The organism is Cryobacterium glucosi, from assembly GCF_004402235.1.
GTDB lineage: Bacteria > Actinomycetota > Actinomycetes > Actinomycetales > Microbacteriaceae > Cryobacterium > Cryobacterium glucosi.
This window is the reverse complement of sequence record NZ_SOFS01000005.1, coordinates 1-56,272: the sequence shown is the minus strand read 5'-3', so window position 1 is coordinate 56,272 and position 56,272 is coordinate 1. Positions and strand designations below refer to the sequence as shown.

53 protein-coding genes and 1 tRNA gene (1 of these 54 cut by a window edge) are annotated in these 56,272 nt (G+C 67.9%); 20 read left to right on the top strand and 34 right to left on the bottom strand.

All coding sequences use genetic code 11. The features are described 5' to 3' along the window. Positions 1–345, bottom strand: the start of a protein-coding gene (locus E3O46_RS00650; RefSeq protein ID WP_134447405.1) for a DUF6603 domain-containing protein. Its footprint begins 2,745 nt before the window's first position; only the first 345 of its 3,090 coding nucleotides appear in the window; its start codon is at positions 343–345; its stop codon lies beyond the left edge, outside the window. 308 nt (positions 346–653) lie between these two features. Between E3O46_RS00650 and E3O46_RS00645 the strand changes: the two genes are divergently transcribed. Beyond that, positions 654–1,442, top strand: coding sequence for a ParA family protein (locus E3O46_RS00645; RefSeq protein WP_134560910.1), 789 nt, complete (start codon positions 654–656; stop codon positions 1,440–1,442). A gap of 91 nt (positions 1,443–1,533) precedes the next feature. On the opposite strand, the gene E3O46_RS00640 is transcribed toward E3O46_RS00645, so the two are convergent. From E3O46_RS00640 to E3O46_RS00625, 4 genes are all read right to left on the bottom strand, one after another. After that, positions 1,534–2,532, bottom strand: coding sequence for a DUF5684 domain-containing protein (locus E3O46_RS00640; protein ID WP_166790998.1), 999 nt, complete (start codon positions 2,530–2,532; stop codon positions 1,534–1,536). A 173-nt stretch (positions 2,533–2,705) separates the two neighbouring features. Further along, a tRNA-Gln gene (locus E3O46_RS00635) sits at positions 2,706–2,777 on the bottom strand. A 119-nt stretch (positions 2,778–2,896) separates the two neighbouring features. After that, entirely contained in the window at positions 2,897–4,447 is a 1,551-nt protein-coding gene (gene gltX, locus E3O46_RS00630; protein WP_134560908.1) for a glutamate--tRNA ligase, read from the bottom strand. 80 nt (positions 4,448–4,527) lie between these two features. Then, on the bottom strand, positions 4,528–5,460 hold the full coding sequence (locus E3O46_RS00625) for a LysR family transcriptional regulator (RefSeq protein ID WP_134560907.1): 933 nt from the start codon (positions 5,458–5,460) through the stop codon (positions 4,528–4,530). Positions 5,461–5,540: 80 nt separating this feature from the next. Between E3O46_RS00625 and E3O46_RS00620 the strand changes: the two genes are divergently transcribed. Then, positions 5,541–6,647 carry an aminotransferase class V-fold PLP-dependent enzyme gene (locus tag E3O46_RS00620; protein ID WP_134560906.1) on the top strand — a complete coding sequence of 369 codons (1,107 nt, stop codon included), beginning with the start codon at positions 5,541–5,543 and terminating at the stop codon, positions 6,645–6,647. Positions 6,648–6,757: 110 nt separating this feature from the next. On the opposite strand, the gene E3O46_RS00615 is transcribed toward E3O46_RS00620, so the two are convergent. Continuing rightward, on the bottom strand, positions 6,758–7,462 hold the full coding sequence (locus E3O46_RS00615; protein WP_134560905.1) for a type 1 glutamine amidotransferase domain-containing protein: 705 nt from the start codon (positions 7,460–7,462) through the stop codon (positions 6,758–6,760). A 57-nt stretch (positions 7,463–7,519) separates the two neighbouring features. Continuing rightward, positions 7,520–8,536, bottom strand: coding sequence for an NADP-dependent oxidoreductase (locus E3O46_RS00610; RefSeq protein WP_134560904.1), 1,017 nt, complete (start codon positions 8,534–8,536; stop codon positions 7,520–7,522). A 119-nt stretch (positions 8,537–8,655) separates the two neighbouring features. Here E3O46_RS00610 and E3O46_RS00605 point away from each other — a divergent pair, with 119 nt between their 5' ends. Beyond that, the gene (locus E3O46_RS00605; RefSeq protein ID WP_134447390.1) at positions 8,656–9,261 is read left to right on the top strand and encodes a TetR/AcrR family transcriptional regulator; all 606 of its coding nucleotides are present in this window, start codon (positions 8,656–8,658) and stop codon (positions 9,259–9,261) included. A 9-nt stretch (positions 9,262–9,270) separates the two neighbouring features. On the opposite strand, the gene E3O46_RS00600 is transcribed toward E3O46_RS00605, so the two are convergent. From E3O46_RS00600 to E3O46_RS00585, 4 genes are all read right to left on the bottom strand, one after another. Then, on the bottom strand, positions 9,271–10,035 hold the full coding sequence (locus E3O46_RS00600; RefSeq protein ID WP_134447388.1) for a fumarylacetoacetate hydrolase family protein: 765 nt from the start codon (positions 10,033–10,035) through the stop codon (positions 9,271–9,273). Next, positions 10,032–11,216 carry a branched-chain amino acid aminotransferase gene (locus tag E3O46_RS00595; protein WP_134447386.1) on the bottom strand — a complete coding sequence of 395 codons (1,185 nt, stop codon included), beginning with the start codon at positions 11,214–11,216 and terminating at the stop codon, positions 10,032–10,034. The genes E3O46_RS00600 and E3O46_RS00595 overlap by 4 nt, the downstream gene beginning before the upstream one ends. Continuing rightward, positions 11,213–12,295, bottom strand: coding sequence for a 3-isopropylmalate dehydrogenase (locus E3O46_RS00590; protein WP_134447385.1), 1,083 nt, complete (start codon positions 12,293–12,295; stop codon positions 11,213–11,215). Before E3O46_RS00590 ends, E3O46_RS00595 begins: the two co-directional genes overlap by 4 nt. Before the next feature lie 99 nt (positions 12,296–12,394). Further along, positions 12,395–13,921 carry an MFS transporter gene (locus E3O46_RS00585; RefSeq protein WP_241985032.1) on the bottom strand — a complete coding sequence of 509 codons (1,527 nt, stop codon included), beginning with the start codon at positions 13,919–13,921 and terminating at the stop codon, positions 12,395–12,397. 91 nt (positions 13,922–14,012) lie between these two features. On the opposite strand from E3O46_RS00585, the gene E3O46_RS00580 reads away from it, so the two are divergent. Continuing rightward, positions 14,013–14,606 carry a TetR/AcrR family transcriptional regulator gene (locus tag E3O46_RS00580; RefSeq protein WP_134560903.1) on the top strand — a complete coding sequence of 198 codons (594 nt, stop codon included), beginning with the start codon at positions 14,013–14,015 and terminating at the stop codon, positions 14,604–14,606. Here E3O46_RS00580 and serA read toward each other — a convergent pair. After that, positions 14,596–16,188, bottom strand: a complete 1,593-nt coding sequence (gene serA, locus E3O46_RS00575; protein WP_134447379.1) for a phosphoglycerate dehydrogenase — start codon at positions 16,186–16,188, stop codon at positions 14,596–14,598. The genes E3O46_RS00580 and serA overlap by 11 nt on opposite strands. A gap of 96 nt (positions 16,189–16,284) precedes the next feature. On the opposite strand from serA, the gene E3O46_RS00570 reads away from it, so the two are divergent. After that, on the top strand, positions 16,285–16,689 hold the full coding sequence (locus E3O46_RS00570; protein WP_134560902.1) for a DoxX family protein: 405 nt from the start codon (positions 16,285–16,287) through the stop codon (positions 16,687–16,689). A gap of 27 nt (positions 16,690–16,716) precedes the next feature. Here E3O46_RS00570 and E3O46_RS00565 read toward each other — a convergent pair whose 3' ends face one another. The 3 genes from E3O46_RS00565 to E3O46_RS00555 are packed head-to-tail and all read right to left on the bottom strand — an operon-like array spanning position 16,717 to position 18,539. After that, positions 16,717–17,136 carry a hypothetical protein gene (locus E3O46_RS00565; protein ID WP_134560901.1) on the bottom strand — a complete coding sequence of 140 codons (420 nt, stop codon included), beginning with the start codon at positions 17,134–17,136 and terminating at the stop codon, positions 16,717–16,719. After that, the gene (locus tag E3O46_RS00560; protein ID WP_134447373.1) at positions 17,133–17,684 is read right to left on the bottom strand and encodes a DNA polymerase III subunit gamma/tau; all 552 of its coding nucleotides are present in this window, start codon (positions 17,682–17,684) and stop codon (positions 17,133–17,135) included. Before E3O46_RS00560 ends, E3O46_RS00565 begins: the two co-directional genes overlap by 4 nt. Positions 17,685–17,693: 9 nt before the next feature. Continuing rightward, positions 17,694–18,539 carry a FadR/GntR family transcriptional regulator gene (locus tag E3O46_RS00555; RefSeq protein WP_241987305.1) on the bottom strand — a complete coding sequence of 282 codons (846 nt, stop codon included), beginning with the start codon at positions 18,537–18,539 and terminating at the stop codon, positions 17,694–17,696. Between the two features lie 78 nt (positions 18,540–18,617). On the opposite strand from E3O46_RS00555, the gene E3O46_RS00550 reads away from it, so the two are divergent. Both E3O46_RS00550 and E3O46_RS00545 read left to right on the top strand, forming a co-directional pair. Further along, positions 18,618–19,586, top strand: a complete 969-nt coding sequence (locus E3O46_RS00550) for a carbon-nitrogen hydrolase family protein (RefSeq protein ID WP_134559392.1) — start codon at positions 18,618–18,620, stop codon at positions 19,584–19,586. 9 nt (positions 19,587–19,595) lie between these two features. Next, the gene (locus E3O46_RS00545; protein WP_134559394.1) at positions 19,596–20,966 is read left to right on the top strand and encodes an APC family permease; all 1,371 of its coding nucleotides are present in this window, start codon (positions 19,596–19,598) and stop codon (positions 20,964–20,966) included. Between the two features lie 96 nt (positions 20,967–21,062). Here E3O46_RS00545 and ilvC read toward each other — a convergent pair whose 3' ends face one another. From ilvC to E3O46_RS00520, 5 genes are all read right to left on the bottom strand, one after another. Further along, on the bottom strand, positions 21,063–22,091 hold the full coding sequence (gene ilvC / locus E3O46_RS00540; protein ID WP_134447367.1) for a ketol-acid reductoisomerase: 1,029 nt from the start codon (positions 22,089–22,091) through the stop codon (positions 21,063–21,065). 65 nt (positions 22,092–22,156) lie between these two features. Beyond that, complete coding sequence (ilvN, locus tag E3O46_RS00535; protein WP_134447365.1) at positions 22,157–22,666, bottom strand: acetolactate synthase small subunit; 510 nt, start codon at positions 22,664–22,666, stop codon at positions 22,157–22,159. 4 nt (positions 22,667–22,670) lie between these two features. Next, entirely contained in the window at positions 22,671–24,515 is a 1,845-nt protein-coding gene (locus tag E3O46_RS00530; RefSeq protein WP_134447363.1) for an acetolactate synthase large subunit, read from the bottom strand. 38 nt (positions 24,516–24,553) lie between these two features. Further along, positions 24,554–26,248 carry a dihydroxy-acid dehydratase gene (ilvD, locus tag E3O46_RS00525; protein ID WP_134559398.1) on the bottom strand — a complete coding sequence of 565 codons (1,695 nt, stop codon included), beginning with the start codon at positions 26,246–26,248 and terminating at the stop codon, positions 24,554–24,556. A gap of 43 nt (positions 26,249–26,291) precedes the next feature. Beyond that, a complete protein-coding gene (locus tag E3O46_RS00520; protein WP_241975378.1) occupies positions 26,292–28,508 on the bottom strand; it encodes a bifunctional alpha,alpha-trehalose-phosphate synthase (UDP-forming)/trehalose-phosphatase in 2,217 nt (738 codons plus the stop codon). Positions 28,509–28,686: 178 nt separating this feature from the next. On the opposite strand from E3O46_RS00520, the gene E3O46_RS00515 reads away from it, so the two are divergent. Continuing rightward, a complete protein-coding gene (locus E3O46_RS00515; RefSeq protein ID WP_134559402.1) occupies positions 28,687–29,544 on the top strand; it encodes a sugar phosphate isomerase/epimerase family protein in 858 nt (285 codons plus the stop codon). A gap of 89 nt (positions 29,545–29,633) precedes the next feature. On the opposite strand, the gene E3O46_RS00510 is transcribed toward E3O46_RS00515, so the two are convergent. From E3O46_RS00510 to E3O46_RS00500, 3 genes are read right to left on the bottom strand one after another with little or no spacing between them, the layout of a single operon-like run. After that, the gene (locus E3O46_RS00510) at positions 29,634–31,631 is read right to left on the bottom strand and encodes a YhgE/Pip family protein (RefSeq protein WP_134447357.1); all 1,998 of its coding nucleotides are present in this window, start codon (positions 31,629–31,631) and stop codon (positions 29,634–29,636) included. Next, positions 31,628–34,651 (bottom strand): MMPL family transporter, encoded by a 3,024-nt coding sequence (locus E3O46_RS00505; protein WP_134560900.1) that lies wholly within the window; start codon positions 34,649–34,651, stop codon positions 31,628–31,630. The genes E3O46_RS00510 and E3O46_RS00505 overlap by 4 nt, the downstream gene beginning before the upstream one ends. A 5-nt stretch (positions 34,652–34,656) precedes the next feature. Then, positions 34,657–35,295: a TetR/AcrR family transcriptional regulator gene (locus tag E3O46_RS00500; protein WP_134447353.1), complete on the bottom strand. Its 639-nt coding sequence runs from the start codon at positions 35,293–35,295 to the stop codon at positions 34,657–34,659. A gap of 139 nt (positions 35,296–35,434) precedes the next feature. Between E3O46_RS00500 and E3O46_RS00495 the strand changes: the two genes are divergently transcribed. The 7 genes from E3O46_RS00495 (at position 35,435) to E3O46_RS00465 (ending at position 40,628) form a co-directional block, all read left to right on the top strand. Continuing rightward, positions 35,435–35,623 (top strand): hypothetical protein, encoded by a 189-nt coding sequence (locus tag E3O46_RS00495; protein ID WP_134447351.1) that lies wholly within the window; start codon positions 35,435–35,437, stop codon positions 35,621–35,623. Between the two features lie 113 nt (positions 35,624–35,736). Next, positions 35,737–36,168, top strand: coding sequence for a hypothetical protein (locus tag E3O46_RS00490; protein ID WP_134559408.1), 432 nt, complete (start codon positions 35,737–35,739; stop codon positions 36,166–36,168). Positions 36,169–36,241: 73 nt separating this feature from the next. Continuing rightward, positions 36,242–38,083, top strand: a complete 1,842-nt coding sequence (locus E3O46_RS00485; protein WP_134560899.1) for a glycoside hydrolase family 15 protein — start codon at positions 36,242–36,244, stop codon at positions 38,081–38,083. A gap of 67 nt (positions 38,084–38,150) precedes the next feature. Beyond that, positions 38,151–38,795 carry a biotin transporter BioY gene (locus tag E3O46_RS00480; protein WP_134560898.1) on the top strand — a complete coding sequence of 215 codons (645 nt, stop codon included), beginning with the start codon at positions 38,151–38,153 and terminating at the stop codon, positions 38,793–38,795. 6 nt (positions 38,796–38,801) lie between these two features. Continuing rightward, positions 38,802–39,482, top strand: a complete 681-nt coding sequence (locus tag E3O46_RS00475) for an energy-coupling factor ABC transporter ATP-binding protein (RefSeq protein ID WP_134560897.1) — start codon at positions 38,802–38,804, stop codon at positions 39,480–39,482. Beyond that, on the top strand, positions 39,479–40,072 hold the full coding sequence (locus tag E3O46_RS00470; RefSeq protein WP_134447342.1) for an energy-coupling factor transporter transmembrane component T family protein: 594 nt from the start codon (positions 39,479–39,481) through the stop codon (positions 40,070–40,072). Before E3O46_RS00475 ends, E3O46_RS00470 begins: the two co-directional genes overlap by 4 nt. A 118-nt stretch (positions 40,073–40,190) precedes the next feature. Further along, the gene (locus E3O46_RS00465) at positions 40,191–40,628 is read left to right on the top strand and encodes a flavodoxin family protein (protein ID WP_134447340.1); all 438 of its coding nucleotides are present in this window, start codon (positions 40,191–40,193) and stop codon (positions 40,626–40,628) included. A 57-nt stretch (positions 40,629–40,685) separates the two neighbouring features. Here E3O46_RS00465 and mgtA read toward each other — a convergent pair whose 3' ends face one another. Both mgtA and E3O46_RS00455 read right to left on the bottom strand, forming a co-directional pair. Further along, positions 40,686–43,406: a magnesium-translocating P-type ATPase gene (gene mgtA, locus E3O46_RS00460; RefSeq protein WP_241987304.1), complete on the bottom strand. Its 2,721-nt coding sequence runs from the start codon at positions 43,404–43,406 to the stop codon at positions 40,686–40,688. 141 nt (positions 43,407–43,547) lie between these two features. Further along, positions 43,548–44,942, bottom strand: coding sequence for a cation:dicarboxylate symporter family transporter (locus E3O46_RS00455; protein WP_134447338.1), 1,395 nt, complete (start codon positions 44,940–44,942; stop codon positions 43,548–43,550). A gap of 134 nt (positions 44,943–45,076) precedes the next feature. Between E3O46_RS00455 and E3O46_RS00450 the strand changes: the two genes are divergently transcribed. After that, positions 45,077–46,747 (top strand): sensor histidine kinase, encoded by a 1,671-nt coding sequence (locus E3O46_RS00450; protein WP_134560896.1) that lies wholly within the window; start codon positions 45,077–45,079, stop codon positions 46,745–46,747. Then, positions 46,740–47,453 (top strand): response regulator, encoded by a 714-nt coding sequence (locus E3O46_RS00445; protein ID WP_134447334.1) that lies wholly within the window; start codon positions 46,740–46,742, stop codon positions 47,451–47,453. The genes E3O46_RS00450 and E3O46_RS00445 overlap by 8 nt, the downstream gene beginning before the upstream one ends. Positions 47,454–47,456: 3 nt before the next feature. Here E3O46_RS00445 and E3O46_RS00440 read toward each other — a convergent pair whose 3' ends face one another. Continuing rightward, positions 47,457–48,515: a lysylphosphatidylglycerol synthase transmembrane domain-containing protein gene (locus E3O46_RS00440; protein ID WP_134447332.1), complete on the bottom strand. Its 1,059-nt coding sequence runs from the start codon at positions 48,513–48,515 to the stop codon at positions 47,457–47,459. A 7-nt stretch (positions 48,516–48,522) separates the two neighbouring features. Next, positions 48,523–49,035, bottom strand: coding sequence for a mycothiol transferase (locus tag E3O46_RS00435; RefSeq protein WP_134560895.1), 513 nt, complete (start codon positions 49,033–49,035; stop codon positions 48,523–48,525). Positions 49,036–49,199: 164 nt separating this feature from the next. Here E3O46_RS00435 and E3O46_RS00430 point away from each other — a divergent pair, with 164 nt between their 5' ends. After that, positions 49,200–50,372: an AI-2E family transporter gene (locus tag E3O46_RS00430; RefSeq protein WP_134560894.1), complete on the top strand. Its 1,173-nt coding sequence runs from the start codon at positions 49,200–49,202 to the stop codon at positions 50,370–50,372. Positions 50,373–50,381: 9 nt separating this feature from the next. Continuing rightward, complete coding sequence (locus E3O46_RS00425) at positions 50,382–51,044, top strand: GAP family protein (RefSeq protein WP_134447326.1); 663 nt, start codon at positions 50,382–50,384, stop codon at positions 51,042–51,044. Between the two features lie 67 nt (positions 51,045–51,111). Here E3O46_RS00425 and E3O46_RS00420 read toward each other — a convergent pair whose 3' ends face one another. The 7 genes from E3O46_RS00420 to E3O46_RS00390 form a co-directional block, all read right to left on the bottom strand. Beyond that, on the bottom strand, positions 51,112–51,498 hold the full coding sequence (locus tag E3O46_RS00420; RefSeq protein WP_134559490.1) for a DUF1622 domain-containing protein: 387 nt from the start codon (positions 51,496–51,498) through the stop codon (positions 51,112–51,114). Between the two features lie 52 nt (positions 51,499–51,550). Continuing rightward, a complete protein-coding gene (locus E3O46_RS00415; RefSeq protein ID WP_134447324.1) occupies positions 51,551–52,264 on the bottom strand; it encodes a GAF and ANTAR domain-containing protein in 714 nt (237 codons plus the stop codon). After that, the gene (locus E3O46_RS00410; protein WP_134447322.1) at positions 52,257–52,991 is read right to left on the bottom strand and encodes a GAF and ANTAR domain-containing protein; all 735 of its coding nucleotides are present in this window, start codon (positions 52,989–52,991) and stop codon (positions 52,257–52,259) included. The genes E3O46_RS00415 and E3O46_RS00410 overlap by 8 nt, the downstream gene beginning before the upstream one ends. Before the next feature lie 218 nt (positions 52,992–53,209). Continuing rightward, positions 53,210–53,851 (bottom strand): ScbR family autoregulator-binding transcription factor, encoded by a 642-nt coding sequence (locus E3O46_RS00405; RefSeq protein WP_134559421.1) that lies wholly within the window; start codon positions 53,849–53,851, stop codon positions 53,210–53,212. A 69-nt stretch (positions 53,852–53,920) separates the two neighbouring features. Continuing rightward, entirely contained in the window at positions 53,921–54,160 is a 240-nt protein-coding gene (locus E3O46_RS00400) for a hypothetical protein (protein ID WP_134447318.1), read from the bottom strand. Between the two features lie 230 nt (positions 54,161–54,390). Further along, positions 54,391–54,810, bottom strand: coding sequence for a hypothetical protein (locus E3O46_RS00395; protein ID WP_134447316.1), 420 nt, complete (start codon positions 54,808–54,810; stop codon positions 54,391–54,393). 158 nt (positions 54,811–54,968) lie between these two features. Then, positions 54,969–55,475: a hypothetical protein gene (locus E3O46_RS00390; RefSeq protein ID WP_134447314.1), complete on the bottom strand. Its 507-nt coding sequence runs from the start codon at positions 55,473–55,475 to the stop codon at positions 54,969–54,971. A 244-nt stretch (positions 55,476–55,719) separates the two neighbouring features. Here E3O46_RS00390 and E3O46_RS00385 point away from each other — a divergent pair. Beyond that, positions 55,720–56,272 (top strand): 13E12 repeat family protein (locus tag E3O46_RS00385; RefSeq protein ID WP_134560893.1); only part of this gene is annotated, 553 nt, incomplete at its 3' end.

The following is a 56,272-nucleotide window of genomic DNA, read 5'->3' as shown; positions in this document are numbered from 1 at the left end:
GTCCATCGCGGCGAGGGCCATGCCGATGCGCACAGCGACCCTCGCGGCGGTATCGACGTTGAAGTCGTCCTTGTCGATGTCATCTGCCGACTCCTTCACCATCTTGGCGATGAGCTCGGTCTGCTTCTTGATCTTCTCGGCAATCGGTTCCACCAGGGCGACGGCGGCCTTGATGTCGGCCTTGAGCTTCTCGAAGGTCGGCTTGACGTCGCCGACGGCGCCGAAGGTGACGATCGACTCGAGGAACGGCACCGTGTCCTTGAAGGACGTGCCGCTCATGGCGCCGAGGCGTGAATTGGCGAAAGCTTCGATCCCGTTGAGGAATCCGGTTCCGATGTCGGTCATCGTGTCCCACTTTGTGTTCAGGAGCAGCGCTGGCCTGCAGTCCTGGCTTCGTGCGTCCGTCCGCAGTGCTGCGGACGTTTCGGCTCCGGGCGCGGAACGACGAGTGTGCAGACTCGAAGCGCGAGCGGAGGACGCCCGAACACAGCGGGCATCGCGAGAATTCAGTTGTTCCGGGGGTGGTCAAGTGGCGCGACGTTGCGGGAGCTGAGAACTGATCTGGGCAAGAGCATAGACCCGGGGCAGGGCGGGCGTCTAGAGCACCGTCCCTCCTCACGTCAGCACGAATGGCAACGTCGTACTATCGGAGAATGAAGGTCATCGCGGTCTACAGCACCAAGGGTGGGGTCGGCAAGACAACGACGGCCGTGAACCTCGCATGGGAAGCATCCCGGAACTCGCGTGTTCTGCTCTGGGACCTCGACCCGCAGGGAGCCGCGACCTTCGTTCTCAACGTCAAGCCCAAGGTCAAGGGCGGCGTGAACTCGCTCGTCACGGGCAGGACAGATGCAACGGCATCCGTTCGGGCCACGGCATACGAGCGACTCGACGTGCTGCCCGCCGATGACAGCTACCGTGACCTCGACCTCGTGCTCGACGCCGCGAAGAAATCGACACACCGCCTCGGGCGCATACTCGAGTCGGTCGCCAGAGAATATGACGTCGTCGTGCTCGACTGCCCTCCGGGATCGTCCCTCGTCGCAGAGAACGCCCTCCGCGCAGCCGATGTCGTGGTCGTTCCGCTGATTCCGTCCCCGCTCTCCCTGCGGTCGCTCGACCAGGTGGTCTCGATCGTCACGGAGTCCGCGAAGTCCACACCCATCCTGGCGTTCCTTACGATGGTCGATCGGCGCAAGACCGGGCACCGAGTCGCAGCCGAATCATTGCACGGCGCCCGACCGGAGGTGCTTGCGATCAGCGTGCCCGCGACCGTCGTGGTCGAACGGATGGGTGCCGAACGAGCCCCGGTCGCAGCCTTCGCCCCGAACACGACTGCCGCCCGCGCCTACAAGGACCTCTGGACCGCAGTCGCCGCAGGGGTGCATCTCACGAAGCCGGCCACAAAGCCCACGAAGAAGAGCCGCCCCAAGGCCCATTGACACGCGACCCTGCCGGGAGGCTGTATTCGACCGCTATCCCGTGGTCTGGCGCTCTGGCCGCAGGAAACGGGTCTGCCGGGATGCCCAGGGGCTAGAACTGGGCCGGTCGAGAGGCCGAGCCATAGCCTTCGAGGGGAGGCGGGTAGCCGTGCATCGCGAGAAGCTCCGGCGCGTACTGCTCGTCACGGCCGCCCAGGATGATCGCCCAGACGAACGGCAGGAACATGCCGAGCACGAGCATCCCGGAGTCTTTTCGGAACGCGATCCCAATGCGGTACATGCCGATGTAGACGAACACGGAGGAAACCACATTGCCGCCGGGCACAAGCCCCAGCCACACCCAATTGCCGCTCTGACCGCCGAGCCGCAGCAGCGTCCACGTCTGCAGGAAGGGAACCCACGCCTTCCAGGAGGGTATTCCCGTCTTGCGGAACAGTGTCGCGAGCGACGCAGCAAGGAGGAGGTAGCCCGCGAGGAACGACACGAACACGATTCCCGCGGTCGCGGTGAGGACCACGCCCAGTGCCGGTGCGAGAGCGCCCAGATCGAAGCGGCTGAAAGGCCTCTGGCTCGCGAGCGTGGCCAGCGGCGCCGAGAGCGCGCGATCGTTCGCATCGATCGCGAGACAGGCGACAAACCGGTCTCCGACGGCCCACTCCTCCTCCGTCGGATTGAACCAGATGTACGTCAGCCAGCTGGGCACGCCGGAATCGAAAGCTGCACCGCAGCGAGATTCACCGACCGAATTCAGCTGAGCCGTCGACGGGTAGTCGCCGGCAGGGAAGGTGAACGTGTTGTACACCTCGCTGCCGTGCGGGGAACCGCAGTCAAGGATGTCGACCGTGTCGTAGACGACTGTATTCGCGGAGATGTCCGTGCACTGTCCTGGCGTGAGCTGGCTGAACGGTTCCGTGTCGACGACCAGAGAACCGTGTAGATCGGGAGCACCGGGCGCCCCGCTGCTCCCTGCAGATGACTGCGGCCACGCGCATCCCGAAAGGGCCAGAAGCGCGAGCACACCGATCATCCCGCCGAGGACTGCTCGTCGTGCCACAAGTGCGGGCCGCAGCGGGCCGGAGCGTGTCGTCATCGACATGATCCTATGGGCGCGACGAACAATGATCCGGGCACCGATTGTCCGGCGTGTCGCCGAGCCCAGACTGGCGAGAGGTTGTGGCACCCACAGCGGCACTTGTGGCGAAAAAAACCTGTGCCTGGAAACAAAAGAACCCCTGGTTTCCGCGGAAACTCAGGGGTTTTAAGCTGGGGTACCTGGACTCGAACCAAGAACAACTGAACCAGAATCAGTCGTGTTGCCAATTACACCATACCCCATTGGCCGTTGGCCTCTCCGAAGATCGGCCGACTCGTAACTCTAACCCACAGAGCGGATGCTGGCCAAACTGAGCGCCACATCGGCGGGTTGCGAGCCCCGAATCATCGGTTCACGCCCGTCAGCTCGCGACCACCGGCGAGCTCGCCGCGTCAGCGGCCACGACCGCAGAGAGCACTCCGAGCCGGGCGAGCGACTCGCCTCGGCCGAGGATCTCCATCGACTCGAACAGCGGCGGCGACACCTTCCGGCCCGAGATCGCGACGCGCAACGGCCCGAACGCGACCCGCGGCTTGAGCCCGAGCCCCTCGATGAGCGCAGCGGTGAGCGCCTCGTGCACCCGGTCGTGGGTCCACTCGGCCTCGGGAATGCTCTCGAGGGTCGTGACGGACGCCGCGAGGATCTCGGCGGCATTCTTCGGGAGGCTCGCGAGGGCATCCGCCTCGTGCACGAGCGCGTCGCTCGTGACGAACAGGAACCCGAGCATGCCCGGCGCCTCGCCGAGCAGCGCGATGCGCTCCTGGATCAGCGGCGCCGCGGCCGTGAGCACGGCCTGGCGGGCGTCGCCCAGCGGCAGGTCGACGACTCCGGCGGAGACGAGGTAGGGCACGATACGCGCGGCGAAGTCAGCGGGCTCGAGCAGGCGGATGTGGTCACCGTTGATCGACTCGGCCTTCTTGAGGTCGAAGCGCGCCGGGTTCGGGTTGACGTTCTCCACGTCGAAGGCGGCGACGAGCTCGTCGACGCTGAAGACGTCCTGGTCCTTGGAGAGTGACCAGCCGAGCAGTGAGAGGTAGTTGAGCAGCCCCTCGGGGATGAAGCCGCGCTCGCGGTGCAGGAACAGGTTCGACTCGGGGTCGCGCTTGGAGAGCTTCTTGTTCTTGTCGCCCATCACGTAGGGCAGGTGGCCGAAGCGCGGCACGAAGGTCGTCAGGCCGATCTCGATCAGCGCGTGGTACAGCGCGATCTGGCGGGGCGTCGAGGACAGCAGGTCCTCGCCGCGCAGCACGTGGGTGACGCCCATCAACGCGTCGTCGACCGGGTTGACGAAGGGGTAGAGCGGATGCCCGTTGGGGCGCACCACGACGAAGTCGCTGAACGAGCCGGCCGGGAAGGTGATCTCGCCGCGGACGAGGTCGTCGAAGCTGATGTCGGTGTCCGGCACCTTGAGCCGCAGCGCGGGGGCGCGGCCCTCGGCACGGTAGGCGGCGCGCTGCTCCTCGGTGAGGTCGCGCTCGAAGTTGTCGTAGCCCTGCTTGGGGTCGCGGCCGAGGGAGACGTTGCGCGCCTCGATCTCCTCGCCGGTCGCGAAGCTCTCGTAAATGCGGCCAGAGGCCTTGAGCTGCTCGACGACGTCCCGGTAGATGTCGTAGCGCTCGGACTGGCGGTACGGCCCGTGCGGTCCCCCGGCGTCGACGCCCTCGTCCCAGTCGAGCTTCAGCCAGCGCAGCGCGTCCTTGAGCTGCAGGTAGCTTTCCTCGCTGTCGCGGGCGGGGTCGGTGTCCTCGATCCGGAAGATGAAGGTGCCGCCGGTGTGCCGCGCGTAGGCCCAGTTGAACATGGCCGTGCGAACGAGACCCACGTGCGGGGTTCCGGTCGGTGAGGGGCAGAACCGTACGCGAACATCCGTGCCGGTCGCGGTGGAAAATGGGTACACAGTGGTCTCAGACATCGGTATCGAGTCTACTTGGCGCGTCGATCACGCGGTGGGTGCACGCGGGGACAGGTGCGTGCCTGCGTGCGTGCGGGGCACTATCGGGCGGATACGGTGAGCGATGCGAGTGCGCGGAGGGTCTCCCCCAGCGCCGGCACGCCAATGGCCCCGTCAGCGGTGACGGCATGGAGCGTGCGATACTCTCCCGGCCGGGTCGGACGGATCAGCACTCCCGACCGAGCGCCGACGGAGTCGATCGCGAGCGTCGGCAGCACGGCGACGCCGATGCCGGCGCCGACCATGCCGAAGACCGCGGCGACATTGTCGGTCTCGTAGGAGATGTCCGGAACGAACCCGCGCCGTTCGCAGAGCTCGAGCAGGTGCCCGCGGCAGCGCGGGCAGCCGCCGATCCAGCGCTCGCCCGCGAGATCGCCGAGGTCGATCGACTCCGCATCGCCGAACCGGTGGCCGGCCGGAACCACGAGCAGCACCTCGTCCCGTCCGAGCGTCGTGACCGAGAGCCCCTCCGCACTGTCCCGGTGCGGGTCGACGAGGTCGCCGGGGTAGCTGAACGTGATCGCGAGGTCGACGCGGTTCTCGCGCACGAGGGCGACGGCCTCGGGTGGTTCGGCTTCGACATAGGTGATCGACAGCCCCGGAAGCCGCCTCCCCAGGTCGGCGAGCAGGCGCGGCACGATCGTCGCGGACGCAGAGGGAAAGGCCGCAACCCGCACCAGGCCGGCCCGGAGACCCTGGAGTTCGGCGAGGTCACCTGCGGCGGCGTTGAGGGCTCCGGTCACGGTACGGGCGTGCCGGGCGAGCAACCGGCCGGCCTCGGTGAGACGCACACCCCGGCCGACCCGCTCCACCAGGGCGAGTCCCACCCGCAGCTCGAGGCGCTTGAGTTGCTGGCTGACCGCGGGCTGGCTGTAGCCGAGGGCGCGGGCCGCTGCCGTGATCGAACCGTGCTCGGCGAGAGCCTGAACGATGCGCAGCGAATGGGAGTCGAGGGCGGAATCGGCGAGAGGCATCCTCAAGGATAACGCTGGGTTATGGTTTCTATCACTCACTGGCGATTGTCGAATGAGTGCGAGCGGCGGATGCTGGAGGAATGACCAGCCCAGCCTCCCCCGACACGACCCGCTCGCGAATCGACGGTCCGCCACTGGGCATCCCCGCAGCCCGGGCGCAGTTCCCCGGCGGGCGCGGGTACCTCGCCGCCTGCACGCTCGGGCTGCCGACGGCCGGAACGGTCGCGGCCCTTCGCGCAGACCTCGACGCCTGGGCGAGCGGCTCTGCCTCGGCCGCAGGGTACGCCGCGCTCGTCGAACGGGTGCGTGCCGTCTACGCGCGGCTCGTGATGGTACCGGTGAGCCGGGTGGCAATCGGTTCCCAGGCTTCCGTGCTCGCGGGCCTCGTGGCCGCGAGCGTTCCGGACGGGGCGGAGGTGCTCTGCGTCGACGGCGACTTCAGCTCGATGGTCTTCCCGTTCCTGAACCAGGCCCACCGCGGCGTCACTGTGCGACACGTTCCGCTCGCGCACCTGGCCGAGAGCATCACGGGTAACACCTGGTTGGTCTCCTGGTCACTCGTCCAGTCCGCGACGGGCACTGTCGCCGAGACGACGGCGATCATCGCCGCTGCGCGCCGTCACGGGACCTTCACCCTGTGCGACACCTCACAGGCAGCCGGGTGGATGCCTGTGGACGCCTCGGTCTTCGACGCCACGATCTGCCACGCGTACAAGTGGTTGTGCGCGCCGCGCGGCGTGGCTTTCCTCACGATTGCCGAGGGGTTCGGCTCCGTCGTGCGCCCGGCCCAGGCCGGCTGGTACGCCGGCGAGGACGTCTGGGGCTCCTGTTACGGGCCGGGAATGCGGCTCGCGGCCGACGCCCGTCGTTTCGACGTGTCGCCGGTGTGGCAAGCCTGGGTCGGTGCGGAACCCGCCCTCGAGTTCTTCGGCACACTCGACCTGGCCGAGGTGCGACGGTACGACGTGGGCCTCGCCGACGCCTTCCGCGCCGGACTCGGCATCGACCCGACCGAACAGACCGGCCAGGCCACCGTGACGTGGGCGGATGCCGCGGGCACCGACCTCGCGCGCCTCACGGCGGCCGGACTCACGGCATCCGGTCGGGCGGGCCGCGCTCGCGTGGCCTTCCACCTCTGGAACGATGCCGACGACGTTCAGGACGCGCTCCGCGCCCTCGGCCGCTGACGCCGCAGCCGCTGACAACGCGACCGCCGGCACCGCGTGAGGTGTCGCAGATCGAGGTTCGCGGGCCTCCGGAACCTCGATCTGCGACACCTCAGGCGCGCGTGCTTCTACTACTTTGCAGCGACGACGGCGATGATCCGGGCCGCGAGCTCGCCGGAGGATGCCGGGTTCTGACCGGTGTACAGGTTACGGTCGACTTCGATGTGCGCGGTGAACGGCGCCGCCTCGACGAAGTCCGCGCCGAGGTCCACCAGGCGGGTCTGCACGAGCCAGGGCGCCTTGGGCGCCAGTCCCCCGATGACCTCTTCCTCGTTCGTGAACCCGGTCATGCGATAACCGGTGAACGGCCAGCTGCCGTCCGCGCGCTTCGCGGCGAGGAGCGCGGCAGGGGCGTGGCACAACACGGCCAGGATACGGTCGGTGTCGAGCGCCTCGGTCATGAGCGCGCCGGACGTCGCGTCGACAGCGAGGTCCTCCATCGGGCCGTGGCCACCGGGGTAGAAGACCACGTCGTAGTCGGCGACATCGATGTCGTCGATGCTGCGCGGGGCGTCGAGCTCCTCGCCGATCGACCCGAGGTAGGCGATGATCTCGGCGGCCCGGTCCTCCCCGCCCGCGGCCTGGGGGGTGAGGCTGCCGCGGTCGATCGGGGGCGCGACCCCGCCGGGAGTCGCGATGGTGATGGACCATCCGGCCTCGCTGAATCGCCGGTGCGGTTCCGCGAGCTCCTCCGCCCAGTACCCGGTCGGGTGCAGGGTGCCGTCATTGAGGGTCCAGTGGTCAGCGGCGCTGACGACGAAGAGTACGTGGGCCATGATTCTCCAATGTTCAAAAATGGGTGGATGCGTGTCGTGGAGCGGGATCGAGTCGGCTCAGACGGTCGTGCGCACGACCATCTTGCCGGTGTTCTCTCCGCGCATGAGGCCCAGGAAGGCCTCGACCGCGTTGTCGATCCCGTCGACGACGGTCTCGTCGAAGACGACGGCGCCGCTCGTCAGCCATCCGGACATCTCGGTCGAGAACGCGCCGAAGTGCTGCAGGTAGTTGCCGACCGTGAACCCCTTCAGGGTGAGCCCGCGGGTCACGATGTTCGACATGTTGCGGGGTCCCGCGGATGCCTCGGTCGTGTTGTAGAGGGAGATCGCGCCGCAGAGTGCAGCGCGTCCGCCGTCCTTGAAGGCGCCGAGGGCGGCCTCGAGGTGCTTTCCCCCGACGTTGTCGAAGTACACGTCGATGCCATCGGGTGCGGCGAGGGCGAGCTGGCCGGCGATGTCGCCGTCCTTGTAGTTGAAGGCGGCGTCGAAGCCGTACTTGCTCGTGAGCAGCGCAACCTTCTCGGGCGTGCCTGCGGAACCGACAACGCGGCCGGCACCCTTGAGGCGGGCGATCTGGCCGACCATGCTGCCGACGGCCCCGGCTGCGCCCGAGACGAAGACCGTGTCGCCGGGCTTCATGCCCGCGATGTCGAGGAGGCCGACGTAGGCGGTGAGAGCGGTCATCCCGAGCACGCCGAGGTAGGCGGAGAGCGGAACGCCGGGCAGTTCGGGCACGACGCGGAAGCCCGCGGCGGGGGCCTGCACGAGGTCGCGCCAGCCGTACTGGTGCACGACGACGTCGCCGACGGACACTCCGTCGGCGGCAGATGCGACGACCCGGCCGACCGCGCCACCGGTCATGGTCTCGTCGAGTGCGTAGGGCGGCGAATAGCTCTTCACATCGTTCATCCGGCCGCGCATATAGGGGTCGACGGACACGAACTCGTTGGCGACGCGGATCTCGCCGGGCGCGAGCTCCGGCAGGTCGACGTGGACCGTGCGGAAGTCGGCCGCCGTCGGCCATCCGACGGGGCGTGCGGCGAGCTGGATCTGGGTGCTGGTATTCGCTGTCATGGGTGACTCCTGAACTTCTCTGTGCCGAACGTGGGGCTCGGAACGTTTTTGTACCGACTGGTTTACTATATGCTGAATCGAACGGTACACAAAAACCCGACCACTGACTGGAGACCGAGATGGGCCGCACGCCGAGCTTTGACGCTCCCGTCGTCGTGACCGCGGCACGCGACCTGTTCTGGGACCGCGGCTTCGAGGCGGCGTCCCTCGCCGACCTCGAGCGGGTCACCGGGCTCAACAGGTCGAGCCTGTACCACGCGTTCGGAAGCAAACGCGGGCTCTTCGACGCCGCGGTCGCGGACTACCTCGAGACGGTCATCCGCCCGCGCCTGCGCCCGCTGCTCGCCGAATCGGCCGGCCGTGCCGCCCTGCTCGCGTACTACGGCGACCTGAGCCTGGCCGTCGCCTCCCTGCCCGACGATTCACCGCGCCGGGGCTGCCTGCTCGTCAACTGTGCAGCGGGACTCGCCGGCCACGACGACCCCGCCAGGAAGGTCGTCGACGACTACCGCGCCGAGCTCACGGCGGCACTCCGCAACGCCCTCGCGGGAGCGGCGGCCGAGATCGCTCCGGGCACGGATGCCGGGGCCGCTGTCCTCGACGAACGCGCCCGCACGCTCGCCGCCTTGTCGATGAGCGTCATGCTGCTCGCCCGGGTGAACCGGGACGAGTCGCTCGCACTCCTCGCCACGGCCGCGGACCAGGTCCGGTCCTGGCACCCCTGATCTATTGCTCTAGAGGCGCTTGACCGGGTTCGTCAGGATGCCGATGCCCGGGATCTCGATCTGCACGGCGTCGCCGTCGTGGACCTTTTCGGCGCGGTCAGGGGCGCCGGTGAGGATCACATCGCCCGGCAGGAGCGTGAAGACGCTCGAGACGAACGCGACGACCTCGGCGACCGAATGCTTGTAGAGCGCAGCCGTCCCCTTCTGGAACTTCTCGCCGTTGACCCGACCGGTCAGGTGCAGGCTCGTCCAGTCGTACTCGGTGTCGATCACGGGGCCGAGCGGGCAGAACGAGTCGAAGCTCTTGGCGCGGGCGAGCTGCCCGTCGCGCTCGAGGAGATCGCGCGCCGTCACGTCGTTCGCAATCGTGTACCCGAAGATGACGTCTTCGGCGTTCTCGACCGTCACGTTCTTCGCGATCTTGCCGATCACGATCGCGAGTTCGCCCTCGACGCGCACGTCGTGGGACTGCGCCGGGAGGAAGATCGGGTCGTCCGGCCCGATCACCGAGGTGTTCGGTTTGAGGAAGAAGAGGGGCTCGCGCGGTTCGGCGTGCTCGCGTTCTTCGTCGTCGGAGAAGAACGCATGCGCCATGCCCACGATCTTGGAGCGCGGGATCACGGGCGCGAGCAGCTTCACGTCGCGCAGGGCGATCCGGTCGCCGGTCGGGTCGTACCCGGCGAACATCGGGTCGCCCTTGAGTACGACGAGCTCATCGTCGTCGACGATGCCGAAGGCGATGATTCCGCCCTGGCTGAACCGCGCGACCTTCACGCCTGGTCCGCGGGTACGTCGAGGCGGGTGAGCCAGCCGTGCCGGTCGGGCAGCAGCCCGTACTGGATGTCGGTCAGCTCCTGGCGGAGCGCCATCGTGATCGTGCCGGCCGGCGCATCCGCATCGCCGATGGCCAGGCCGCCCGGTCCCTTGAGCTGTGAGATCGGGGTGACCACGGCGGCGGTGCCGCACGCGAAGACCTCGGTGATGGCACCGGATGCGATTCCGTCGCGCCAGTCGTCGAGGGTCACGTCGCGCTCCTCGACAGTCAGTCCCCGGTCACGGGCGAGCTGGATGATGCTGTCGCGCGTGACACCCTCGAGGATGGTGCCGGTCAGTCGCGGGGTGACGAGCGTGTCGGTGCCGTACACGAAGAAGACGTTCATCCCACCGAGCTCGTCGATGTGCGAACCGGTTTCCCCGTCGAGGAAGAGTACCTGGGCGCAGTCGTTGTCGTATGCCTGCATCTGCGGCAGGAGCGAGGCGGCGTAGTTGCCACCGCACTTCGCGGCCCCGGTTCCGCCGCGGCCGGCACGGGCGTATTCGGTCGAAAGCCAGATCTTGATCGGGGCGACGCCGTTGGCGAAGTAGGCGCCCGCAGGGCTCGCGATGACGTAATAGCCGACCTTGTGGGCGGCGCGCACACCGAGGAAGCTTTCGTTGGCGATCATGAACGGTCGCAGGTAGAGACTCGTCTCATGGTCCGACGGCACCCAATCGCCGTCCACGGCGATCATCTGCCGGATCGATTCGATGAAATCGCTCTCGGAGAGCTCCGGCAGGGCGAGCCTGCGTGCCGAACGCTGGAGCCGGTCGGCGTTCTTCTCCGGGCGGAAGGTCCAGATGGAGCCGTCGGCGTGGCGGTAGGCCTTGAGCCCCTCGAAGATCTCCTGGCCGTAGTGCAGCACCGAAGAGGCCGGGTCGAGCTGCAACGGGCCGTACGGGATGACCCGGGCATCGTGCCAGCCCTCCTCGACGGTCCAATCGATCGAGACCATGTGATCGGTGAACTTTTTGCCGAAACCGGGGTCGGCGAGGATCTCCTCACGCTCGGCCCTCGTGCGCGCCATCGTGGACGGCGTCAGGCTGAAGGTCAGCGGGAAGGCGCCCGTGGTCGCGGCGTCGGTCGTGGTGCCTGTGGTGGTCTCGGTGGTGGTGTCGCTCAGTGCTGCCTGGCTCATTGGAGTCCCTTGTCTGTCATTCGAGTCACGATGGCGTCGCCCACCGCGCTGGTACCGCGCGACGCCGTGAATGCCCCATTTTCCGTACGGGCCGCGATATCGGCGACCACCGCGTCCCGGACCCGGGCCGCGGCATCCGTCAGGCCCAGGTGATCGAGCAGGAGGGCGACGGAAAGGATGGCGGCCGTCGGGTCCGCAAGCTGCTTGCCCGCAATGTCGGGGGCCGAACCGTGCACCGGTTCGAACATGCTCGGGAACCGGCCGTCCGGGTTGATGTTCCCGGATGCTGCCAGGCCGATGCCGCCGCTGATTGCGGCCGCCAGGTCGGTGAGGATGTCGCCGAAGAGGTTATCCGTGACGATGACATCAAATCTACTCGGATTTGAGACGAGGAAAATCGTCGCAGCATCCACGTGCAGGTAGTCCACCGTCACGTCGGGGTATTCGGCGGCGACGGTCGTCACGATCCGCTGCCACAGGCCGCCGGCGAAGACGAGCACGTTGGTCTTGTGCACGAGGGTCAGGTGTTTGGCCGCGCGGCCCCTGGCGACCTCGAAGGCGTAGCGTACGACGCGTTCGACGCCGAAGGCCGTGTTGACCGAGACCTCGTTGGCGACCTCGTGCGCGGTGCCCTGGCGGATGGCGCCGCCGTTGCCGACGTACGGCCCTTCGGTGCCCTCGCGCACGACGACGAAGTCGACGTTGCCGGGAGCCGCGAGCGGGCTCGGCACACCGGGGAACAGCACGCTCGGTCGCAGGTTGACGTAGTGGTCGAGCGAGAAGCGCAGCCTGAGCAGCAGGCCCCGCTCGATGTTCGCGTTCGCGAGGCGCGGGTCGCCGGGCACTCCCCCGACGGCGCCGAGCAGGATGGCGTCGTGGGCGGCGATCGCCCCGAGGTCATCATCGGTGAGCACGTCGCCCGTCTCGAGGAACCGGGTCGCGCCGAGCGAGAACCAGGTCAGCGCGAATTCGACGTCGTCGGCCACTGTCGCTGCGCCGAGCACCTTGACGGCCTCGGCGACGACTTCGGGTCCGATCCCGTCTCCGGGAATGACGGCGAGCTTGATCTGACGGGACATGGGACTCCTGGGGGCTCGGATTGCTGTACCCAAACCCTACTGCGACGCGTCAGGTCGGGTGATCCCCGCGTCTTCGTCACTCCCGGAATCGACGCCGGCTCACCGCGCCGAGCGCAGTGCGACCCAGGCGACCATGGCCGCTACGACCACGAGTCCGGCTCCGATCCAGGCGGTGGGACCGATTCCGGTGAGGAAGGCCTCCCGCGCAGACTCCAGCAGCATCCGGCCGGCTCCTGCCGGCAGCTCGGCCGCAACGGCGACGGCCCCGCCGAGGGTCTCCCCCGCCGCGGCCCGTTGTCCGGCGCCGAGCCCATCAGGCAGCACCACCGCGGAGCGGTATGCCGAGGTGAGGATGCTGCCCAGGACCGTGGTGCCGAGAACCGCGCCCAGTTCGTATGCGGTTTCCCCGACAGCGGATGCAGCGCCCATCTTCTCCGGCGGTGCGCTCGCCACGATCAATTCGTTCGACACCGTCTCGGCAGCCCCGATCCCGATCCCGAGGGCGACGAAGGCGACGGCCACACCGGCAGGGCCGAATCCGGCTCCGCCGATCGCGAATGCCGTGTACCCGGCCGCAGAGAACAGCAGCCCGGCCGGGATCACGATCGACGGCCGGATCCGCCTGGCGATCGGGACGACGATCAATCCGGCCAGGATCATCGCCACCAGGCCGGGCACGAGTACCAGGCCGGCAGCGAGGGGCTCCAGGCCGAGGACGAGCTGGAGGTATTGCGAGACGAAGAACAGTCCGCCGACGAGCGCGACGACGCTCAGGAAGTTGACCCCGACCGCGCCGCTGAACGAACCGCGACGGAAGAGTGCGAGGTCGAGCATCGGCTCATGGAGACGCCGCTGCCGATGGGCGAAGAGGATGCCGGCAACCAGTCCCACTGCGATCGACACGGTTCCGGCGACGCCGAACCCGGAGTCGGCGAGCGTCTTGATGCCGAAGACGATCGGGAACATCGTCAGGAGCGAGAGCAGGATGCTCGGCACATCGATCGCACCCGGGTTCGGATCCCGGGATTCCGGCACGATCAGCGGCGCCACCACGAGCAAGGGCAGCAACAGCGGGACCGCGAGCAGGAAGACGGATCCCCATTCCCCGTTCTCGAGGATGAGTCCGCCGACAACGGGGCCGAGTGCGCTGCCGGCCGCGAAGCCGCTCGCCCAGATGGCGATGGCGAGGCGGCGCTCATTGCGTTCCGTGAAGACGGACCGCAGGAGTGCGAGCGTGGGCGGCATCAGCATGGCCCCGAACACGCCCAGTGCAGCACGGTCGAGGATGAGCCATTCGATGCTCGGCGCGAAGGAGGCGATCACCGACATCGCTCCGAAGCCGGCGGAGCCGATCAGCAGCAGTCGGCGCCGGCCGATCCGGTCGCCGAGGCTGCCCATCGAGACCAGCAGCCCCGCGAGTACGAGGGGGTAGATGTCGATCACCCAGAGCAGCTGGGTGCCGCTCGGGCTGAGGGCCTCGGAGATCTGCGGCAGGGCAAGGTTCAGCACGGTGTTGTCGATCGAAACGAGCAGCACCGGCAGCATCAGCACCGCAAGGGCCCACCAGCGGCGCACGGGCGCGGCGCCGGGTTGGACGGGGATCCGGGGGCGGGTCGGGGTTGACACGGTGCAACAACTTTCCGGGCAGGGGACGGGTGGACCCGTCGCAGAAGGGGGACGGCACAAAACTATACCGTCCAGACGGTACAGTAGCACCATGACACCCTCGCCCGTCCAGCCCCCGCTCCGGTCAGCCGACCATTCCCCGACCCGGGACCGGGTCCTCGACGCGTTCACCGGGCTCCTCATCGACCAGGGCGAACGTGCGGCCACCCTCGAGGGTGTCGCCGCGGCGGCCGGCCTGTCGAAGGGCGGGCTGCTCTACCATTTCGGGTCGAAGGAGGCCCTGGTCCGGGGACTGCTCACCCGGCTCGAGGAGCTCGTGGCCGACGACATCGTACGCATCCGCTCTGCGGCGGCCGGACCCGTTGACTACCTGATCCGGACCTCGATGAGCGAGGGCACTCCCCTGGACCGCACCATCGCGGGAGCCGTGCGCCTGGCGCAGGGATCGCATCCGCTGGCCAACACGGCCGTTGTCTCAATGCGGCGCCAGTGGCTGGCCGTGATCGAGGAGACCGTCGGGGATCCGGACGTCGCAGAGGCGATCATGTTGATCAGTGACGGACTGTACTTCGGTTCCACCATCACGAGCGCGGCCTATCCCGCCGCCGACGTGGTGTCGGCGGCGAGACTGGACCGGTTGCTCGCCGTGATCGGTCGAATGACCGACCGGACCGCTACTCCGTGATGGCGATTTCGACCATCACGTCGGCCGAGATCGCGTCGCGCACGGTGGCGAGCAGGCTCGCCGAGACGGGTGAGTCGACGGTCAGCACGCTCAGCGCCTTGCCGCCGGCCTCGTGGCGGGCGATCTGCATGCCCGCGATGTTGATCTGGGCGTCGCCGAACTCGCGGCCGTAGACGGCGACGATTCCGGGGCGGTCGGTGTAGACCATCACGATCAGGTGCTCGGCGAAGGTGACCTCGACGTCGTACCCGTTGATCTCGACGATCTTCTCGATCTGCTTCGTGCCGGTCAGGGTGCCGGAGACGGAAACCTGTGAGCCGTCTGCGAGGGCGCCACGAATCTGGATGACGTTGCGGTACTCCGGCGATTCCTTGTCGGTGAGCAGGCGGACCGCGATGCCACGCTGCTCGGCGAGCAGCGGCGCGTTCACGTAGGAGACGGTCTCGCTCACGACGTTCGTGAAGATGCCCTTGAGTGCCGCAAGGCGCAGCACGCTCACGTCGTAGTCGGCGAGCTCGCCGCGCACGTCGATGTCCACGCTTGTGAGCGGGCGCTGTGCGGTGAGGCCGGAGAAGACCTGGCCGAGCTTCTCGACGAGCGGGATGCCGGGGCGCACGTAGGGGTCGATGACGCCGCCGGCGACGTTGACCGCGTCCGGCACGAGTTCGCCGGAGAGGGCGAGGCGCACCGACTTCGCGACGGAGACGCCGGCCTTCTCCTGGGCTTCGTCGGTCGATGCACCGAGGTGCGGGGTGGTGATCAGGTTTTCCAGGCCGAGGAGCTTCGACCCGGTCGGGGGCTCAGACACGAACACGTCGAGGCCGGCCCCGGCGATGGTGCCGGCAGTCAGGGCGTCGTAGAGGTCGTCTTCGTCGATGAGGCCGCCTCGGGCGACGTTGATCACGAACGCGGTCGGCTTCATGAGCTTGAACTGCGCGGCTCCGATCATGCCGGTCGTCTCCGCCGTCTTCGGCATGTGGATGGTCACGAAGTCGGACTGCGCGAGGAGTTCTTCGAGAGTCACGGGCACAACGCCGAGCTGCTGCGCACGGGCGGAGGTGATGTACGGGTCGAACGCGATGATCTTCGTGCCGAAGGCCTGCATTCGAGCGGCGATGAGGGCGCCGATACGGCCGAGGCCGATGATGCCGACGGTCTTTTCGTACAGTTCGACACCGGTGTACTTGGAGCGCTTCCACTGCCCCTCTGCGAGGGCGCCACTCGCGGCGGGGATGTGACGGGCGAGGCTAATAATGTGACCGACGGTCAGTTCTGCGGCAGAGATAATGTTCGAGGTCGGTGCATTGACGACCATGACGCCTGCGGCCGTCGCAGCCTTAATGTCCACGTTGTCGAGTCCGACACCGGCGCGGGCGATCACCTTGAGCAGGGGTGCAGCCGCGATAGCCTCGGCGTCGACCTTCGTCGCGGAGCGCACGAGCACGGCGTCGGCCGTTGCGAGCGCGGCGAGCAGGGCCGGCCGGTCCGTGCCATCGACAGTGCGGACCTCGAAGTCGGGTCCGAGTGCATCGACGGTTGCGGGTGATAATTCTTCAGCGATAAGAACGACTGGTTTTGACACGAAAACAGAACCTCCGATAGCAGCAGCAATTGTGGCTCGCGCCGCGACCGTGGGGCGCCAGTATTGGGTCGAGTCTATCGGCCGTAATATTCCCCAATGAGCACTGTTACGTTGGACTCCCTCCAGTTCGTCCTGCGCTGCCTTCTGGCCGTCTTCTTCTTCGGCGCGGGGATCACCCACTTCATCCCGGTGGTCCAGCGCACGATGGCTGCCATGATCCCGCCGGGACTCCGCTTCACGGGATTCTTCGGCGCGCGTGGCCCCGTCGTCCTGGTGATCTTCACGGGCGTCTGCGAGATGCTCGGCGGCCTCGGCCTGCTCTGGCCGCCGACCACCGGAGTCACCGGAGTCATGCTCGTGATCTTCCTGATCGCGGTCTTCCCGGCCAACGCGTTCGCCGCCCGCGACCCGCTGCGCTTCGGCCGGGCCGCGATCCCGCTCCGGACCCGGGTCATCGAGCAGGTCGCGCTCATCGCCCTCGTCGTGCTGGCGATTCTCTGAGCCTGCGATCCCGGTCCGACGCCTCGATCAGACGATCAGGCTGCCGAGTCCGAACTGGTAGATATCGAGGGCGAGGGCGGATGCGAGGGCCAGGCCGACGAGGAACAGGGCGGCCTGCGCGTACAGCGGCCTGCCCCGTCCGATCCGGGCGGCGAGCAGGAAGACCAGGATCGGCAGGAGTACCCCGGCGATCAGGATTCCCCAGCCGAACCCGCTGAGCTGGGTGTCGAGGGACCCGGCGGCGAGGTTGAGGCCGATCAGGTTCCCGAGGGCCGCCCAGACATCCCAGGCGTAGAACAGTCCGAAGAAGACGGCGACGACCAGGAACGGCCAGGAAGGCCTGCGGCGCTGTGGTGCGGCGACGGTCTCGGTCGAACCGGTGCCGGACGCATCGGGACCGGACGTGTCCGGACCGGACGGGTTCGGGAGTGCGACGGGCTCGCTCATGCGACGGCCCCTCCGCTCACGAGGAGCGGGAGCGGAGCGAGCAGCACGACGCCGAGGAGCAGCCAGAGGATTCGTCCGCGCGGCCGGGTCGGGGTCAGCCAGAGCGTCACCGCGAACCACGCGACGGGGGCCGCGACGGCGAGCCAGGTTCCGAGGCTGAACATGAAGCTCGCGAGAGCGTCGCCGAGCGGATTGTCGATCCGGCTCACGCCGATGAACCAGCCGATCGTGAAGAGCAGGTAGATGCCGCCGAACACCCCGAGGGAGATCAAGGTGAATGAGCTCATCGGCGAGCGTTCCGAGTTGCGGGCCGCGGCATCCGCTTCGATCGCAGCGGTCGGTCCCTTGACGCTCCAGCCGTCCGGCAAAGCGGCGTAGACCGGAGCGCTGGCCGGTGCGGAGGCAACGGGGTCTGACTCGACCGGCGTACGCGAGTTCTCGCGGGCGTCGGCATCCTCCGACCGGGTCTGCAGGGTGGGATCGTCGTCGCCGGCCCAGCCGAGCGCGTCGTCGTCGCGCGGATTTCCGCCACGTGGTGCTGAAGTCATAGGGCCAGATTAGCCGTCGGAGTGCGGCGCCGCGTCAGGCAGCGGGTCAGGAGACCTGGAGGGGGGCGTGGCGGTGACCGCTGTCGGGGCATCGTTCGGTGGCTGCGGCAGCCCCACGAACATGGTGCGGTGCAGGGCCTCGACGTGCGCGCGGGCGATGCGCACGGCATCCACAGGGTCGGAGCGGCGGAGCGCGGCAACGAGGTCGGCGTGGTCATCGTTGACCCCGTGCAGGAACGCGATCGGATAGGGCAGGAAGTACCGGTAAAGGGCGGCGAGGGCGGCACGGTAGAGGGGAAGGGCGAAGTCGAGACCGCTCGTGACGGCGACTCCGACGTGGAAGCTCTCGTCGGCCAGGTGGTACTCGGTCCAGCTCCTGGCCTCCCGCATCCGGGTGATCTGCAGGTCGAGGACGGCGAGGTCGGATTCCGTCGCGGCGAGCGCGGCGTGGTGCACGACGGCGCACTCGAGGAGCACCCGTCGGTCGATGAGTTCGTGTACTTCGGCGGCGTCAGCGAGGTAGCTGCGGATCTCGGCGACGGCCGAGTGCGCGGGAACATCTGCGACGAAGGTGCCGCCGCCGCGTCCCCTGCGGCGCACGAGCACGCCCTCCTCCGCGAGGCTCTCGAGCGCCCGCCGGGCCGTGATCGGGCTGACGGCGAGCGCATCAGCGACGTCGTCGACGGGCGGCACTCGTTCGCCCGGCAGCAGCAGGCCGAGGTCGACGGCGAGGGCGAGGCGGGCCCGCACGGTGTCGATGGCCGCGAGGCGGGTGATCCCGGTGACGGCGGCGGCGGTCAGGGCCGCGAGGCCCGATGGCGCCGTTTCAGCGTCGCCCGGTATCGATGTGGTCACGACACCACAATAATCGACACGAAACGCGCCGGTAATGTTCAAAATGATCTAATTTAGGAGAACTCGGAAGGACGAAGGATGAGAACCCTGAAAGTGGCCGCCGTGCAGGCGGCTCCCCAGCTGATCGGAGCCGCGATCGAGCCGTTCGCCGCCGAGCTGCGGTCCGTGCTTGCCGGAGCCCCCGATGCCGACGTGGTGGTGTTTCCCGAGTTGCATCTCTTCGGCTCCCCCGCGGACCGCGGCGACGTCACGTCAGAACCTGAGTCGGCCGACGCACGGAACGCGAGCCTCAGGGCATCCGCCCAGCCCCTCGACGGCCCGCTCGGCGATTCCCTCGGAGCGCTCGCCAGGGAGGCAGGCATCTGGCTCGTTCCGGGGAGCGTGTGCGAACTCGGCCAGAACGGGGAACTCTTCAACACGGCCGTGGTGTACGCCCCGACGGGGGAACGCGTCGCCTCATACCGCAAGATGTTTCCCTGGCGGCCGTTCGAACCGTACGATCCCGGCGACCGGTTCGTCGTCTTCGATGTGCCCGGTGTCGGGCGGCTCGGCCTCTCCATCTGTTATGACGCCTGGTTCCCCGAGGTGACCAGGCATCTCGCGTGGCTCGGTGCAGAGGTGGTACTGAACCTCGTGAAGACGACGACGGACGACCGCGCCCAGGAGCTCGTGCTCGCCCGCGCCAACTCGATCGTGAACCAGGTCTTCACCGTGAGCGTCAATTGCGCAGGTCCCGTCGGCCGGGGTCGGAGCATCGTCGTCGACCCGGAGGGCCACGTCCTCGACGAGAGCGCTGACACCAACTCCGACGTGCTTCTGACCACCATCGACCTCGACCACGTGACCCGGGTGCGAGTGCAGGGAACCGCGGGTACCAACCGACCGTGGGCGCAATTCGCCGACACGGATGCCCCGATCGAGCTCCCCCTGTACGGCGGCCGGATCTCTCCTTCCAGCTGGCAGCCCCAGTCCTGGTCCCCGACCTCTCCAGCCCCGCTGATCTCAGTAGTAGCCCCCGCAGTTCGCCCCGCCACCCCAACCCAGTAAGGACGACCCATGGTTACGCCAACGCACCCCAGTCCCACCCTCACTCGTTCTCTCACGCTCTCCTCTGTCGTAATCTTCGGCCTCGCCTATATGACGCCGATCATCGTGCTCGGGATCTTCGGCATCGTCGCCGAGGTCACCGGCGGCGCCACGCCCGCCGCCTACCTCGTGGCCCTCGTCGCGATGCTCTTCACCGCATCGAGCTATGGGCGGATGGCCGCCGCGTACCCGGTCGCGGGGTCGGCATACAGCTACGTGCGCCGCGCGATCGACTCCCGCGTCGGTTTCCTCGTCGGCTGGGCCGTCCTTCTCGACTATCTCTTCCTGCCGATGGTGATCTGGCTGATCGGTGGCGCGTACCTCGGCGCTCAATTCCCCGACGTGCCCGGGTGGATCTGGATCCTCGGGTTCATCCTCGCGACGACCGCGCTCAACATCATCGGGATCCGGGTGGCACAGAAGGCGAACTACATCCTGATGGCCTTCCAGGTGCTCGTGATCGTGCTCTTCGTGGCCCTCTCGATCGGCTCCGTCCTCACGAACTCCGGCCCGCTTGCCCTCTTCAGCTCCACGCCGTTCTTCAACGACACGGCGAGCCTCACCGGCATCTCCGCAGGGGCCGCGATCGCCGCATACTCCTTCCTCGGTTTCGACGCCGTCACGACGCTGACAGAGGAGACGATCAACCCGCGGAAGACCATGCCGCGCGCGATCATGCTCATCGCCCTGATCGGCGGAGCGATCTTCATCGTCGTGGCGTACACGACGACACTCGTCCAGCCGGGCGGCGTCTTCGAGAACGTGTCGTCCGCCGCCTTCGACATCGCTCTCACCATAGGCGGCAACGTGTTCGGCGCGATCTTCATCGCCGGGCTCGTGCTCGGCCAGTTCGCCTCCGGGCTCGCCGCCCAGGCCGGAGGAGCCCGTCTTCTCTACGCGATGGGCCGCGATGGCGTCCTCCCCCGCCGAATCTTCGGCACCATCAGCGAGCGCTACCGCACGCCCGTGATCAGCATCATCATCACAGGAGCCGTCGGCCTCATCGCCCTGTTCCTCGACGTGGCAACCTCGACATCGTTCATCAACTTCGGCGCCTTCACCGCGTTCACGTTCGTGAACCTCGCCGTGATCGCCTTCTTCATCCGCGAGCGCAGGGCCGGCCGGCACCACAACGTGTGGCTGTACGTGGTCGTGCCCGCGATCGGAGCCGTCATCGATGCATGGCTGCTCACCAAGCTCGACGTGAACGCGATCACGCTCGGCCTCACCTGGCTCGGCGTGGGCGTCGTCGTGCTCGCCATCCTGACCAGGGGCTTCCGGATTTCGCCGCCCGACCTGGCCTTCGAGGAGGCTGAAGAGGCCGTCCTCACCGAGCACTGACCCTGCGGGGCGTTACGACGAACGGCGGGGCTCCTCGGGTAGAGGGGCCCCGCCGTTTATGGTGCGGTGCGCGGTGCGTCGTGCGCGATGCGGTGGTTAGCGGGCGGCTTCGCCGTCGACGTAGTCGTCGTCGTTCGAGGCGTTCCACGCGAAGAGCTTGCGCAGCTCGCGGCCGGTGGCCTCGATCGGGTGCTCTTCGCCCTTCTTGCGGAGAGCGAGGAACTCGGGTGCTCCGGCGTCCTGGTCGGCGATGAAACGCTCGGCGAACGCGCCGCTCTGGATGTCGGCGAGAACGGCCTTCATGTTCTCCTTGACGTGCGGGTCGATCACGCGCGGGCCGGAGACGTAGTCGCCGTATTCCGCGGTGTCGGAGACGCTCCAGCGCTGCTTGGCGATGCCGCCCTCCCACATCAGGTCGACGATGAGCTTGAGCTCGTGCAGCACCTCGAAGTAGGCGACCTGCGGCTGGTAACCGGCCTCGGTCAGGGTCTCGAAGCCGTACTGGATGAGCTGCGAGACGCCGCCGCAGAGCACGGCCTGCTCGCCGAACAGGTCGGTCTCGGTCTCTTCGGTGAAGGTGGTCTTGATGCCGGCGGCACGGAGCCCGCCGATCGCCTTCGCGTAGCTGAGAGTCAGCGGCCAGGCATTGCCGGTCGCATCCTTCTCGACGGCGACGATGACGGGTACGCCACGGCCGGCCTCGAATTCGCGACGCACGGTGTGGCCGGGTCCCTTGGGGGCGACCATGACGACGTCGACGCCCTCCGGTGCGGTGATGTAGCCGAAGCGGATGTTGAACCCGTGTCCGAAGACGAGCGCCTTTCCGGCCGCGAGGTTCGGAAGCACGTCAGCGGCGTAGAGGTGACGCTGCACCTGGTCGGGCGCGAGGATGACGATGACGTCGGCCCACTTGGCTGCCTCGGCGGTGCTGAGGACGGTGAAGCCGACCTCTTCGGCCTTGGCCTTCGACTTCGAGCCATCCTTCAGGCCGATGACGACCTCGACACCCGAGTCACGGAGGTTCTGGGCATGCGCGTGTCCCTGCGAGCCGTAACCGATGACGGCTACCTTCTTGCCCTGGATGATCGACAGGTCAGCGTCTTTGTCGTAGTAAATCTCAGACACGAGTGGTTATCTCCTAGTTGTTTGGTGAAGAAAGGTCGGTGAAGAAAGGGGGTGAGGGGCGGACGCTAGCTCTTGAACACGCGTTCGGTGATCGATTTGGACCCGCGGCCGATGGCGAGCAGTCCGGACTGTGCGATTTCCTTGATCCCGTAGGGCTCGAGCACGCGCAGCAGCGCCTGGGTCTTGCCGGAATCCCCGGTGACCTCGATCACGACGGAGTCAGGGGCGACGTCGACGACCCGCGCACGGAACAGCGTGACGGCTTCGAGCACCTGGGACCTCGTCGTGTTGTCCGCACGCACCTTGACCAGCAGGTGCTCGCGCTGCACGGACTGCGCGGGGTCGAGCTCGACGATCTTGATCACGTTGATCAGCTTGTTGAGCTGCTTCGTGACCTGCTCGAGCGGGAGGTCCTCGACGTCGACGAGGATGGTGATCCGCGACAGGCCGGGGATCTCGGTGTGGCCGACCGCGAGGCTTTCGATGTTGAAGCCGCGCCGGGCGAAGAGGCCGGCGACGCGGGTCAGCAGGCCGGGCTTGTCCTCGACGAGGAGGCTCAGGACATGGGAACTCATGGGCTTACTCCTCTCCCCAGGTCGGTGCGTGGTCTTTCGCGTACTGCACGTAACTGTTGCTGACGCCCTGGGGCACCATCGGCCAGACCATCGCATCGCGGCTCACGACGAAGTCGATCACGACCGGGCGGTCGTTCGTCGCGAGGGCGAGCTTGATCGCGTCGTCGACCTGGTCCGCGCTCGTGACGCGGATGCCGAGCGCACCATACGCCTCGGCGAGCTTCACGAAGTCGGGCACCATCGCCGAGCCGTGCCCGGTGTTCAGGTCGGTGAAGGAGTGCCGACCGTCGTAGAACAGGGTCTGCCACTGGCGCACCATGCCGAGGGAGGAGTTGTTGATGATCGCGACCTTGATGGGGATGTTGTTGATCGTGCAGGTCGCGAGTTCCTGGTTGGTCATCTGGAAGCATCCGTCACCGTCGATCGACCAGACCACCCGGTCGGGTTCTGCGACCTTGGCGCCCATCGCCGCGGGAACGGAGTAGCCCATCGTGCCGGCACCGCCCGAGTTGAGCCAGGAGTTGGGGCGCTCGTACTTGATGTACTGGGCCGCCCACATCTGGTGCTGGCCGACGCCGGCGGCGTAGACGCCCTCCGGCCCGGTCAGTTCACCGATGCGCTTGATCACGTACTGCGGGGCGAGCAGGCCGTCCGTCGGCTCGGAGTAGCCGAGCGGGAACTCCTCGCGGAGACCGTTCAGGTAGCTCCACCACTCGGTGAAGTCCGGGGTGGTGGTCTTGAGCACCGCGGAGAAGGCGACGGTCAGGTCGGCGAGCACGTCCTTGGCGTCTCCGACGATGGGCACGTCTGCGGTGCGGATCTTGGAGATTTCCGCGGGGTCGACGTCGACGTGCACGATCGTGGCGTGCGGCGCGAACTCGCTGACCTTCCCGGTGACCCGGTCGTCGAAGCGGGCGCCGAGCGCGATGATCAGGTCGGCCTCCTGCAGGGACAGCACGGCGGGAACGGTGCCGTGCATGCCCGGCATGCCGAGGTGCTGGTCGTGCGAGTCCGGGAAGGCGCCACGGGCCATCAGCGTCGTGACGACGGGCGTGCCGGTGAGTTCGGCGAAGGCGAGGAGCTCGGCGGATGCGCGGGCGCGGATGACGCCGCCGCCGACGTACAGCACGGGCTTCTTCGCATCGGCGAGCAACTGGGCTGCCGCCTGCACCTGCTTGCCGTGGGCCTTGGTGATCGGACGATAGCCGGGCAGGTCGATCTTCGGCGGCCAGATGAACGGCGCCGTCTTCTGCTGGGCGTCCTTGGTGATGTCGACGAGCACAGGGCCTGGCCGGCCGGTCGAGGCGATCAGGTAGGCGGATGCGATCGCACCGGGAACGTCTTCCGGGCGCTTGACGAGGAACGAGTGTTTCGTGATCGGCATCGTGATGCCGACGATGTCGGCCTCCTGGAAGGCATCCGTGCCCATCAGCGTCGAGAAGACCTGGCCGGTGATGCACAGGATCGGCACCGAGTCCATATAGGCGTCCGCGATCGCCGTGACGAGGTTCGTGGCGCCGGGGCCTGAGGTCGCGATGGCGACGCCGACGCGGTTGCTCGCCGAGGCGTAGCCCTCCGCAGCGTGGCCGGCGCCCTGCTCGTGGCGCACCAGGATGTGCCGGATGGCGTCCTGGGTCATCAGCTCGTCGTAGAGCGGGATGACGGCGCCGCCGGGCAGGCCGAAGACATCCGTCACGCCGAGCAGTTCGAGGGTGCGGATGATCGCACCGGAACCGGTGAGGAGTTCGGGCTCACCGGATGCTGCCGCGGCCGTCGCCGCGGCGGACGACGTGGCGGCCGAGGTCGGCGAGGGCGTGGGTGATGGCACGGGGTTCTGTTCCGCGGTCATTGATTCAGGTCCCTAAGGTCGAGTACGAATGGTGAGCGCTACCCCGTGACGGCGCCAACGGCCGCCGATTGCACGAGCTTCGTGTACTTGGCGAGCACGCCGCGGGTGTAGCGCGGAGGGAGAGGCGCCCAGCCGACTCGTCGGGCGTCGAGCTCTTCAGGGTCGACCAGTAGGTCGAGCGTGCGAGCTGCGATATCGACCCGTATGAGATCACCATCGCGCACGAAGGCGATCGGACCTGCGTCCACCGCTTCGGGTGCTATGTGGCCGATACACAGTCCGGTTGTGCCGCCTGAGAATCTGCCGTCCGTTAACAGTAGTACATCGGCACCGAGCCCGGCGCCCTTGATGGCCGCGGTGATCGAGAGCATCTCGCGCATGCCGGGGCCCCCCTTGGGGCCTTCGTAGCGGATGACGACGACGTCGCCCTTTTCGATGGTGCCCTCGGTGAGGGCGTCCATCGCCGCGCGCTCGCGCTCGAAGACGCGGGCGGGTCCGGTGAACACGTCACTGTCGAAGCCGGCGGTCTTGACGACAGCGCCCTCCGGCGCCATCGAGCCCTTGAGGATGGTGATGCCGCCGCTCTTGTGGATCGGGTTGTCGAGCGTGCGGAGCACCTCGCCGTCGAGGTCGGGCGGGTCGATCTCCGCGAGGTTCTCTGCGACGGTCTTCCCGGTGACGGTGAGGGCGTCCCCGTGGATGAGGCCGGCCTCGAGCAGGGCGCGCATCACGGCGGGCACCCCGCCGTGGCGGTCGACGTCGTTCATGACGTACTTGCCGAACGGCTTCAGGTCGCCGATGTGCGGAACCTTGTCGCCGATCACGTTGAAGTCGTCGAGGCTCAGTTCGACCTCGGCCTCGCGGGCGATGGCGAGCAGGTGGAGCACCACGTTCGTGGAGCCGCCGAAGGCCATGGCGACGGCGATCGCATTCTCGAAGGCCTTGCGGGTGAGGATGTCCCTGGCCGTGATGCCGAGGCGCAGAAGGTTGACGACGGCCTCGCCGGAGCGGTGCGCGTAGTAGTCGCGGCGGCGGTCGGCCGAGGCGGGGGACGCGGATCCCGGAAGGCTCATGCCGAGGGCTTCTGCGACGCTCGCCATGGTGTTCGCGGTGTACATACCGCCGCAGGCACCCTCGCCGGGGGCGAAGGCGCACTCGATCCGCTTGGCGTCGGCCACGGACATCCGCCCGGCCTTGACGGCGCCGACGGCCTCGAACGAGTCGATGATGGTGATATCTTTTTCGGTGCCGTCCGAGAGCTTGACCCAGCCGGGCGCGATCGAGCCGGCGTAGAGGAAGACACTCGCGAGATCGAGCCGGGCAGCGGCCATCAGCATGCCGGGCAGGGACTTGTCGCAGCCGGCGAGCAGCACGGAGCCGTCGAGGCGCTCGGCCTGCATGACGACCTCGACGGAGTCCGCGATGACCTCTCGGGAGACGAGGGAGAAGTGCATGCCCTCATGGCCCATCGAGATGCCGTCGGAGACGGAGATGGTGCCGAACTGCAGCGGATAGCCGCCACCGGAGTGCACGCCCTCCTTGGCCGCCTGCGCGAGGCGGTCGAGGGACAGGTTGCACGGTGTGATCTCGTTCCAGGAACTCGCGATGCCGATCTGGGGTTTGTCCCAGTCCGCGTCGCCCATCCCGACGGCACGGAGCATTCCGCGGGAGGTCGTGGCTTCGATTCCGTCGGTGACGTCGCGACTACGCGGTTTCAGATCGATCTCAGGCATGTAGTGATTCTAGAACCTGTGTTTCGGGAACTTTGCCGCAGGGTTACCGTTCGCTGGGAGTTCCGGGGGTTCCGGGAGCTGGGGCGGCCTCCCGGAGGTCGGCGATCAGCTGCAGCACGATCGGCACTTCCTCCGGTCCGCGCACCCGGTAGCCCGCGAGGGAGGTGCCTGCGCCGATCTTCAGTCCGAGGTCGCCGGGGTGCAGTGCGGTGAAGGCGTCTTCGTCCGTCACGTCGTCTCCGGCGTAGAACACCCGGTCGGCGCCCGTGTATGCACGGAGCCGTTCGAGCGCGTCACCCTTCGAGCTCGAGCGCACGGAGAATTCGAGCACATTCTTTCCCTCGCGCACGGTGAGGTCTGGCAGCACGGCGCCGAGCTGCACGCGGGCGTCGCGTTGCACGGCCTGGCCGGCCTGCGCGGTCGACTTGCGGGTGTGCAAGGCCAGGCCGGCGGGCTTCCGTTCGATCCACGCACCCGTCACGGATGCCGAGACCCGTTCGAGCACGCGGGCGAGCGTGTCGAGCTGGTCGAGTTCGTCCTGGTCGAGTCCGAGCTCTTCGCCCGGGGTGTCCAGCTGGACCTCGATGCCGTGTGAACCGGTCAGAAGCACCTCGACCTGCGGTTCGGCGACCTGGCGCAGGCTCGCGAGCGACCGGCCGGAGACGAGGGCGACACGCACGCCGTCGAGTCCGATCAGGCGTTCGACGGCCTCCCGGGTGCCGGCGACGGCACGCGAGTCCTGGGGGTTGTCGACGATCGGGGCGACGGTGCCGTCGAAGTCCAGCGCGATGAGCAGCGAGCCCGCGGAACTGAAGTCGCGGAGGGCGTGAGCGAGATCATCGGGAACGCCGGGCTGCACGGCGGCACCCTCCCGGAGTGTGCGGAGGAAGGACGACGACCAGGCGGCGACGTCGTTGTCGAACACCTTGCGGCGCAGGGCGCGCATCCGCCGCTGCCGTTCGGGGCGCGGCATCGCGATCGCACGCAGGATGGCTGCCTTCATGCCGTCGATGTCGTGCGGGTTGATCAGCACGGCCTGCTTGAGTTCGTCGGCCGCCCCGGCGAATTCGCTCAGGACGAGCACGCCGTCCTTGTCGTCGCGGACGGCGACGTATTCCTTCGCGACGAGGTTCATCCCGTCGCGGAGGGCGGTGACGAGCATGACGTCTGCGGCGAGGTACAGGGCGACCATTTCCTCGCGCGGGTAGCCGTGGTGGTGGTAGCTGATCGCGGTGTGGCTGATCGTCGAGTAGTCGCCGTTGATCCGGCCGACGGCGAGTTCGATCTCGTCGCGGAGGGCCATGTACGCTCCGACCCGTTCCCGGGACGGGCTCGCGACCTGCACGAGGGTGACGTCCTCGACGGAAATCGACCCGTCCTCGAGGAGCTCGCCGAAGGCCTTCAGCCGGTGGCCGATGCCCTTGGTGTAGTCGAGCCTGTCGACGCCGAGAATGATCGTCTTCGGGTTGCCGAGGTCCTCGCGGATGCGGCGCGCGCGGGCCTGGATCTCCGGACGTTTCGCGAGGTCGGCGTATGCGACGGCGTCGATCGAGATCGGGAAGTGCTTGGCGATCACCCGGCGGTGGTGTCCCCCGGCGCCTGGAACGTCGATCGCGACACCGCGGGTGGTGTATCCGAAGAGGCGACGGACCGCGCGGGAGAAGTTGCCGGCATCCGCCAGCCGCTGGAAGCCGATCAGGTCGGCGCCGAGCAGGCCGTCGAGGATCTGCTTACGCCACGGGAGCTGCGCATAGATGCCGTACGGCGGGAACGGTATGTGGTTGAAGAAGCCGATCACGAGGTCGGGGCGCATGTCCCTCAGCATCCGCGGCACGAGTTGCAGCTGGTAGTCGTGCACCCAGACGGTTGCACCGGCTGCCGCGGCCGCGGCGGCCGCTTCGGCGAACCGGCGGTTGACGCGCACGTACGCCTCCCACCATTCGCGGTGGAAGCTCGGCGGGGAGATCACGTCGTGGTAGAGCGGCCAGAGGGTGTCGTTGGAGAAGCCCTCGTAGTAGTCCTCGAGGTCGGCGTCGGTCAGCGAGACGGGAACGATGTTGATGCCGTCGTTTTCGAAGGGGGCGAACTCGCGGTCGGCGACGCCGGGCCAGCCGACCCACGCGCCGTCGGAGGAGCGCATCAGCGGCTCGAGGGCGGTGACGAGTCCGCCGGGTGAGGTCTTCCAGCTTTCGGTGCCGTCCTCGGCGACGACGAAGTCCACGGGCAGCCGGTTCGAGACAGCGACGAGGGCGTATGTCACCTTCGGCTCGGCGGCGGGCGTGTTAACGGCTTCAATCGAAATGGCTGGTCCGTTCCGGTACCTGCACGGCGCACGCACCTCGGTGAACTTCCAAGGATACCAGCAGCCCCGGCGGAGCCCCCTGACTATTCGGGCGCGCGACACCCGTTGTTCAGCAGTCGGGTTTACTCTGGCGCCAATGATTCGCATCGGCATGAGCACGACGTGCGCCTATCCGCTCTCGACGGAGCACGCCTTCCGGCTCGCGAAACTCGCGGGCTACGACGGCATCGAAATCATGGTCTCCCGCGACGACGTCACCCAGGATGCCGCTGCGCTCCTGGCCCTGTCGCGGAAATACAAGCTGCCGATCTTCTCGATCCACGCTCCCGTGCTCCTGCTCACGCATTTCGTCTGGGGTCGGGACCCACTCGTGAAGCTCGAACGCTCGGCGGCGCTCGCGGCCGAGGTCGGGGCGCGAACCGTCGTGGTGCATCCGCCGTTTCGCTGGCAGGCCGACTTCGCCGTCACGTTCCTCGACTCCGTGCGCGAGATCAGCGCGGACAGCGGCATCGAGATCGCGGTCGAGAACATGTTCCCGTGGAAGTTCGGCGGCCGGGGCATGAAGGCGTACTCCCCCGGCTGGGACACCACCCGGATGGACTGCGACGCCGTCACGCTCGACTTCTCGCACTGCGCCCTGAGCGGGCTCGACAGTCTCGCGATGGCGACGGAGCTCGGCGACCGTCTCCGGCATGTGCATCTCTGCGACGGCTCCGGCTCCCTCGACGAGGGCAAAGTCTTCGACGAGCACCTGCTGCCCGGCCGTGGCAGCGAGCCGGTCGCCGAGGTGCTCAACCTGCTCGCGCGCACCGGCTGGGACGGCCGGATCGTCGCGGAGGTCAACACCCGCAAGGCGCGCACCGAGCAGGAACGCCTCGTGCTGCTCGTGGAGACCCTCGCGTTCGCGCGCTTGCACACCGCCCAGCGCCGGGTGCGCCGCGCCCCGCGGTCGCCCCGCGCCCACGAGTCCCTGCGCCCCGGACAGCAGCACTAGCCCCGTCCCCACGCGCGAAAGCGGGTGAATCGTCGGTCTGGTCCGCTCAAACCGACGTTTCACCCGCTCTCGCGGAAGGAGCTCGTGCGTCAGCCGCGGGCGAGGGCCAGGGCGAAGGAGCGCGGGCCGCGCTTGGCGGCAACGGCCCAGAACGTCAGGCCGATGCTGACCACCGCGAAGAGCAGCAGGATGCCCACGGCATTGAGCGCACCTGCTCCCCCTCCGGAGACGATCCCCTGCATGCCGCTCACGGCCCAGGTGAGCGGCAGGAACGGGCTGATCGCCTGGAACGGCGCCGAGACGAGCTCGATCGGGTACAGTCCGCCGACCGCAGTGAGCTGCAGGGCGAGGAGCACGAGGGACACCACGATGCCGACCCGTCCGAACGCCACGGTGAGGAACTGGTGCACCGCGACGAAGACGAACGCGAGGAAGACCGCGAAGCCGAGTGTCGCCGGGAGCAGGGTCCAGGTCACGCCGAGCGAGGCGTGCAGCAGCGCGACGACGACGACCGCCTGGGCTGCGGCAAGGCCGAACGCCCGGCCGAAGCCACGCGAGACAAGGCGCCCTGTTGAGGCGGTCGAAGCGAGAGCGGTGCTTGTCACCGGGCGCATCACGAGGAAGATCGCGAGCGCGCCGATCCAGAGCCCCACCGGCACGAAGACCATCCCGAGGAGCGGGCCGATCGTCGCGATCGGGTTGTCGCGGCTCGTGGTGATGGCGACGGGCTCGGAAACGACCGAAGCCGACTGCGCAGGGTCGTCCTGGTTCAGCTTCTTCGCGCTCTCGGCTCCGGACGCGAGCCCGGTCGCGAGCTGGCTCGCGCCCGTCTCGAGCTGGTGCACCCCGGTGGCCGCGGCCGCGGTCCCCGTCGCGAGTTGGGAGACGCCGCTCGAGAGGCTCGAGACGCCGGAGGCGAGGCCGGTCGCGCCCGTCCGCAGCGATGCCGAACCGGCTGCGAGCTTCGCGGCCCCTGTCGCGCTCTGCGCCACGCCGCCCTGCACCCCGGTGAGGGCGGATGTCGTCTGCTGGCTGAGTCCGGCGCCCTGCGTCGAGAGGGTGTCGAGTCCGCCCTGGAACTGGGTCAGTCCGGCCTGGTAGGTGTCGAGTCCGGCCTGGTACTGGGCGATGTAGGCGTCGGCGTTTGCGGGGTCAGCCTTGATCGCCGCGGCGACCCCGGCGAACTGGCCGGCCAGCGTCGTGAAGCCCGCCGAGACCTTGGTGAACCCGGTTGCCGCCTGCGTGACTCCCCCGGTGTACTGGGCGACGCCACTGCTGAGGGCGCTGAGACCTGCCGTGCCGGTGTTGAGTTTGCCGAGGCCCGCACTGAGCGCATCCACCCCGTTCGTGTACGCGGTAACCCCGGTCGCGAAGCTCGACGCTCCTGTCGAGGCGGACGCCGCCCCGGTTGCAGCGGAGGCCGCGCCCCCGGAGAGGGAATCGAGGCCGGTGGCCACTCCGGTGACGCCCGTCGAGACCTGGCCGGCGCCATCCGCTGCCGTCGTCAGCGAGCCGCCGAGCGTTGACAGGCCGGAATACAGGCCGCTCAGGTACTGGGTCGTGATCTGCCGGCCGAAGACGCCCGTCATCGCGGAGCCGACCGTCCCTGCGACGGTTCCGGCGAGATAGGAATGCGCGTCATCGGTGCGGATGGCGAGCTCGGCCTGGGTCGGCGCTGCGGTGCCGATCGAGGTGATCGACTTGGAGAAGTCTGCGGGGATGGTGAGCACCGCGTATGCCTTGCCGGAGGCGAGTGCCGCCGCAGCGTCCGCGGAATTGGAGATCGTCCAGGCGAACCCGGTCGACGCCGTCCGCGACGAGGCCGGCGCGGTGAGCTCGGTCACGAGCAGGCGCCCGGCGAGCACGGTCTGCTTCGTGCCGTCCGCGGCCGTCGTCGTCACGAAGGTGTCGTTGTTGACGACGATCGCCGGCAGGGTGTCGAGCCGCTGGTCGGCGGTCGCGAGCGCGCCGGCGAAGACGCCTGCGACCGCAAGGGGTACCACGATCAGTCCGGCGAGTACGGCGCCGAAGGTCCAGCGGCGCTGTCCCGGCGTGCGGCTGAAGAGTCGTTCGAGCCTGGTGCTCATCGCAGTGCGGCCTTTCCATCCAGGGCGTCGGCGCCGAAGACGGCGTCGCGGGGGTCGAGGGTGTCGGTTGGCCGGGTCGCATGACGCGGCTCCGGGTCGAGCGGTGGGTATCCGCCGAGAGCTCCGCGGGCGGCGGGACCCGTCGTTTCGACGGGCTCGAGCGTTTCGAGGTCGACGACCAGCACGGCCCGGCCGGCTGCGGCGAGCGGATGCTGCGACGCCGCCGCGATGATGAGCGTGGTGTCTGCGGGGGCGAGCGTCGCGACCACGACACCGATGCTGAGTCCTGCGGGATCGGCGGGGAGTCCTTCGCCCAGGTCGATGACGACGACGCCAGGACGCTCGGCGAGCGCCGCCGCGACGAGGACCGCGGCACGGGACACGGCGGAGAGGGAGGACACCGGGGTGTCCGCGGTGAGGGGTGCGACCGGGGCACGGTCGTGGGCGATGGCACGGTTGATCCGTCCGATCCAGCCGTCGAGCTGACCGCGCCGGCTGCGGGAGCGGAACCGTGGCTGGGTGAGGTCGAGCCGCTCGGCGAGCAGTTCGCCGATGGTCAGGCCGTTGTCGCGGCTGTCGCCGACGTCGGCGAGCGCGACGACGCGCAAGGCGCGGCCGCGTTCGGAGGGCAGCGGGTAGCTGAGCACCTGGAGCCGGCCGGAGACCGGGTCGAGACGGCCGGCGAGCGTCGCGGCGACGACCCGGCGATGGGCGGTGGTCCCGGTGAGGACCAGCACCGATCCGGTCGGCACGGAGACGGTGAGCGGGCCGATCGTGCTGCCCGGCAGGCCGAAGACGGCCTGGTCCGCCGTGATGGCGCCGTCCTGGGCCTTCGCCCAGTGGCTGTCGAGCATGTGGTGGCGAAGTCCCTCGCCCTCGATGTCGACGTTGGGGAGCAGGCGGTCGAGCCAGCGCGGCAGCCACCACGCCGCCCGGCCTGCGAGGGCCATCGCTGCGGGCACGAGGGTCATCCGCACCAGGAAGGCGTCGAGGAACACGCCGACGGCCAGGGCGAATGCGATGCCCTTGATCGCCCCGGTGCCGTCGGGTACGAAGGCGAAGAAGACGAAGAACATGATGAGTGCCGCAGCGGTGACGACGCGGGCGGCGTGTGCGAATCCGTAGACGACGGCCTGGCGCGGGTCGTTGTTCTTGACGTACTCCTCACGCATGCCGGAGACGAGGAAGACCTCGTAGTCCATGGCCAGTCCGAAGAGCACGGCCATCAGCAGGATCGGCAGGAAGCTCAGGATCGGACCGGGCGTGCTCACCCCGAGCAGGTCGGCGAACCATCCCCACTGGAAGATCGCGACGGTCGCACCGATCGAGGCGAAGACGGAGAGCAGGAACCCGACCGCGGCCTTCACCGGAACGAAGACGGAACGGAACACCATCGTCAGCAGGATGATCGAGAGCCCGACGACGATGAGCGCGAACGGGATGAGGGCGTTGCTGAGCCGGTTCGAGATGTCGATCGACACGGCCGTCGCTCCCGTCACCGTGACGGGAGTCCCGAGTTCGGAGTCGATCCCCGGCGCGAGGTCGCGGATGGCCTGGACGAGATCCTTGGTCTTGGGGTCGTTCGGCGCGCTGTTCGGCATCACCTGGATGATCGCGGTGTCGACGGTGGCGTTCGGGGTGCCCTTGCCGACGAAGGCGACGTCGGGCAGGGTACGCAGCTTGGCGCTGATCGTCTCGAGGTCAGGGAAGATGTTCGTGGTCTGGGTGATGTCGACGACCACGATGAGCGGGCCGTTGTAGCCGGGACCGAAGCCCTCCTCGATCATGGTGAACGCCTTGTGCTGGGTCGAGTCGACCGGCTCGGACGCTCCGTCCGGCAGGTTGAGGTCGAGGCTGAGCGCGGGGATCGCGAGGGTGCCGAGGATTCCGACGACGAGGATGACGGCGACGATCGGCGCCTTCATCACGAGGCCCACCCAGCGGCGGCCCATCGTGGGCCTGCCCGTGTCCGGCATGGTCGCCCGGTTGTGGGCGCGCCCGCCGGGTTTCGGGGTGAGGCGGCCCTTGGCGAGGCCGAGAATCGCGGGCAGGAGGGTGATCGCGACGAGGATGGCGATGAAGACGGCGACCGCGGCTCCCACACCCATCACGCTCAGGAACGGGATTCCGACGACGAGCAGTCCGAGCAGGGCGATGATGACGGTGAGCCCGGCGAAGACGACCGCGCTCCCGGCGGTGGCCACGCTCGTCGATGCCGATTCGTGCGGCTCGACGCCCCTGGCGAGCTGGGTCCGGTGCCTGGACAGGATGAACAGTGAGTAGTCGATGCCGACGGCGAGCCCGAGCATCATTGCGAGCATCGGTGCGGTGCTCGAGACGGGCACGAACGCGGAGATCGCGGTGATACCGCCGATCGCAACGCCGACGCCGATGAGCGCCATCAGCAGGGGCATCCCAGCCGAGGCGAGCGACCCGAAGGTGATCAGCAGCACGACCCCGGCGAAGAGGAGGCCGAAGACCTCGGTGATGGTGATGCCGAAGGTGTTGGACGAGAAGACCTGGCCGCCGAAGGCGACCTCGAGACCGGCCTTCTCCGCGATCGCGGCCGTCGCCGTGACGGCGTTGAGGGTAGCGTCCGTCACATCCGCGGATGGACCGTCGAGTTGAACGACGCTGCGCGCGGTGGCCTCGTCCGTCGAGATGGCGCTCGAGGCGTAGTCGGAATACGGGGTGATCACGGACACGACGCCGGGAACGGCCTCGAGTTCGGTCGCCATGTCGGTGATGGCCGTCTTGTACGGCTCCGTGTTGACGGATGCCCCGTCCGGCGTCCTGTAGACGACCTGCACCGAGGCTCCGGCCGCCTGGGGGAAGACGGCGGCGAGCTGGTCGATCGCGTCCTGCGATTCGGTGCCTGGGATCGCGAAGGACTCGGCGGTCTTGCCGCCGAGCGCGATGCCGCCGCCGAGGATCCCGACGAGGAGGAGTGCCCAGACGCCGATGACGAGCCACGCGCGCTTGTAGGCGAAGTGGCCGATCCGATACAGAAGGGTTGCCATTGTGATTACTTCCTGGGCTGGGTGGTGCGGACGGCGACGGGGGCGAGGAGCTCGGAGAGGAGGGTGATGAGGGCGGGCCGGAGATCGTCGGTCGGCGTGATGTCCTCGTCGAAGAACGTCAGGCCGGCGACGAGGGAGTACGCGGCGCCGCCGAGCGCGACACCGAAGCGCATCCGGTCGATGGTCGTGGCGTGCTCCTGGCAGAGGGCGTCGCCGAGGCGCACGATCAGGGCCCTGGCCCGATCGATCACGGCGATGCCCTTGAGGGACTGGGCCTGATTGATCAGGACATGCACTTCGAGCCGGTACTGGAGCAGGAAGTCGACGAAGTCCTCGATGAACCGGTGCCGCGAGGCCGCGTTCTCCGAGGTCGACGTGAACCCGCCGAGGATGGCCTCGAGGCGTTCGATGGCCGGGGTCAGCACCTCGCCGAGGAGGGCGTCCTTCGAGGCGAAATGGTAGAGCACACTCGATTTCGAGTACCCGGCGGATGCTGCGATCTGCTGCAGGGAGGTACCGGCGAACCCGACGGCAGCGAACTGCTGGAGCGCCATGACCCGCAGTTCGGCTCCCGCGCCGGGGCGGACGGTCGCGGTCGCGGTCGCGGCCGCTGCGGGGACGAGGTCTTCCGGTTCGATCTGCACTGGACTACCTTACCTGACCGATCGGTCAGTTCCTGCACGGTCGGTCAGTTTGTTCACCCGACGGAAACATGCCGGATGCCTGGGACCGGGCGGCACACGACCCGGTCCCGATCCGGGTACCGTGGTCCTCGGAGGACCCATGCGAAAATTCATCTTCAGCAGCGCGATGCTCGGCGTCGTCGCCGGCGGTTGGAACATCCTGCAGGCCACCCGGCGCGGACCGCGCGACTGGCGATTGCTGCTCATGTGGATCGGCTGGGCGCTGAGCGCAGCCGTCGCCATTGGCACCATCGTCAAAGATGCCGATGAACGGCAAATCGACAGCTAGAAAGCCCCGGTTTCCCTCCCGGACTCGCGATTGACCGGCGTGTCCGCGGTTCAATCATGCCCGGGGCCGCCACACTGATAGCAGAAAGAGCTTTCGATCGAAAGGGGCTCCCGATGTTTGGTCGACGACGTCGTGCCGCGCCTGCTATTCCGGTACCGGTGCTGCCCACCCCCGAGCTCAGCGACGACGAGGTGTTCGACCTCTTCCACGGCGAGCTGTCGCGGCTGATCGGCGAGCAGGGACTCTGGACCCTCGTTCCGCGCAGCCCCGCGGACACCGACGTGATCTTCCACGGCCTCAAGGCCCGCCAGGTGGCCGCCTCCCTGACATCCGCGCTCCGCAGCGCCACCTCGGAACTGCGCGGCGAGTCCGTCGGTGAACCGGCGGCACTGTCGTTCACCCCCGCCCCCATCACCGTCTGGGCCGAACCGGATGCCGCGGCCCGCAAGCCGACTGCCCCGCAGGCGGAACGTTTCGTCTCGGCCGTGCCGCTCCCGGGGTACACCGCTGTCGAACCCGCAGAACGCGCCCGCCTCGTCGCCTGAGGATTTCCTCCGGGTCCCGGCCCGGGCATCCGCTCACGGCCGGAGGACGCCCGCGCGGTGACAGGATGTCTGCATGCCCCTGAACATCGAGGATTACGCCCTGATCGGCGATTGCCATTCAGCGGCCCTCGTCGGCAGTGACGGAAGCATCGACTGGCTCTGCCTGCCGCGCTTCGACTCCGCGTCCATGTTCGGCGCGCTCCTCGGCACCGAGGACCACGGGCGCTGGCTGCTCGCCCCGGCAGACCCCGCTGCAACGAGCACGCGCAACTATGTCGACGGCACCTTCATCCTGGCCCAGGTCTGGACGACCCCGACCGGACGTGTCGAGGTCCTCGACTTCATGCCGCACGGTGACGGCCGGCCGGACGTGCTCCGCCGGGTGCGCGGCCTGGCCGGTGCCGTTGAGATGACCGAGGAACTGCGCATCCGTTTCGGCTATGCAGTGAGCATTCCCTGGGTGCGCCAGGTCCACCAGGACGGCGAGACCGTGCTGCTCGCCGTCGCGGGGCCAGACGCCATCGCCGTGCGCGGCCCGGAACTGACCGCCGCCGATCACCGGCACACGGCCACATTCACGGTCGCGGCGGGAGAGGTCGTCGACCTGCAGCTCGCCTGGCATCCCTCGCACCGGCCGCCGCCCGCCCGGATCGACGTCGACGCCGCCCTGGCTGCGACGACCGCCTGGTGGACAGACTGGGCGCGCTCGTGCACCCACGACGGTCCATACCGGGACGAAGTCGTGCGCTCCATGCTCGTGCTGCGGGCGCTCACCCACGAGGAAACCGGCGGCATCGTCGCGGCGGCGACGACCTCGCTGCCCGAATTCCGCGGCGGCCACCGCAACTGGGACTACCGCTACGTCTGGCTCCGCGACGCGGCGCTCGCCCTCAGCGTGCTGCTCGCGCACGGGTACGCCGAGGAGGCCCAGAACTGGCGCGGCTGGCTGTTGCGCGCGATCGCCGGCGACCCGGACGACGTGCAGATCATGTACGGCCTCGCCGGCGAACGCTACCTGCCGGAACGCGAGCTCCCGAGCCTGCCCGGGTACCGCGGGTCCAGCCCCGTGCCGGTCGGCAACGGCGCCGTCGACCAGTTCCAGGCCGACGTCATCGGCGAGGTCATGGTGGCACTGCACGCCGCGCGCCACAGCGGCCTCACCGAGGGCGAATTCTCCTGGCCGCTGCAGCGCGCCCTGATCGGGTCCCTCGAACGAACCTGGTCCCGGCCGGACCAGGGTATCTGGGAGGTGCGCGGTCCGGCCCGCGAATTCACCCACTCCCGCGTGATGGTCTGGGCGGCCTTCGACCGGATGGTGCGGGGCTGTACCGAATTCGGCCTCGACGGCCCCGTCGAACGCTGGACCGCCCTCAGGGACGAGATCCGCAGCGACATCGAGCAGCGGGGCTTCAACGCCGAACTCGGCACATACACCCAGTACTTCGGCGGCACGGAGGTCGACGCCTCCCTGCTCGTGCTTCCCCAGGTGGGCTTCCATGATCCGACGGATGCCCGGATGCTCGGCACGGTCGCCGCGATCGAGGCCGACCTGTTGCGGGACGGCCTGGTGCTGCGCTACCGCACGGAGGTTCCTGTCGACGGACTGGCCGGTGGCGAGCATCCGTTTCTCGCCTGTTCCTTCTGGCTCGTGGAGCAGTACGCGAACTCCGGACGGGGTGAAGACGCCCGGGCCCTGATGGGCCGGCTCGTCGGATTCGCCAACGACGTGGGCCTGTTGAGCGAGGAGTACGACGTCGGCGCGGGCCGCCAGGCCGGCAATACACCGCAGGCGCTCAGCCACCTCGCCCTCGTGCGTGCCGCCGATGCGATCACGGCGATGGAGGATCGGGCAGCCCGGCTCGCCGGGACGGGCAACGACGCCGCCACTGTGGCCGTCCCCGGCGCCGGGGGATAGAGATCCGCCGGATTCTTTGTAGGTCTCCTCTGGAAACCGCCCCCGCGCTGCTCGTACATTGAAAACCATGACCGCCAGAACCCTGACCGTGCGCGACCTCGCGCAGATCGCCATCTTCGCCGCGCTGATCGCGGCGCTCGGCGTCCCCGGACCTCTCTCCCTCGGCGTGATCGCGGTGCCGATCACCCTGCAGACCCTCGGCGTGATGCTCGCCGGCGCGGTCCTCGGGGCCCGCAAGGGCTTCTTCGCTGTACTGCTCTTCCTCGCCCTCACGGCCGCAGGGCTGCCGCTGCTCGCCGGCGGCCGTGGCGGCCTCGCCTGGTTCACGACCTCGCCGTCCGCTGGCTATCTCTACGGCTGGCTCCTCGGCGTACTCGTGATCGGGTATCTCACCAGCCGGCTGCTCCCGAAATACCCGTTCTGGCCCGCCCTCGGCGCGACCGTGCTCGGCGGCATCGTCATGATCTACGCCATCGGCGTTCCCGTCACGGCGTTCACCCTGCACCTCCCGATCTGGGGCGCCCTGGTCGACGCCTCGAAATTCCTGCCTGGAGACGCAATCAAGGCCGTGGTCACGGTGCTCGTCGCCCGGCAGGTGCACCGCGCATACCCGGGGCTCATCCCCCGCCGCCGCGCAGTCACCGCGTCGTCCGCAACCTCGACCCCGACCTCGACCGCGACCCCGACCCCGGCCCGGGCCTCGGACGAGTAGGCCACCGTGAGCACGATCGTCTTCGACGGAGTGTCGCACTCCTTCGGCGACCGCAGCGTGCTCCGCGACCTGAGCCTCACCCTCACCGAACGCCGCATCGGGATCGTCGGCGCGAACGGCTCGGGCAAATCCACCCTCGTCCGCCTGATCAACGGGCTCATCACACCGGATGCCGGGACTGTCACGGTCGACGGGCTCCTCGTCGCGAAGAACGCGCGCGAAGTACGGCACAGGGTCGGCTTCATCTTCACCAATCCCGACAACCAGATCGTGATGCCCACCGTCGAGGAAGACGTCGCGTTCAGCCTCCGCAAACGCGGACTGGGCGCCGCCGAGATCGCCGGCCGCACCCAGGCGGCACTCGACCGCTTCGGGCTCAGCGCCCACGCTGCCCATCCGGCGCATCGGCTCTCCGGCGGCCAGAAGCAGTTGCTCGCCCTCGCCGCCGTCCTCGTCGGCGAGCCGCAGGTCGTCGTGGCCGACGAGCCGACAACGCTCCTGGACGCCCGTAATTCCCGGCGCATCGCCGACCTCTTCCGGGCCATGACCCAGCAGGTGATCGTGGTCACCCATCAGCTCGACCTGCTCGAAGACTTCGACAGGGTGATCTGCATCGAGGACGGCACGGTCGTCGCGGACGGCGCACCGGCCGTGGCCATCGATGCGTACCGGGCATTGCTGGCATGATTGGCCTCTACTCCCCCGGGCATTCACTCCTCCACCGGGCGCCGACCCTGCTCAAGCTCGCCGTCCTGTCGGCCGGGGTGCTCTGGGTCGGCATTCTCGGCGAGCCGTGGCAGCTCCTGGTCGCGCTCGGCATCATCGCCGGCCTGTATCCCGTGGCCGGCGTGCCTCCGCGCGCAGCCTGGCAGCAGATCGGTCCGATCCTGTGGATCCTCCTGATCGCCGTGCCGATCCAGGCGCTCCTGTCTGGCTGGGTGCCGGCGGCGCTCATGGCCGGGCGGCTGCTCGCGGCCGTCGCCCTCGCAGCGCTCTTCACGCTCACGACCACCGTCACGGCGGTCCTCGAGGGGTTCCAGCGGCTGCTCCGCCCCTTCGATCGCTGGGTCGATGCCGACAGGGTCGGACTGCTCGTTGCGATCACTCTGCGCTGCATCCCCCTCGTCGCCGAGATCGTCACCGAGGTACTCGAGGCACGCAGGGCCCGCGGCACCCAGGGTTCCCTGCTCGCGCTCGCGGTGCCGGTCGTCGTGCGCTCCCTGTACGCAGCGGATGCGATCGGTGAGGCCCTCGTCGCGCGCGGCCTCGACGACTGATCGCACCCGTCTGACACCCGTTCTGGGTGCTTCTCCGGCACGAACGAGCCTCGACAGGCCCACCCTCCGGGACCACACTGAGAGCATCTGAACCGTCGTTTCCGACTGGAGGCCGCTCGTGAGCGCGCTCGTTGTCTTCGATTCCAACTACGGCACCACCGAATCCGTTGCAGGGGCCATCGCGGATGCGATCGGCGGCAGTGCGGTGTCCGTTTCGACCATCAGCCCGGACAGCCTGACCGGAGTGGATCTCCTCGTCGTCGGCTGCCCGATCAACGGCTGGCGTCCGTCACCGCGGATGCAGGCCTTCCTCGACCAGTTGAACCCCGGCACCCTGCGCGGCATCCAGGCTGCCGCCTTCGACACCCGGGTCCACTCGCCCCTGCACGGGGATGCCGCAGGAAGGGTGACCCGCAGGCTCAAGTCCGCAGGGGCCCACATCCTGACCCGGCCGACGGGGTTCATCGTCGACGGCAAGACCGGACCGCTCGCCGACGGGGAGCTCGACCGGGCACGACAGTGGGGCGACTCGATCGTCGCCGCCCTCGCCTCCTGATCCGTTTCCTGATCGGCCCCTGATCAGCCTCCGTCAGGATCCGCCTGCGTCGTGAGGCTATTTCCGCCCGGCCCTGGCACGTCGGCGCCGCGAGGCCGACCGTCGCCTGGCGACGACCGCTCCCGGTTCCACGACGCTGAAGCGTGCCGCGCGCCGGGCAAGGTGGTGGCTCGAGACCCGCTGACGGGTGGCCGTCGGCTGCTGCGCGGGGCGGCTGAAGAACCACTGCTTGGCGAACTCGACCAGGACGAGGTACAGCACGGTCATCCCGGCCAGGGCGAGGAAGAACGGCAGCGGCAGCGGGTCGAAGCCGAGGACTCCGGCGAGCGGAGAAAACGGCAGGTACATGCCGATCGCGACAACGGAGAACGCCGAGATGGTGAGCCCTCGAGAGGCCCGGCTGCGCAGGAACGGCACCCGTCTGGTGCGGATCGCGAAAATGATGAGCGTCTGCGTGGCCAGCGATTCGATGAACCACCCGGCCCGGAACTCTCCGGGCGCGGCCTGGAAGACCAGGAGCATCAGCGCGAAGGTCGCGAAGTCGAAGAGCGAGCTGATCGGGCCGAACAGGAACATGAAGCGCCGGATGTACCCGATGTCCCAGTGCGAGGGCGCGAGCAGCTGCTCCTTGTCGACCCTGTCGCCGGGAATGGCGAGCTGGCCGGCGTCGTACAGGAGGTTGTTCAGCAGGATCTGCCCCGGCAGCATCGGCAGGAAGCTGAGCACGACGGATGCCGTCGCCGCGCTGAACATGTTGCCGAAATTGCTCGAGGTGCCCATCAGCACGTACTTGATCGTGTTCGCGAAGATCCGTCGACCTTCCATCACCCCGTCTGCCAGCACTCCGAGGTCTTTGTCGAGCAGCACGACATCCGCGGCGTCCTTGGCGACATCCGTTGCGCTGTCCACCGAGATCCCGATGTCGGCTCCGTGCAGGGCGAGGGCGTCGTTGACGCCGTCGCCGAGGAAACCGACGGCACGCCCGTTCGCCCGCAGGGCGTGGATGAGCCGGGACTTCTGCTCCGGGGACACCCGGGCGAAGATGCTCGCTTCCTCCGCCCGGACCGCGAGTTCGGCATCCGTGAGGGCGTCGATCTCCCCGCCCGTCAGGGTGCCTCCCGACTCGAGGCCGAGGTCGCCGCACACCTTCTCCGCGACCCGGGCGTTGTCCCCCGTCGCGATCTTCACGGAGATGCCCAGGGTCTCGAGCCGCTTCAGTGAGGCCCGCGCGCTCTGTTTCGGGCGGTCGAGGAAGATGAGGAACCCGGCGAGCGTGAGGTCGTTCTCATCGGCCGGGCTGATGTCCGTGAGCCCGGAGCCGGTCCGGGTCGCCACCGCGACGACGCGGCTGCCCTTCGCGTATTGCTGGTCGAGCAGGTGCCGGGCGGCCGGTGCCACGTCGCGGCAGACCCGGAGCACATCCTCGGGCGATCCCTTGGTGACGAGGGTGAGCGTCCCTGCCGGGTCTCGCACGAGCACGCTTGTCATCCGGCGCTCATGGTCGAATGGGATTACGTCGAGCCGGGTGTACTCGGACACCTGCGAGGCCGGGGCCTCCGGTGCGGCCCAGACGGCCACATCGAGCGGGTTCTGGCCGACCGTCGACACCGTGCCCGTCGAGTAGTCGACCTCGGTCGCGAGCAGCCCGAACCGGAGGACGTCACCCGCGTCCACGTGCGGGGCGGCAGGGAGCGCCGTCGTGAACGAGATCTTCCCCTCGGTCAGGGTTCCCGTCTTGTCCGTGACGAGCACGTCCATGTCGCCGAGGTCCTCGATCGAGACCAGGCGCTTGACCAGCACCTTGCGCTTCGCGAGCTCCCTGGTTCCGGTGGCGAGGCTCGTAGACACGACGGCGGGCAGGAGCTGGGGCGTGATCCCGACCGCGATCGCGAGCGAGAACAGCAGGGACTCGAGCAGGGGGCGCTGGAGAAGCAGGTTCGCGACGAAGATGAGCGTCGTCAACCCAATGGCCACCTGGAGCAGCAGCAGCGAGAAACGCCGCAGGCCGAGCTCGAACTCGGTCTGCGGCTGCCGGGTGCCGAGGCCGAGCGCGATGCGCCCGAATTCGGCGTGGGCGCCCGTGTAGACGACCACGCCGACGCAGCTTCCGGACTGGATGACCGTGCCCATCAGCACGCAGGAGTTCAGGTCGCCGAGCGCCGCTCCGGCGGGGATGGGTTCCGGCGACTTGTCGATCGGCAGTGATTCCCCGGTCAGGATGCTCTCGTCGCAGAGCAGGTCCTCACACGAGAGCAGGCGGATGTCGGCGGGGACGACGGCGCCGAGGGACAGGTGGAGGATGTCGCCGGGAACGATGTCGACGACATCGATCTCGACCAGGGACCCGTCCCTGACGGCGACGGCCTTGTGCGTCACCCGCGAATGCAGCGCCTCGGCGGCGAGCTCGGCCCGGTACTCATTGCTGAAGCCGAGCCCGACGCTCGCCAGGAGGATGACGCCGATCACGATGGAGTTGGTGACGTCCCCGAGGAGAAGCGACAGGGCGGCGGTCACGATCAGGAGGATGAGGATGGGACTGCGCAGTTGCCTGCCGAGCACGGACAGGGGACCTGCCTTGTGCGTGCGCACCGCATTGGGTCCGGTCGAGGCGAGCCGACGAGCTGCCTCGACGCCGGTCAGGCCCGCAGCCGTTGACCCGAGTCGGCTCAGCACCTCACCGGCGCTGCTGCTCGCGAAGTCCGCGAGCGTCGTCGCCTCGGGAGGCTCCGGGTTCAGCCTCGCGGTTTCCTTCGACGTGAGGTCGGGCATCTCCGTCATCTTCTTCTCGGTCCCCCGGTCAGGCGCCTCCGGCGGCGCTGATTCCGAGACTATCCCTCCCCGGCGAGAACACGGATGCGCGACGGCGAGCCCGCCCTCGAAGGGGGCGGGCCCGGCGCCGCGCACCAGGTGGGGCCTGGGTCAGTGCCTGGCGTCTTCGAGCACCGCAGACTGCGCAGCCCGTTCTGCCGCGACGGACCGCTCCGCGGGGGTGGGATCGATGGTGTGCGCCATCATCGTGGTCTCGTCGAACGGCTCCAGTCGGTCGAGGACCCGGTCGACCTGGGCCCTGTCGATCTCCCGGGTCCAGGAGCCGATCAGAACGGTGGCCACGGCATTGCCGGTGAAGTTCGTGAGTGCGCGGGCCTCCGACATGAACCGGTCGATGCCGACGATGAAGCCGACACCGCCGAGCAGCTGCGGGGCGTGGGCCTGCAGCCCCGCAGCGAGGGTCGCGAGGCCGGCACCTGACACACCGGCGGCTCCCTTCGACGCGATGATCATGAACACGAGCAGGCCGATCTGCTCGCCGAGGGCGAGGGGCTGGCCCATTGCTGTGGCGATGAAGAGGGAGGCCATGGTCAGGTAGATGGCGGTGCCGTCGAGGTTGAACGAGTACCCCGTCGGCACGGTGACGCCGACGACCGGCTTCGAGACACCGAGGTGCTCCATCTTGGCGATCAGCCGCGGCAGCGCCGCCTCAGACGACGACGTCGAGAAGATCAACAGGTATTCCCGGCCGAGGTAGCGCATCAGCTTGAAGATGCTCACGCCGGTGGAAATCTTCAGCAGCCCGCCGAGGATGACGACGATGAAGAGGATGCAGGTGAGGTAGAAGGCGCCCATCAGGGTGAAGAGACTGACCACGGCCTGGAAGCCTGTCGCGCCCACGACCGCCGCGATGGCGCCGAACGCGCCGATCGGAGCGAGCCACATCACCATGATCAGGATCCGGAAGACGAGGGCCTGCACGTTCGCGATCGCCTCGAGTATCGGTTTGCCCGCCCTGCCCATCTTCTGCAGGGCGAACCCGGCGATCAGTGCGACGAAGAGGGTCTGCAGGATGTTGCCGCTCGTCAACGACGAGAAGAGCGTCGTCGGGATGATGCCCAGGAAGAAGCCCTGCGAGTCCGCGGCGGCCGGCGGCACGTATGCCGCGGCCGCTTTCAGGTCGAGCCCTGCGCCGGGGTGGATCAGGTTCCCGACCAGCAGCCCGATTCCGAGTGCGAAGGTCGACATGACGAGGAAGTACCCGAGCGCCAGTCCGCCGATCCGTCCGACCGTCGCGGCCTTCGCGATCGAGCCGATGCCGATCACGATCGTGCAGAAGATGATCGGCGAGATCATCATCTTGATGAGTGCGATGAACACGTCGCCGAGCGGCTTGAGCGAGACGGCGAAGCCGTCCTTCCCGCCGAAAAGCAGGCCGACGGTGATGCCGAGCACGACGGCCACGACGACCGCGATGTACAGGTAGTGGGACGTGTCGATCCGTTTCGCCGGCCGGACCGGACGAGTGGCTCGCAGTGCTGCCATGAGAGACTCCTTTGTCTGGTGTTGTGCGTTTCAGAATGGTCGACGCGGCGCGTGGCGTCACGGTTGCGGTCATATTGTTCACGCGCGACGGGCATATGGTTTCATTCACATCGAGGTGAGAAGGGCGGCACGCCATGATCCGCGACTGGAGCATCGCGCGCCGGCTCTTCCTGGCCCATTCCGTCTTCATCGTCGCGCTCGCCGCCTCGGTCGGCACGGCACTGTTCATCGACGCTCGCGATCGCGGCTACGCCGAAACCGAGAGCCGGATGCTGTCGGTCGCGACGGCCATCGCGGAGAACCCGCTCGTCCTGGAGGCCAGCGGGGCCCCGGATCCGAGCGCGCTCCTGCAGCCATACGCGCTCAGCGTCACGCAGAAGGCGGGGCTCGACTTCATCACGATCATGGCGCCGGACCGAACCAGATGGACTCACCCCACCGAGTCTGAAATCGGGCGGCCGTACATCGGCACCATCGCGCCGGCCCTGGCGGGAACGCCGTTCACCGAGGTCACGACGGGAACCCTGGGCCCGTCCGTCCGCGCAGTCGTGCCCGTCGTCGATGCGCAGGGCGCCGTCCGCGCGCTCGTCGCTGCCGGGGTGAAGACCAGCAACCTGTCGATCGCCCTGACCGCCCGACTGCCCGCTGTCCTGGGCCTGGCACTCGCCCTCCTCGTGGCCGGCGCGATCGTCACGTCCCTGATCGGGCGCTACCTGCGCAGGGTCACCCTGGGCTGGGGACCGGAACAGCTCGCCCAGCTGTTCGTGTACTACGACTCCGTACTGCATTCCGTGCGGGAAGGCCTCGTCCTCGTTGATCTGAAGGGCGACCTCGTTCTCTACAACGACCAGGCCGCCGAGCTTCTCGGCATCCCGTCCCGACCGGCGAATCCGAGGGGCGGGGCCGCCGCCCCGACCCTCGGCGAGCTCGAGCTCCCGGCGGGACTCGGTGACCTGCTCCGCAGTGGCCGCCCCGTGCAGGATGAGATCCACCTCACCAGCACCCGGGTGCTCGTCGTCAGCCAGCAGCCCGCACTCGCGCCACCCGTGAGCGGCCGTGGGAAATCGACGCCGATGGGGTGGGTCGCCACGATCCGCGACCACACCGATCTGGAGTCCCTGGGCAGCGAGCTGCAGTCCATGCAGACCCTGTCCGATGCCTTGCGGGCCCAGACCCACGAGCATGCCAACCGGCTGCACACGATCGTCTCGCTGATGGAACTCGGCCGCACCGGAGACGCACTGGAATTCGCGACCAGGGACCTCGAACTCGGCCAGATGTTGACGGACGAGGTGGTCGCGTCGGTCGACGAGCCCGTGCTGAGCGCACTGCTGATGGGTAAGTTCGCCCAGGCCAGCGAGCTCGGCGTCGTCCTCGCCGTCGAGGCCACCGGCAGCCTGTCCGACACCGGGCTGCAGGCCAGGGACCTCGTCACGATCGTGGGCAACCTGATCGACAACGCCCTCGACGCGGCAATGGACGCCGCGGCGCCGCGGGAGGTCCACCTCTCCGTGCACAGCGGTGCGGCCTCCGTCGTCGTCGAAGTCGCCGACAGCGGCCATGGCGTCGATCCGGAAATGCTCGACGACGTGCTTCGCCGCGGCTTCAGCACCAAGGAACCCGGTGAGTTCGGGCGTGGGCTCGGCCTCGCACTGGTCCAACAGACCGTCAACCGCCTCGGCGGCACCCTGACCATCGGATTCCGGCGGGGCGCGGTCTTCACGGTCACGCTTCCCTGCCGGGCACCCTCAGCAGAGGTCGCCGGCGTGCGCCCCACCGGAGCGAGGGATCCGCACGATGCCTGACGCGGACATCCGCGTGCTCGTCGTCGAAGACGAGGCCATCGCGGCTGAAGCCCACGCGGTCTATCTCGGTCGCCTGGCAGGCTTCGTCCACGCCGGAACCGCGCGGGACGGACACTCCGCCCTGCGTTCGCTGGCAGAAGCCGAGTCCGCGGGCCGCCCGATCGACCTGGTCCTGATGGACATGACCCTCCCCGACCTCCACGGCCTCGACGTCAGCCGCCGGATGCGTTCGGCCGGGCTGATGACGGACATCATCGCGATCACGGCGGTGCGCGACCTGAAGATCGTGCGTGGCGCGGTGGCAGCAGGCATCGTCCAATACCTGATCAAGCCGTTCACCTACGCGACCTTCGCGCAGAAGCTCGGCCAGTACCGGGACTTCCGACTCCAGCTCGGCACCCAATCCCGGGTCACCAACCAGTCGGACGTCGACCTGGCATTCGCGAGCCTGCGCGCGCCCGCCGAGCTTCCCCGGCCGAAGGGACTCGCGGAAGGCACCCTCTCGGCCGTCGTCGACTTCCTCAAAGAGCACGAGTCCCCGGTCTCCTCGAGCGAGGTCACCGACGCACTCGGGATCTCCCGGGTGACGGCTCGCCGGTACCTCGAATACCTCGCGGACACCGGAACCGTTCTGCGCTCTCCGCGCTACGGGACGCCTGGGCGTCCGGAGAACGAATATTCCTGGATGCGCATACCGCGCCCGTGACGCTCAGGGAGCGGCGGGACGCCGCCGGAGCACGCCGAGGCGCAGCGAAACGTAGGCGGCGAGACCGAGCGGGATCGGAAGCCAGAACTCGAGCACCCGCCAGCCGACAACGGCGAGCAGCGCCGTCGCGTGCGGAGTCCCGACCGCGACGAGGGCGGGCACGAGCACACCCTCGACGATACCGAGGCCTCCCGGGGTCAACGGCAGGAGCGCGAGGAGCCCGCCGAGCCCGTAGACCGCCAGCAGCGGGCCGATAGCAAGCGGATGCCCGAACGCGGCGAGCAGGACTCCGAGCGAAGCAGCGTCGAGAAGCCAGTTCGCGCCGGCGAGGCCGAGCGCGGCGGACATCCGCCGTCGGTCTGTGACGAGCTCGAGGACCTGCGCCGCCACGCTGCGAACGAAGACCTCGACCCGATCCTCGGAGACCAGCGGCACGCGCGCCGCCACCCGGCGCGATCCACGCACGACAAGCTCAGTCCGGCGGGTCAGGAACCAGACGCCGGCGCCCGTGCCGACCAGCAGGACCAGCACCACCGTCCCTGCCACGATGTACGTGCCCGTGACGACAAGGGTCGTGATCGACAACAGGATCCCGCCGGCGAACACGATCCCGAGCACGAGGTTCGAACCAGTGGTCTCGATGGTCGCCGTGGTGAGCGCAGCGCCGGATCGCACTCCGGCGCGGACGAGGAGCCGGAAGCGCACCGCGGCTGCCGTCGCTCCTCCGCCGGGCACCACGTGGTTCACCCCGAGGTCCGCGAGGTCGATCCGGAGCAGGGTGAAGTAGCCCGGCCGGACGGGTCCGAGCACCGCGGCGGTCAACGCGCTGAAGGAGAGCAGCGAGGACAGCTGGAGGGCAGCGGCCAGGAGAACGAGCGGCAGCGAAACGCTTTCCAGCGACGCGAGGGCTGCCTCAACGCCGGCGAACTGCGGCACGACGACGAACCAGACGATGACGAAGAGCAGGGCCGTCGACAGGAGTACCTTGAGCCACAGCGGCACGCGCGCGCGGGTCCCGGCAGGAGTTGCGCCGGCGGCGGGAGGAACGGCGCCCTGGCGCACGGCGGGGTCAGTCCCCGGAACGGACCGCCAGGCCCCGCACGAACGCGGCCTGGCCCGCGTGCTGCAGGTCGTCGGCCAGCACGCTCACCAACCGGGCTCCGAGGGTCACGGGCGGGTTCCACGAGGTGTCGACGATCCGGTCGAGGTCCTCGAGGGTCAGCGTCGGAAGATAGGCGAGGGTCCGGCTGTGCACGGCGTCGAAGTAACCGCCGAGCAGCTCGGCACTGGCACGGACGCCGCCGACCTGTTCCGCGGTCTGGCCGTATCCGGTCTCGGAGTCGGAGAAGGGCAGGTCGAATTTCGCGGCCCAGCCGCCGCTGATCCAGACCTCGTCCTCGCCGAGAAGTTCGGAGACATGTCCGTCCTGCACCCGTGTCAGGTGCCAGACCAGCCAGGCGATCGAATTCGCCTCCGGGTCCGCCCGGTATTCGAGCAGGGCCGGTCCGGCCTGCCGCAACACCGAACGCACCACGCCGCCGACCCGGCCATAGGCCTCACTCAACAGCTCGCCTGACAGCATCCGTCTCCCCCGCTCTGGTTTGTTCCTCTCAGACTAGCTTCGAGGCGCCGAAGCGGAGAAACGCGGAAACGACGCTGGGCGCACGAAATGGGACTACGTTTCCCAATGAATCGTTGGCGGAGCCACTCGATGGACAACCCATCGAAGAGGATGGCGGGACAAGTATGAGCATCGTCGGACCCGATCCCACACCCCTGCCCCGGTATCCCCGCGGGACGCTGCTCCTGGTCGGCCTCGCAGCCGCCACGATCACGGCGATCGGGATGAGCAGCATCCGCGGCATTCTGGCGCCGGTCCTGCTCACTCTTGTGCTGTCCATCTGCGCTCATCCTGTCCGGGTACGCCTGGAGAAGCGCGGCGTGCCGCACGGCCTCGCGACCGGCTCGGTGATCCTCGTCGTCTTCGCGCTGCTGTCCGGCTTCTTCTATGTCGTCATCGTGGCCATCTCCCAATTCGTCTCGATGCTGCCTGGCTATGCCGCGGAGATCCACGATCTCGGCGTCTCCCTTGGCGAGTTTCTCAACACGATCGGCATCGGCGACTCGCAGATCCAGGCGATGACGGAAGGCTTCACGCCCAGCCGGTTCGTCCCCTACCTCAGCGGTTTCCTCGGCAGCTTCTTCGGCATCGTCGGCTTCCTGGTCATCGTCCTGACCATGCTGATCCTGATGTCCTCGGACGCTTCCTATGCGCACACCATTCTCGGGCAGTTGAGCCAGCGCCGGCCGGGCCTCGTCGATGCCCTCAAGGTCTTCGCCGCGAACGTTCGCCGCTACATGATCGTCACGACCGTGCTCGGGTTGGTGCAGGGATTTCTCAACACCATCGCGCTGTGGATCCTCCAGGTGCCCGCCGCCCTGCTCTGGGGGCTCCTGGCTTTCCTCTGCAGTTTCATCCCCAACATCGGTTATTTCTTCGCCATCACCCCGCCCGTCGTGTTCGGCTATCTTGTCGGCGGCTGGCCGACCGTGATCGCCGTGATCATCGTCTACGGCGTGATCAACGGCGGCGTGCAGTCAATCATCCAGCCCAAGGCCGTCGGCAGCGCCGTCTCCCTCAACCAGACCATCACCTTCTTCTCCGTGCTGTTCTGGGCCGTCGTGATCGGGCCCATCGGCGCCATCCTCGCTATCCCCCTCACCCTGCTCGCCCGAACGTTCCTCGTCGACTCCGATCCCGACGTCGCGTGGGTCAGGCCGGCATTCGGCCCGACAGTCGAGACCCGACGTCTCCTGAAGGCGGCCGATGTCGCAGGCAAGAATGCGCGGAAAGCGAAGCCACCCTCATCTCCCCGCCCGACAGCCACGCAAGCGCCGGAGCCCGGGCACGAGGGGTGAGGCGCTCCCATGCTCGCCACAATCGGACGGTTGCTCCCGCTTGCACTCGCCGTCGCGCTCAGCACCACCCCGCTCCTCGTGACGGTGCTGCTGCTTCTGTCTCCGAAACAGCGCTGGTCGGCCCCCGCCTTCCTCGCGGGCTGGATCGTCGGGCTCATCGTCGTCACGGCCGTGTTCACGGCCACACTGACCTGGCTTCCCCCGGCCGACATGACTGCCCTCCAGCCGGCCATCGGCTGGACGGAGATCGTTCTCGGCGCCGTGCTGATCGGGTCCGGCGTGTGGAAACTCCTGCATCCGTCCCCTCCCCGGCTGGCCGAACCCGCCTGGCTCAACCGGATCGCGACCCTCGGGCCCGTGTCCTGCGCCGGGGTCGGACTTGTGCTCAATATCCGGCCGAAGGCCCTCGTTCTCGGCACTGCAGCGGGGCTCGCCCTCAGCGCGCACGCGCTCCCGCTTGCCGAATTGGTGATCTGCATCCTCGTCTACACGGTCATCGGGGTGTCCAGTGTCGCGGTCCCTGTGATCCTCACGCTGGCGTCCCCGCAGACGATGATCAAACCCCTCGTGGCGCTCAAGAAGCGCATCATCAATCCGTCCCAGACCGTCACGGTTGTCGTGGCCCTGATGCTCGGTGCCCTGATCCTGGGCGACGGCATGACCCGGGTCTGAAGCAGCCACGCCACCTGGTGTGGCGTGGCGTGTTCGTGACCCGACCGCCACGGGGCTACGACGCAGGCTACTGAGCAGGCGGCTGCGGGGTGACCGGGGAGACGGGATCGACCCGCCAGCGTGACCACGGCCATACCCCGTCCATTTCGACTTCGAGCGAGAAGCTCAACACAACGCGGATCACGACGATCACGGCGAGGACGACGACGCTTTGGACGGTCGGTTCGACGAGGATGGTCCGGATGATGTCGGCCACGATCAGGACCTCGAGGCCGAGGAGGATGGCCCGGCCCAGGTCACGACGGAGGCCCACGTACGCCTGGGCACGGGTGGAGCTCCGCAGCACGCGCGGAAGGGCGACCGCGAAAGCCAGGGCCCCACCGAGCACCATGATGATTGCACCGGCAGCCTCGACGACCTGCACGCCGGCCGAAATGACCTGCTCGAAGTCCATGGACATCCCTCTCCTTGTGGTTCAGCGTGCAGACGGTCGGCGGGATGCCCGCTCAGATCACGAGTGTTTGTTCGACAAGACCTTGGGCGACGCTTGAGAGTAGCAGGCGGTTTGCCCGGGCATACGTCCTCAGCAGGGTGAACGCTTCCTCCATCGACACGCCTCGGGAGTGCGCAAGTACGCCCTTGGCCTGCTCAATGACCACCCGGGAGGTCAACGCGTTTGTCAGCTGTTCCCGGACCGACATGCTTTCCCGGAGCGTACGCTCCTGCAGGATTCCGATCGTGGCAACGTCGGCCAGCGCCTGGGAGGCCCGCACGTCCTGCTGGCGAAGTGCACCCGGAACATTCGACAGCAGGTTGAGGGCACCGATTGTCGTCTCCCGCAGCCGCAACGGTATGGCGAAGACCGCGGCAAAACCCTGCTCGCGTGCGCTGTCCCGAAAACGCTGCCACGCGGGCGGACTCTCCTCTACGTCCGTCAGGGATACGACGGCACCGGTGACAAAGCATTCCACGCAGGGGCCCGCCCGAGCGCTCAGTTGCATGACCTCGACAAGTCTGCTGGCCTCGCTCGTCGAAGCGACAACTTCCAATTCGCCATCGGCGTCGGCCAGAAGAATTCCAGCGGCCGCAATATCGAAGAGATCAGTGCAACTCTCGACCAGGGTCTGCAGGAGATCCACCACGTCGTAGTCGGCCACAAGCGTGTCGGCAAGGGTCGCGAACGTGTCGATTAAACGGTCCTCTCTCGTTCCATCAATCATGGGACCCTTCGATCTGGCTCTCGATTACCGCGAAACTCAATCGGCGGTCAATGATTTCTGCCGCAATCTCGGCCATTGACCGGCCAGCCGCAAAAGCATGGCCCTGCATGACGAGGAGGGCATCCGCGGCAGGAATTCTCAGTTGAGCCAGGACCATTCCGGTGGCTTGATGGATCTCGCGACGAGAGAATTTCTGGCGAGTGGCACTGTCGGTCTCGTTTTCGATCTCGGTGTGGGACAGTCTGATGGCTCGAGAGAGGACCAGACGACTGACCACGGTCGCAAGGCTCGAAATCTGCTGGACGCTCTGCGAGCTGAGGCGATAGGGGCGGTTGGTATACAGATCGATCGCACCGATGCGCAAAGGCCCCAGGATCAGGGGAAAAGCAAAGACCGCACCGAGGTCATCTGCAAGGATCGCTTCCGAAAAGGCCGGCCAGGTCCGGTTCGGCCGTTTGCGAATATCAGGCTCGAGGACCGGAGCCGCGGTCTGCAGTGCGTCCCAACAGGGGCCCTCGCCAAGATCGAATTGCAACTCGTCGAGACGAAACGACTGGGCGTCACTGGCCGAAATCGTTTCAGCGGCAAGAATATCGCCGAACGTCGAGACGGATGCCCCGTCCACGGGCAACGCCGCCAGGAGCGGCTCGTACAGACGCGCCTCCTGCCCGGTCAGGGCGTTCAGTGCATCCGCAGCCACGGCAAACAGATCAGGCATCGGGGTCATACCCGCGATTCTGGTCGCAACCACGATTCACTCCCGTCCGCTGCATGATCGCAACGTACTCCTCCGGCGTCGAAAAGGAATGCAGGCAGCGCTCGGGCTCTCTCCGCCACCGTCCCGGCCCCGACAACGGTGTGGGCGTGCGCACCGGGAATCGCTCTCGTGCGTTCCCCGGAGTGTGCTCGGGAGTGCAGTCGTCGTGTCGGTTCACGACTGAGACCTTATCGAATCGGGAATGCCGCTTCCAGCATCCACTCGATGGAATTCTGATTTTCGGGAGGCACGATTGCGGGCAAGAGAATCTCCCACATTTCCCGTACGCGTCGACGGAGGTCGGCACGTTCGGTGAAGACATCAGAAACCATCTGGACCCCCGTGAAAGCGGGAATGATGAAGTGCGCCAGCTTCTCGGCGTCGGTGCCTGCGCGGAGTTCGCCGGCCTCCGTGGCGGCCAGAGTCAGTGCCTCGAAGGTCGCAAGCCAATCTTCGTATGGTCGCGCCATCGACCGATCGAAAGTCGAGGTTTCGGTTGTGAGGCGGATGCCGGCACGGACGATGGGGTCGGTGGTCAATCGTCCGGCCAGATCGCTGCAGAGCCTGAGCATCGACTCAAGCGGCCCGGTTGTCGTGTCGAGTATCGCCGTCGCGGCAGCTGTCGCGATCTCGTGTTCCGCTTCGATCACGGCGAGGGCGACGTGCTCCTTGGACTGGAAATGAAAGTACAGCGCGCCCTTGGTCACTCCGGCGGCGGCCGTGATGTCCGAGAGCGTGGCCCCGCCGAAGCCCTGGCGATAGAAGACGTCCGCAGCCCCCGCGATAATCTTCTCGCGAGTGAGTACGGCGCGCTCTTGTTTCACGGTCATGGTGCGCCTCCTGGCGATTCCGCATCGAACATGGACCCGACGGCACCTCTGCATCCCCGTCCGGCACCCTCACTCCGGCTCGATCAGCGCCTCTGGGTTGGGTTCCGATCTGAGCGCCGACCGAATCATCAGGACACCGATGGCCAACAACACCGAAATACCGAGAATCGGCCCCACTGCGTAGCCGAGCCAGAAGAGCGGCACGAATACGCAACCGGCGATGACGAGTGCTGTTGAAATGTCCACCAGCTGCGCGCGAGTTGATTGTTTCAAACTTCCCCCCAGATGTTTTTTCGGTGAGCGCGGCACCGGCCGAACGCGAGTTCGACTCCGTGCTCACCGACCCCCGACGGCACAGACGCCGGCGATGCGCCTTTCAGCGAACGCCGATGCCATCCAATAAAAAACCGGTTTCCCCGTTTGTTTGGTTCCCCTCGATGAGTGTATGCCATTGTGCGCAGCGACAGGGTGGTCTCACTCAAGAAAAGTGGCGACGTGGGCGAGGAACCGGGCGGCCTCAGGTACCGATGCAGGTGGCCTTACTGGTTACGCGACGCGGTCGCGGGTGATGTCGTTCCCAGCCGCATCGACGAGAAAGCGAACATCATCGCGATCAAGATGTTCGTGACCAGTGGAACCATCAGGCCCCCCGATTCCGGCCGACTGACAAAAGCGATAAGCACGTAGATCGCCTGGGAACCGAACAGGAGTGCAAACACGACACCGGATGTCCGGTGCGCCGTCATCTTCCACCACGGGCGCCTCTGTTCGACCGGTTCGTCCTCGGCGCGAAAGGTTCTCGCAGCAAAGACGACCAGGACCAGCGCAAGGACGGCTGCCGCGACGGACGCAACAGGCACCGGGAGACCGATCGTCAGGGCCGACCCGAGAATGACGAGAACGCCACCGCTCGTCACGTAGGCGATTTTCGTTGACGTGCTCGTGATTCGAATTGCCATGGACATCCCCCTCGATGAAAAGACTGACTGGCGTAGACCTGGCTACCGCACCTGCCGGCCCCACCCCTGCGACCGATCAGGACGCGGTGCGTGGTGGCGCTTCTTGCACACCCGCGTCTCCGTGTTCCTGATTATGCCGCAGTGCGCTCAGCAGCCGGTCACGGGACAGCGACCCGCGAGGCCCGGCCCGCGCGCGCCCGTCCGATCGCCTTGTTCACTTCCACGAGCAGGAAGATGACGGCGGAAAGTCCCAGCGTGTACGCCCATTCGCGAACCCCGATCGGCGTCGAGCTGAACCAGAGGTTCATGAATGGCGTGCAGAGGGTGAGGCTCGACGCCCGGAGGAACCGGGAAGTGAACAGGAACGCGAGCCGGCTGAAGGTGGGCATGGTCGCGGCCGCGGTCTGCGCTTCCACGGTGGTGGACCCGATTCCCTGCTCGAGGAAGAACACCCCGACGGTCGCGGCCGTGATCAGGTTGACCCACAGGATCTGCGTCGGTTGGAGCGGCAGCGCGAATCCGAACAGCACGGCGAGCAGGAGCACCAGAGACTCGGCTGCGGTCGTGGGCAGAATGAAGACGATGGATTTCTGCAGGTTGTCGCGGATGCGACGGCCTTCGTGAACTGCACTCTGGATGGTGGCGAAGTTGTCGTCGGCGAGCACGATGCCTGCCGCTTCCTTCGTCGCTTCGTGCCCTTGATCCCCCTTGCCAGTCCGACGTCCGCTCGACGAAGCGCGGGCGCGTCGTCGACCCCGTCGCCGGTCATCGCGACCTCCTCCCGGTGTGGCTGGAGGGCCTTGGGGAGAAGTTGTCCACAGAAATCTTCTTTGACCGGGTATTCCACAGGTGGCTTGTGGGGTGGCGGATGCCCCGGGAATGTCGGTGGTGGTCCGTAGAGTGACCGGTATGACAGCTGAAGAACCCTCAACTATTCGTTCGGAAAGCACGGCGGAACCCCCGCCCGGGATCCCTCCCGACTCGTACCTCAACCCCCGGCATCTCAGCCTGGTGGAGCCGTCCCTCGCCGATTTCTATGACGCGATCCGGGAGGCGGACCGGGAGATGAACCGGGCCGCCGCGAAGCGGGCGGCCGCGATCTATGCGGCGCAACGGGTGCTCGCGGACGTGGGCCGGGCCCGGGCGGAGGCCGCAGAACGCGCCGGCGGGCCGCGAATGCCGTGGTCGCCGGAGGAGGCCACGAAGGAGGAGTTCACGTGCGAGGTCGGCGCTCTGCTGCGGCTCCCGCGGCGGACGGCGGAGACCCTGATCGAAGCCAGCCGGACACTCGCCGAAGACCTCCCCGTGACCCGGGAGGCCCTGGCCTCCGGGGCGATCAGTTACCGGCACGCGCAGGTGATCATGGAGCAGGCCTGGGGCATCCGAGTCGATGATGACCCGGAAGCGGCCGCCCGGGCCCGGGCCGTGTTCGAGGAGGTCCTCGTGCCCGACGCGGAAGTGC

Bases quoted from the DNA above. Each gene is read 5' to 3' on its own strand.
- E3O46_RS00645 (WP_134560910.1), top strand. From the start codon at position 654: ATGAAGGTCATCGCGGTCTACAGCACCAAGGGTGGGGTCGGCAAGACA.
- E3O46_RS00640 (WP_166790998.1), bottom strand. From the start codon at position 2,532: ATGACGACACGCTCCGGCCCGCTGCGGCCCGCACTTGTGGCACGACGA.
- gltX (WP_134560908.1), bottom strand. From the start codon at position 4,447: ATGTCTGAGACCACTGTGTACCCATTTTCCACCGCGACCGGCACGGAT.
- E3O46_RS00625 (WP_134560907.1), bottom strand. From the start codon at position 5,460: ATGCCTCTCGCCGATTCCGCCCTCGACTCCCATTCGCTGCGCATCGTT.
- E3O46_RS00620 (WP_134560906.1), top strand. From the start codon at position 5,541: ATGACCAGCCCAGCCTCCCCCGACACGACCCGCTCGCGAATCGACGGT.
- E3O46_RS00615 (WP_134560905.1), bottom strand. From the start codon at position 7,462: ATGGCCCACGTACTCTTCGTCGTCAGCGCCGCTGACCACTGGACCCTC.
- E3O46_RS00610 (WP_134560904.1), bottom strand. From the start codon at position 8,536: ATGACAGCGAATACCAGCACCCAGATCCAGCTCGCCGCACGCCCCGTC.
- E3O46_RS00605 (WP_134447390.1), top strand. From the start codon at position 8,656: ATGGGCCGCACGCCGAGCTTTGACGCTCCCGTCGTCGTGACCGCGGCA.
- E3O46_RS00595 (WP_134447386.1), bottom strand. From the start codon at position 11,216: ATGAGCCAGGCAGCACTGAGCGACACCACCACCGAGACCACCACAGGC.
- E3O46_RS00590 (WP_134447385.1), bottom strand. From the start codon at position 12,295: ATGTCCCGTCAGATCAAGCTCGCCGTCATTCCCGGAGACGGGATCGGA.
- E3O46_RS00580 (WP_134560903.1), top strand. From the start codon at position 14,013: ATGACACCCTCGCCCGTCCAGCCCCCGCTCCGGTCAGCCGACCATTCC.
- E3O46_RS00570 (WP_134560902.1), top strand. From the start codon at position 16,285: ATGAGCACTGTTACGTTGGACTCCCTCCAGTTCGTCCTGCGCTGCCTT.
- E3O46_RS00565 (WP_134560901.1), bottom strand. From the start codon at position 17,136: ATGAGCGAGCCCGTCGCACTCCCGAACCCGTCCGGTCCGGACACGTCC.
- E3O46_RS00560 (WP_134447373.1), bottom strand. From the start codon at position 17,684: ATGACTTCAGCACCACGTGGCGGAAATCCGCGCGACGACGACGCGCTC.
- E3O46_RS00550 (WP_134559392.1), top strand. From the start codon at position 18,618: ATGAGAACCCTGAAAGTGGCCGCCGTGCAGGCGGCTCCCCAGCTGATC.
- E3O46_RS00545 (WP_134559394.1), top strand. From the start codon at position 19,596: ATGGTTACGCCAACGCACCCCAGTCCCACCCTCACTCGTTCTCTCACG.
- ilvN (WP_134447365.1), bottom strand. From the start codon at position 22,666: ATGAGTTCCCATGTCCTGAGCCTCCTCGTCGAGGACAAGCCCGGCCTG.
- E3O46_RS00530 (WP_134447363.1), bottom strand. From the start codon at position 24,515: ATGACCGCGGAACAGAACCCCGTGCCATCACCCACGCCCTCGCCGACC.
- ilvD (WP_134559398.1), bottom strand. From the start codon at position 26,248: ATGCCTGAGATCGATCTGAAACCGCGTAGTCGCGACGTCACCGACGGA.
- E3O46_RS00515 (WP_134559402.1), top strand. From the start codon at position 28,687: ATGATTCGCATCGGCATGAGCACGACGTGCGCCTATCCGCTCTCGACG.
- E3O46_RS00510 (WP_134447357.1), bottom strand. From the start codon at position 31,631: ATGAGCACCAGGCTCGAACGACTCTTCAGCCGCACGCCGGGACAGCGC.
- E3O46_RS00505 (WP_134560900.1), bottom strand. From the start codon at position 34,651: ATGGCAACCCTTCTGTATCGGATCGGCCACTTCGCCTACAAGCGCGCG.
- E3O46_RS00495 (WP_134447351.1), top strand. From the start codon at position 35,435: ATGCGAAAATTCATCTTCAGCAGCGCGATGCTCGGCGTCGTCGCCGGC.
- E3O46_RS00490 (WP_134559408.1), top strand. From the start codon at position 35,737: ATGTTTGGTCGACGACGTCGTGCCGCGCCTGCTATTCCGGTACCGGTG.
- E3O46_RS00485 (WP_134560899.1), top strand. From the start codon at position 36,242: ATGCCCCTGAACATCGAGGATTACGCCCTGATCGGCGATTGCCATTCA.
- E3O46_RS00480 (WP_134560898.1), top strand. From the start codon at position 38,151: ATGACCGCCAGAACCCTGACCGTGCGCGACCTCGCGCAGATCGCCATC.
- E3O46_RS00470 (WP_134447342.1), top strand. From the start codon at position 39,479: ATGATTGGCCTCTACTCCCCCGGGCATTCACTCCTCCACCGGGCGCCG.
- mgtA (WP_241987304.1), bottom strand. From the start codon at position 43,406: ATGACGGAGATGCCCGACCTCACGTCGAAGGAAACCGCGAGGCTGAAC.
- E3O46_RS00455 (WP_134447338.1), bottom strand. From the start codon at position 44,942: ATGGCAGCACTGCGAGCCACTCGTCCGGTCCGGCCGGCGAAACGGATC.
- E3O46_RS00450 (WP_134560896.1), top strand. From the start codon at position 45,077: ATGATCCGCGACTGGAGCATCGCGCGCCGGCTCTTCCTGGCCCATTCC.
- E3O46_RS00445 (WP_134447334.1), top strand. From the start codon at position 46,740: ATGCCTGACGCGGACATCCGCGTGCTCGTCGTCGAAGACGAGGCCATC.
- E3O46_RS00435 (WP_134560895.1), bottom strand. From the start codon at position 49,035: ATGCTGTCAGGCGAGCTGTTGAGTGAGGCCTATGGCCGGGTCGGCGGC.
- E3O46_RS00430 (WP_134560894.1), top strand. From the start codon at position 49,200: ATGAGCATCGTCGGACCCGATCCCACACCCCTGCCCCGGTATCCCCGC.
- E3O46_RS00425 (WP_134447326.1), top strand. From the start codon at position 50,382: ATGCTCGCCACAATCGGACGGTTGCTCCCGCTTGCACTCGCCGTCGCG.
- E3O46_RS00420 (WP_134559490.1), bottom strand. From the start codon at position 51,498: ATGGACTTCGAGCAGGTCATTTCGGCCGGCGTGCAGGTCGTCGAGGCT.
- E3O46_RS00415 (WP_134447324.1), bottom strand. From the start codon at position 52,264: ATGATTGATGGAACGAGAGAGGACCGTTTAATCGACACGTTCGCGACC.
- E3O46_RS00410 (WP_134447322.1), bottom strand. From the start codon at position 52,991: ATGACCCCGATGCCTGATCTGTTTGCCGTGGCTGCGGATGCACTGAAC.
- E3O46_RS00405 (WP_134559421.1), bottom strand. From the start codon at position 53,851: ATGACCGTGAAACAAGAGCGCGCCGTACTCACTCGCGAGAAGATTATC.
- E3O46_RS00395 (WP_134447316.1), bottom strand. From the start codon at position 54,810: ATGGCAATTCGAATCACGAGCACGTCAACGAAAATCGCCTACGTGACG.